A 45,371-nucleotide genomic window follows, 5' to 3' on the forward strand; every position below is an offset into this window, starting at 1 on the left:
TCACCATCGGCCGCGGCAACGACGTGCAGGCCGCCGCGATCCAGGCGCTGTCCCCGCACCTGATCGGCCAGCCCGCGCCGACCAGTGCGGCCGAGCTGGGCGCGCTGTCCCAGCGGCTGATCGGCGACTCGCAGCTGCGCTGGCTGGGCCCGGAGAAGGGCGTGGTGCACATGGCGGTCGGCGCGGTGGTCAACGCCGCCTGGGACCTGGCCGCCCGCGCCGCCGGGCTGCCGCTGTGGCGCTTCCTGGCCGAGCTGACCCCGGAGGAGATCGTCGGCCTGGTCGACTTCCGCTACCTGCGCGACGTGCTCACCCCGCCGCAGGCCCTGCTGATGCTGAAGAAGGCGGAAAAGGGCAAGGCAGAGCGGATCGAGAAGCTGCTGGCCGAGGGCTACCCGGCCTACACCACCTCGCCCGGCTGGCTGGGCTACAGCGACGAGAAGCTGACCAGGCTCACCCGCGAGGCGCTGGCCGACGGCTTCGGGATGATCAAGCTCAAGGTGGGCGGCAACCTCGAGGACGACGTGCGCCGGATGAAGCTGGCGCGCGAGGTGGTCGGGCCGGACTACCCGATCGCGGTGGACGCCAACCAGCGCTGGGACGTGGGTGACGCGGTCACCTGGATGCAGGCCCTGGCCCCCTACCACCCGTACTGGATCGAGGAGCCCACCTCGCCGGACGACGTGCTCGGCCACCAGGCCATCGCGCGCGCGGTCCGCCCGATCAAGGTGGCCACCGGCGAGCACGTGCACAACCGGGTGATGTTCAAGCAGCTGCTGGCCGCGGACGCGATCGACGTGCTCCAGCTGGACGCGGCCAGGGTCGGCGGGGTCAACGAGAACCTGGCCATCCTGCTGCTCGCGGCCAAGTTCGGCGTGCCGGTCTGCCCGCACGCCGGCGGGGTCGGGCTGTGCGAACTGGTGCAACACCTGGCGATGTTCGACTACGTTGCCGTCTCGGGGACGCGGGAGGGGCGGATGATCGAGTGGGTGGACCACCTGCACGAACACTTCGTCGACCCGGCGGTCGTGCGCGACGGCCGCTACCGGACGCCCACCGCGCCCGGGTTCTCCGCGGAGATGAAACCCGCCACACTGCACGGGTTCCGCTACCCGGACGGTCCTGAGTGGACGGAGACGCCCTGATGAGCAGCGAGTTCGACGGACTGGTCGCCGTGGTCACCGGCGGCGCCTCCGGCATCGGCCTGGCCACCGCGCAGGCGCTGTCCGCGCGGGGCGCGAAGGTCGCCTGCCTCGACCTCAACCCCGAGGTCCCCGCGCCGCTGTTCGGCGTGCGCTGCGACGTCGCCGACGATGCCACGGTGGTCGCCGCGATCGACGCGGTGATCGCCGAGTACGGCCGGATCGACGTGCTGGTGAACAACGCCGGGATCGGCGCGCAGGGCGACGTCGGCGCGAACACCGACGAGGAATGGGCCAGGGTGCTGGACATCAACGTGGTCGGCATGGCCAGGGTCAGCCGGGCCGCGCTGCCGCACCTGCGCCGCTCCCCGGCCGCCGCGATCGTGAACACCTGCTCCATCGCCGCCTGGGCCGGGCTGCCCCAGCGGGCGCTGTACTCGGCCAGCAAGGGCGCGGTCTACGGCCTCACCCTGGCCATGGCCGCCGACCACGTGCGCGAGGGCATCCGGGTCAACTGCGTCGCGCCGGGCACCGTGGACACCCCCTGGGTGGGCCGCCTGCTCGACGCCGCGCCGGACCCGGCGGCCGAGCGCGCCGCGCTCCAGGCCCGCCAGCCCACCGGCCGCCTGGTTTCCGCCGACGAGGTGGCCAACGCCATCGCCTACCTCGCCGGACCCGCTTCGGGTGCCACCGTCGGCACCGTGCTCGCCGTGGACGGCGGGATGCACGGACTGCGGCTGCGGCCGCAGCCCAGTTGAGGTAGATCCACACCAGCGAGTCAAGGAGGACCGTGGTGCGTTCCGACGTCCGCAGGGCAGGGGCCGCTGCCGCCGCGCTGGCCATCGTGTTGGCGGGTTGTGGCACCACGAAAGGCCCGGGAGGCCAGCAGGGCGCCAGTGGCCCCGGTCAGGTCGGCGCGACCGTGCCGCTGCTGACCTCACCGTTCTGGCAGGCCTACAACAACTACGTGCCGACGATGGCCACCGAGTCCGGGGTGGCGGCGCTGCCCACGGTCAACGCCAACTCCGACCCGGCCAAGCTGATCACCGACATGACCAACCTGCTCAACCAGGGCGTCAAGGGACTGGTGGTCACCCCGCTGGACTCCGCCGCGGTGGTCGCCGGGCTGGCCCAGGCCGAGCGCAAGGGCGTGCCGGTGGTCGCGGTGGACGTGGCCCCGGAGAGCGGCAAGGTGGCCATGGTGGTGCGCGCGGACAACCGCGCCTACGGCACCAAGGCCTGCGAGCACATCGGCGGCAAGGTCAAGCAGGGCAAGGTCGTGCAGATCCAGGGCGACCTGGCCTCGGTCAACGGCCGGGACCGCTCCGAGGCCTTCCGCGAGTGCATGACCGCCAAGTTCCCCGGCATCCAGATCCTGGACCTGCCGGCGGAGTGGAAGGCGGAGAAGGCATCCTCCGGCCTGGAGTCGCTGCTCACCGCGAACCCGGACGTCAAGGGCGTGTACATGCAGGCGGGCGGCGTGTACCTGGCGCCGACGCTACAGGCGTTGAAGCGCAAGGACCTGCTGCACCCGGTGGGCGACCCCAAGCACGTGGTGGCGGTCAGCAACGACGGCATCCCGCAGGAGTTCGAGGCCATCCGCAAGGGCGAGATCGACGCCACGGTGTCCCAGCCCGCCGACGCCTACGCCAAGTACGGCATGTACTGGATCAAGAAGGCGATGGCGGGGGAGACCTTCAAGGCCGGTCCGACTGACCACGGCAGCACCATCGTCGAGGTCCGGCCCGGCATCCTGGAGGACCAGCTGCCCGCGCCGCTGGTGACCAAGGAGAACGTGGACGACAAGTCGCTGTGGGGCAACCAGCTGTGAGCGCACCCGCCGCGCCGGTGGTCGAAGCGCTGGGCATCACTCGGCGCTTCGGCCCCACCACCGCGCTCCACGATGTCGGGATCACCGTCCGCCCCGGTGAGTCGCACGCCCTGGTGGGGCGCAACGGGGCAGGCAAGTCGACCCTGGTGTCCGTGCTCACCGGACTGTCCAAACCGGACAGTGGCACGGTCGCGTTCAACGGCGAGCCCGCGCCCCCGGTGGCCGACCGGGAAGCCTGGCGGCAGCGGGTGGCCTGCGTGTACCAGCACTCCACCGTCATCCCCGAGCTGACCGTGGCGGAGAACCTGTTCCTCAACCGGCAGCCGGCCAGCCGCGGCGTGATCCGCTGGTCCGCGCTGCGCGCCGGGGCCGCCGAGCTGCTGGCCGCCTGGGGCGTGGACGTCTCGGTGGACGCGCTGGCCGGTGAGCTGGACGTGGAGCAGCGACAGCTGGTGGAGATCGCCCGCGCGCTGTCCTACGGCGCCCGGTTCATCATCCTGGACGAGCCCACCGCGCAGCTGGACAGCCACGCGATCAGCAGGCTGTTCGAGCGCATGCACCAGCTGCAGGCCGCTGGGGTGACCTTCCTGTTCATTTCCCACCACCTGCAAGAGGTGTACGAGGTGTGCCAGGCGGTCACCGTGCTGCGCGACGCCAGGCACATCGTCACCGCCCCGGTCAGCGAGCTCTCCCGCGGCCAGTTGGTGGACGCGATGACCGGCGAGTCCGGCGGGCTCGCGGTGACCGACGCGGCCGACCGGGAAGCCTTGCCGGACAACGCTCCGGTCGCGCTCACCGTGCGGGGGCTCGGCGGTGACGGCTTCGCAGGCGTCTCCTTCGAGCTGCGCCGCGGCGAGGTGCTCGGGCTGGCCGGCAGCAACGCCAGCGGCAAGCACCAGGTCGCGGAAACCGTGTACGGGCTGCGGAAACCGGTCGCCGGCACGGTGCGGGTGGCCGGTGCCCCGCTCAAGCCGGGCGACGTCTCGGCCGCGCTGAACGCCGGGATCGGCTGCGTGCCCAGGTCCAGGCACGACCAGGGCCTGGTGCTGGGCATGTCCATCGGCGACAACGCCACCATGAGCGTGCTGGACCGGCTCGGCGTGGCCGGGCTGGCCGCGCCGAAAACCGTGCGAGCCAAGGGGAACACCGCGATCGCCGAGTACGGCGTGGTGGCCAAGGAGGCCGACCAGCCGGTCAGCGACCTCTCCGGCGGCAACCAGCAGAAGGTCGTGATGGCCCGCGCGCTGGCCAACGACCCGGACGTGCTGATCATGATCAACCCCACCGCCGGGGTCGATGTGAAGTCCAAACAGGCCCTGCTGGCCGTGGTCGACCGGGCCAGGGCCGAGGGCAAGGCGGTGCTGATCGTCAGCGACGAGCTGGACGACCTGCGCCCCTGTGACCGGGTGCTCGTGATGCGCGCCGGAACCCTGGCCGCCGAACACCAGGCAGGCTGGGCCGATGGCCAGCTCGTGGCCTCCATCGAAGGAGTCGAACTCGATGGCGAATGACACCGCCGTGCAGAACAACCCCACGGCCGGCAAGTCCGCGCCGCCACGACGGATCCGGCTGGCCAGGCTGCGTGACCTGGCGCTGCTGCCCGCGCTCGCGGTGGTGGTGCTGATCGGCGGACTGGTCAACGACCGCTTCCTCACCACGGACAACCTGGTCGCGGTGCTCGGCGCCTCGGCCGCGCTGGCCATGGTGGTGCTCGGCGAGACGCTGGTGCTGCTGACCGGCAAGTTCGACCTGTCGCTGGAGTCCACCGTGGGCATCGCGCCCGCGGTCGGCGCGCTGCTGGCCATCCCGGCGGCCAGCGGCATCGGCTGGTTCGACGACCCGCTGCCCGCCTGGCTGGCCATCCTCGCGGTGCTGGTGGTGGGCGCGGTCGTGGGGCTGTTCAACGGTTTCCTGGTGGTCAAGCTCCAGCTCAACGCGTTCATCGTGACCCTGGCGATGCTGATCATCCTGCGCGGCCTGCTGGTCGGCTCCACCGAGGGCAAGACCCTGTTCCAGATGCCGGAGGCCTTCTTCGCGCTGGCCACCAACACCTTCCTCGGCCTGCCCATCTCGGTGTGGCTGGCCGGGATCGCCTACCTGGTGGCCGGGTTCCTGTTGCGCTACCACCGGATCGGCCGCGCGCTCTACGCCATCGGCGGCAACGCCCAGGCCGCCCGCGCCGCCGGTATCCGGGTGGACCGGATCGCCTGGGCGGTGTTCGTGGTGGCCGGGGTGCTGGCCGCGATCGGCGGGCTGATCCAGACCGGTTACGTCGGCGCGCTCAGCGCGGGCCAGGGCGACCGGATGATCTTCACCGTGTTCGCCGCGGCGGTCATCGGCGGCATCTCCCTCGACGGCGGCAAGGGCACCCTGTTCGGCGCGCTCACCGGAGTGCTGCTGCTCGGCGTGGTGGACAACCTGCTCACCGCGGCCCAGGTGCCCTCGTTCTGGATCCAGGCGGTCTACGGCGCGGTCATCCTCGGCGCGCTGATGCTGGCCAGGATCGCCAGCGGGAAGGCGCAGACCTGATGGAGACGGTGCTGCACACCAGGCTCAAGCCGGGCAGGGAAGCCGAGTACGAGCGGGTGCACGCGAGCATCCCGCCGGAGCTGGACCTCGCGCTGCGCGAGGCCGGGGTCCGCTCCTGGCGGATCTGGCGCAGTGGCCGGGACCTGTTCCACCTGGTCGACTGCGACGACTACGAGGCCATGCGGGCGCACCTGCGCGAGCACCCGGCCAACGTGCCCTGGCAGGCCAGGATGGCCGAGCTGCTGGAGGTGCCCGACGACTACTCGGGCGCCGAACCCGAGATCCGACTCGTCTGGGAGCTGCCGTGAGGACCGCGAAACTGGGCCGCACCACGGTGCCGGTGACCGCGCTGGGCTTCGGCGCCGCGCCGATCGGCAACCTCTACCGCCCGGTGCCCGACGCCGACGCGCACGCCGCGGTCCGCGCCGCCTGGGACGCCGGGGTGCGCTACTTCGACACCGCGCCGCACTACGGTCTCGGCCTGTCCGAACGCCGCCTCGGCGCGGTGCTGGCCGAGCACCCCAGGGACGAGTTCGCGGTCTCCACCAAGGTCGGCCGCCTGCTCACCGAGTACGACGGCGGCGGTGACGACCTGGCCGACGGCTTCGACGTGCTGGCCACCCACCGCAGGGTGTGGGACTTCAGCGCCGACGGCGTGCGTCGCTCGCTGGAGTCCTCTTTGGACAGACTGGGCCTTGACCGGGTCGACGTGGTGCTGCTGCACGACCCGGACAACCATTGGGCCGAGGCGGCGGGAAAGGGCTTCCCGGCCCTGGCCGAGCTGCGCGACCAGGGCGTGGTCGGCGCGATCGGCGTCGGCATGAACCAGTGGGAAATGCCCGCCAGGTTCATCAGGGAGACCGACATCGACGTGGTGATGCTGGCCGGTCGCTACACGTTGCTGGAGCAGCCGGCCGCGGCCGAGTTCCTGCCGCTGTGCTTGGAGCGCAACGTCTCCGTGCTGGCCGCGGGCGTGTTCAACTCCGGCCTGCTCTCCCGGCACGAGATCCCGGTGCACGCCAAGTACAACTACGCCGACGCCCCGCCGGAGCTGGTGGACCGGGCCAGGGCGATCGCCGGCGTGTGCGAGCGGCACGGCGTCACGCTGCCGCAGGCCGCCATCCAGTTCGCCTTCGGCCACCCCTCGGTCGCCTCGGTGGTGATCGGCGCGCGCACCGGCGAGCAAATGCGGCAGAACGCCGGCCTGGTCGCCAACCCGGTGCCGCCGGAGCTGTGGGCCGAGCTGCGCGAGCGGAACCTGCTTGCCTCGGACGTGTTCGGGCCGGGCGAACAGGCATGAGGATCGACGCCCACCACCACCTCTGGGACCTGTCGGTGCGCGCCCAGGACTGGCTGGCCGGGCCGGAGATGGCGCCGATCAACCGGAGCTTCATGCTGCCCGACCTGCACCAGGTCACCGCGGCCACCGGCATCGGGGCCACCGTGCTGGTGCAGACCATCACGGTGCCCGAGGAGACCCCGGAGTTCCTGGTCTTCGCCGAGGCGTCGGAGATCGTGGCCGCGGTGGTCGGCTGGACCGACCTGACCGCGCCGGAGGTGGCGGACACCCTGGCCGCGCTGAAGTCCGGCCACGGCGGGCGCTGGCTGCGCGGCATCCGGCACCAGGTGCAGGGCGAGCCGGACCCGCGCTGGCTGTGCCGCCCGGACGTGCGCAGGGGCCTGGCCGCGGTGGCCGAGGCCGGACTGTCCTACGACCTGCTCACCCGGCCGCACCAGCTGCCCGCGGCCATCGAGACGGTCCGGGCGCTGCCGCAGCTGGAGTTCGTGCTCGACCACTGCTCGAAGCCGCCGATCGCCAGCGGCGAGCTGGCGTCGTGGGCCGCTGACCTGCGCACGCTGGCCGCCCTGCCCAACGTCACCTGCAAGCTGTCCGGCCTGGTCACCGAGGCCGACTGGACACAGTGGACGGTCGACCAGCTCCGCCCTTACACCGAGGTGGTGCTGGCGGCCTTTGGCCCCGAACGGGTGATGTTCGGCTCGGACTGGCCGGTCTGCCTGCTCGCCGCGCCCTACGCCACCGTGCTGGAGACAGCCGAGGTACTGACCGATCGGCTCACGCCATCGGAACGGGCCGCCGTGTTCGGCGGCACCGCCCAACGGGTGTACGCGATTGAGCAGTCATCCGAGGTTGCGCAGCCACTGCTCGACACCGGCGACGTGCACGGTTGACCAGGAGCGGGCCAGCTCCGGCTCGTGCGCGGCCAGCGCGTCCACGATCGCCCGGTGCTCGGCCACGGTCCGGTCCACCGCCCCGCCCTGGGCGATGCCGCGCCAGATCCGGGCCCGCACGGTGGGTCCGGCCAGCGTGTCCAGCAGCTGGGCCAGGTAGGCGTTGCCTGCGGACTGGGCGATCCGGCGGTGGAACTCCAGGTCCAGCTCGACCAGGCGCTCCACCGAGTCGGACTTCTCGGTCTCCTCGCACAGCTCGCGCAGCACGGCGATGTCCTTCTCGTCGATGCGCACCGCGGCGATGGCCGCGCAGGCCGGTTCCAGCACCCGGCGGACCTCAAGGACCTCCAGCACGGACTCCTCGCCGCGGTGCAGGTCCAGCACGAAGCTCAGCGCGCCGAGCAGCTCGTCCGCGCGCAGGCTGGAGACGTAGGTGCCGTCGCCCTGCCGCACGTCCAGCACTCTGACCAGCGACAACGCCTTCACCGCCTCGCGCAGCGAGTTCCGGGACAGGCCAAGCCGCTCGGCCAGGTCGGCCTCCCTGGGCAGCCGGTCGCCCGGCTTCAGCTCGCCGGAGACGATCATTTCCTTGACGCGCAAGATGGCGTCGTCGGTAACGGCCACTGCCACCCCCGTTTCGCGAGCCGGTACACACCTCGGATGTTTCGCTCCAGTATGCGCCATGCCGCTCGCTCAGTTGCGCATTGCTCCATCTGGCGTAATCTGAGCCTGCCCGCCTCACCCCGCCCCCTCGGTGAGGCGGGCTCTGCTGTGTAAAGGGTCCCACCGTTCCTTCGGAGCTGGACGAATGCGCACACGTCGGGTTACCGTCATAATGGTCTAAACCATTGGAGGGTCATTGGACGCCATAGTCGCTGCCCCGAAGGCGCTGTTGGGCAATGCCCTCTCCGGTCCGGTGACACTACGCATCCGCGACGGCGAGATCGTCGAGGTCGCGGAGAACCCCGGCTATCGCGGGGAGACCGAGGGCCTGCTCAGCCCCGGCCTGGTGGACGTGCAGATCAACGGCGCGGTCGGGGTGGACTTCGCCGACGTGGACGCCGCCGGGATGGCCACCGTGTCCGCGGCGCTGCCGCGCACCGGCGTGACCCGGTTCCTGCCCACCCTGATCACCGCCCCGCTGCCGGAGATCCTGCGCCAGGCGCACCAGGTCCTGGCCGCCGCGGCCGCCCTGCCGGCCGGTTCGGGGGCCCGTCCGCTTGGCCTGCACTTCGAGGGCCCGTTCCTGTCCCCGCTGCGGCACGGCGTGCACAACCCCGAGGTGATGGAACCGCCCAGCGCGGACCGGATCGAGCGCATCCTGGCCGACCCCGCGGTGCACGCGGCCCTGCGCCTGGTCACCCTGGCCCCGGAGCAGCCGGGCGGCTTCGCGGCCGTCCGCCGCCTCACCGAAGCGGGCGTGCTGGTCGCGGTAGGCCACACCGACGCCACCGGCGAGCAGACCCGCCAGGCCGCGGACCTGGGCGCGCGCATGATCACCCACCTGTTCAACGCCCAGCGCCCCCTCGGCCACCGCGAGCCGGGCGTCCCCGGCATCGGCCTGGTCGACTCCCGCTACACCCTCGGCCTGATCGCCGACCTGGCCCACGTCGACGGCGACATCTGCAAACTGGTCTTCAACGCCGCCCCCGGCCGCGTCGCCCTGGTCACCGACGCGGTGGCCGCCGCGGGCATGCCGCCGGGCCGCTACCAGCTTGGCGGCGAGGACGTCGTGCTCACCGAGGAAGGCGTCCCCCGCTCCCCGGCAGGCACCATCGCCGGCAGCGCCCTGACCCTGGACCGCGCCGTCCGCAACATGGTCGGCCTCGGCATCGACCCAGCCGTCGCCCTGCACGCCGCCACCACCGTCCCCGCCGACGTCCTCGGCGAGCCTGCCCTGGGCCGCATCGCGCCCGGCGCGCGCGCGGACCTGGTGCTGTGGGACGCGGACCTGCACCCGCGCAAGGTGTGGGTCGAGGGCGAACTGGTCTTCGACGCGGAGGAGTCCGCCCGCAGCACGGTCGCCCGCCTGCCCGCGGCAGGCAACTGAATCTTCCACCGCACAGGTGGGGGCGAGAGAGAACACGAGGGCCTCTGCACCGCAACCCGGGCAGGGGCTCTCGCTCATGCCAGCAACCGGGACAACAGGAACGGCTCCGTCCCCGCCAGCCCCACCGAGGCGTACAAAGTGACGTCCTCAGCCGCCCGCCGCCCCACCTGAGTCCCACTCGCGACGGCCCCCAGCGACACCACCTCCCGCCCCGCCAGCAGCGCCGAGGGCCGGTACCCGTCGAGCTGCGCGGGCGAGTCGGTGAACACCGCGTCCGCCCGCTCCACCAGATCCACCCCGAACTCCGCCCGCCCCACCTGCTTCGGCCCCACGGTGGTCACCGCCGTCCCCGCCGAGATCCACCCCGCCTCGATCACCGGTGCCCCGGCCGAGGTCGCCAGCACCACGATGTCCCGCTCCACCACCGCCTCCCGCGCCGAGCACACCGCCTCCGCGGCCACCCCCAGCTCCGCCCTGACCCGCTCCGCGAAGGCCCGCCGCCGCCCCGGATCCCGCGAGAACACCCGCACCCCAGCCAGCTCCCGCACCCCACTGATCGCCCACACCTGCGTCCACGCCTGGGCCCCCGCGCCCACCAGCCCCACGGTCCGCGCCTCCGGCCGCGCCAGCAGGTCCACCGCCAGCCCGCCCAGCGCGCCGGTCCGGTGGTTGCCCAGCTCCTTGCCCACGGCCAGTCCCAGCAGCTCGCCGGAGGGTTCGGCGTGCAGGGCGACGAGCTGGGGGGCGTCGAGATGTGTCGCGTAGGAACGGAATCCGTACCACTGGCCGATGAGCCTGCCCGCGGTGAAGGTCTGCGCGCCGGCGTGCACGCGGGACGGGGCAAGGAGATCGCCGCGTTCGGCGGACAGGACGGCCTCGCGCATGGCGGAGACGGCGAGGGCGGGGGTGAGGCGGGCCAGGATCGCGGCGTCGTCCAGGACGGTGGTCATGGCCGCGATTCTGCAAGCTCCAGCTTCCTGGAGGTCAACGAGAACGCGGCGCACCCCCAGCCGGGGATGCGCCGCGTTCTCGGGTGTTCAGCGAGTCTTCGTGACCTTGTTCAGCCCGCGCGGGTTGTCCGGGTCCCCGCCCCGCGCCAGCGCCAGTCCCAGCGCGAGCCGCTGCACCGGCAGGATCTCCAGCACCGGGGCCAGTTCCTCCGCCGTGGCCGGCACCCCGATCCGGTAAGCCGCCGCGACCACGTCGGCCGCCGAGCCGACCGCGAGGATGTCCGCGCCGCGGCCCTGCACGACCTCCAGCACCTCGCGCATGGCCGCGCCGCCCTGGCCCGCGCTGGTGATGGCCAGCACGGCGGTCTCGCTGTCGACCGCGGCGACCGGGCCGTGCAGCAGGTCGGCGCCGCTGTAGGCCCTGGCGGACAGGTAGCTGGTCTCGGCGAGCTTGAGGGCGGCCTCGGCGGCGGTGGCCGAGGAGTAGCCGCGGCCGGTGGTGACCACGCGGTTGGCGAAGCGGTAGCGCTGGACGGCCTCGGCGACCGCGGGTTCGGCCAGGCTGAGGGCCGAGTCGGCCAGGTCGCCCAGGTTGGCCGCGTGTTCGGCGGTGCCGCCGCGGACGGCGTCGATGAGCAGGTACAGGGCCAGCAGGGTGGCGCTGTAGGTCTTGGTGGCGGCCACCGCGAGCTCCTTGCCCGCGCCGATGTCCACCGACAGCTCGGTGACCTGGTTCAGCGGGGAGTCCGGGGTGTTGGTGACGGCCACGGTGAGCGCGCCCCGCCTGCGCGCGGACTCGGTGGCCTCGACCAGGTCGGGGGAGCCGCCGCTCTGGCTGACCGACACCCACAGCACGTCGGTCAGGTCCGGCTGGGCGCCGTAGAGCGTGGTGGTGGACGGGGACACCAGGCCGGCGGGCAGCTGGAGCAGGACCTCGGTCAGGTACTTGGCGTAGAGCGCGCCGTGGTCGCTGGAACCGCGGGCGGCGAAGAGCACGAACCGCGGGCGGCGCTCGGCGATCTGCGCGGCCACCGCGGCGATCTCCGCCCGCCGGGCCAGCAGGCCGCGGTACACCTCGGGCTGGGCCGCGATCTCGGCGGCCATGTGCGCGCCGGGCACGGTCTCTGTCGACGTCATCGCCTGTCCTCCCTCGCCGTGTTCGCGGCGAGCAGCTCGGCGGCGGCGCGCAGGCACACGTACGCGCTGCCGTGGGTGTCGATACGGGCGACGCTGCCCAGGTCCGGACCAGGCACCCCCGTCTCGACGTGCACTAGGTCTAGACCAATGCTAGCAAGTTCGACGACAAGTCGCCGCACTTCAGCGTGCCGGTGCGCGTCCCTGGTGACAACCACCGCCGGGGAACCGTTCACTGAATCGAGGATTTCGTCCTTGCCATCCGGGCCGGGCCGCAGCACCCGGCTGCCCGGCAGCAGCTCGCTCAGGTGCGGGCCGAGGCCCCAGGGCACCGCGCCGACCGCGATGCTCGGGTCCACCTCCAGGTCCACCACCAGCGGCGGCCCGGCCAGCTTGAGCTCGCCGCGCACCTCGACCGCCCGCCGCGCGGCCCGCAGGCCCAGGTCGCCATCCGGCCCCGGACCGCCGGTGACCGGGCCGCCCAGTGACGCCGCCCGCGCCGCGGCCCCGGCCAGCAGCTCCTCACTCAACCGTCCACTGTGGACAGCAGCGACGATCGCCTCGGCCAGCCGGTCCACCACCTCGGCGTCGGCCAGCTCGCCGCCCACGCACAGCAGGTCCGCGCCGGCCAGCAGCGCCTGCACCGCGCCGTCGCTGATCCCGGCGGTGCCGGAGACCGCGTTCATCTCCAGCGCGTCGGTGACCACCGCGCCGGTGAAGCCCAGCTCGCCGCGCAGCACCTCGGTCACCGCGTGCCGGTTCAGCGTGGCAGGCGACTCGCCCCAGGCCGGGATCACCAGGTGGCCGGTCATCACCGAGCGCACCCCGGCGGCGATCGCGGCCCGGAACGGCACCAGCTCGACCGTGCGCAGCTGCTCCTCCGTGCGCTCCAGCACCGGCAGCTCGCGGTGCGAGTCCGCGGTGGAGGCGCCGTGACCGGGGAAGTGCTTGGCGCAGGCGGCCACCCCGGACTGCTGGATGCCCGCGATGAACGCGGCCACCTGGGCCGCGGCCGCGTGCGGCTCGCTGCCGAAGGCGCGCACGCCGATGATCGGGTCCTCCGCGGCCAGGGTCAGGTCCGCGCAGGGCGCCAGGTCCAGCGTCACCCCGCAGGCGGCCAGCCTGGCCCCGAGCGCCGCGCCGACCTCCCTGGTCAGCTCGAGGTCGCCGATCGCGCCCAGCGCGTGCGGACCCGGCAGCGCGGAGCCGCGCGCGGCGTCCAGCCGGGTCACGTCGCCGCTCTCCTCGTCGATGGCCACCACCAGTTCGGGCCGCTCGGCCCGCAGCTGTGCGGTCAGCGCGGCCACCTGCTCGTCGTCGACCACGTTGCGCCCGAACAGCAGCACGCCGCCGAGGCCGTCAGCGACCCGGCGGCGCACCCAGTCCGGCGCGCTCGTCCCGGCAAAACCCGGCAGCAGCACGGCGTCGGCCAAGCGTCGCAGACCATCCACTGTGGACTATCCCTTCACGGCGCCGGCGGTGTTCCCGGCCACCAGGTTGCGCTGGACGATCAGGAAGTAGATGAGCACGGGCAGCGCGAAGACCACCGAGGCGGCCATGGTGCCGCCCCAGTCGGTGCCGAAGACGGTGCTGAACGTGGACAGCCACACCGGCAGCGTCTGGTTGCTCTGGTCCCGCATCAGCACCAGGGCGAAGAGGAACTCGTTCCAGGCGGTGATGAAGGAGAACACCGAGGTGCTCACCAGCGCCGGCCCCAGCAGCGGCAGGGTGACCCTGCGGAAGGCGCCCCAGCGGGAGCAGCCGTCCACCATGGCCGCCTCCTCCAGGTCCACCGGGATGCCGTTGACGAAGCCGCGCAGCACCCAGATGGTGAACGGCAGCGTGGTGGCCACGTTGACCAGCAGCAGCGCGGGCAGCATGTTGAGCAGGCCGACATCGCGCATCAGCAGGTACATCGGGATCAGCAGCGCCTCCAGCGGCGCCAGCTGCGCGATGAGCACCAGCAGCACAAAACCCTTGCGGCCGCGGAAGCGCAGCCTGCTCAGCGGGATCGCGGCCAGGATGCCCGCGGCCACCGCGCACAGCATGGCCCCCACCGCCACGATCAGGCTGTTGGTCAGGAAGTTGGTGAAGCCGGGCTTGCTGACCGCGGTGACGAAGTTCTCGAAGGTGACCGAGGTCGGGAACAGGTCGTAGTCGGTGGTCAGGTTGGCGTTCGACGGCCGCAGGGATGAGTTGATCATCCAGTAGGTCGGGAAGAAGAACAGCCCGGCCAGCAACAGCGCGACCGCGGTGAGCAGCATCCGCTGCGGACGGCTCTTGGTCCTCACAGCGCACCCTCCTGACGCCGGATGAGCAGCCGCATGTACTGCCCGACCAGCACGGTCAGCACCAGGATCATCAGCACCGCGACCGCGGCGGCCACGCCGAAGTGGCTGCCGGAGATGCCCTTGATGTACTGCAGCACCGGCAGCGTGGTGCTCTCCCCGTCCGGACCGCCCTGGCGGATGGCCCAGACCTGGGTGAACACCTTGAAGTCCCACAGGATCGACTGGAAGGTGGCCAGGCCGACCATCGGCGCCAGCGAGGGCCAGGTGACCGCGCGGAAGCCCTGCCAGCCGGAGGCGCCGTCGATCCCGGCCGCCTCGTACAGGTCGCCGGGGATGGACAGCAGCCCCGCGTACAGGGTGAACGCGATGAACGGCACCCCCTGCCAGATGATCAGCAGCGCGATCACGGTCAGCGTGGAGACCCCGTTGGAGAACCAGGAGAAGCCCTGGAAGGAGTCGAAGCCGATCAGCACCAGGGTCTTGTTCAGGATGCCGAAGTTCTGGTCGAAGATCCACTGGAACACCGTGGTGGCGGCCAGGATGGGCATCGCCCAGGCCAGCACCAGGCTGATCTGCAGCACCAGCCGGGTGCCGCCGCCGACCTGCCGCATCAGCAGCGCGATCAGCAGGCCGAGCGCGACCGTGCCGGCCACGCAGGCCGCGGTGAAGGCCACTGTGCGCAGGGTGATCACCCAGAACTCGGGGTCGCCGAGGATCTCCGCGTAGTTGGCGAAGCCGTGCCAGACCACCTCGCCGCGCACCAGCTCGCCCAGGTCGAGCTTGCGGAAGCTGATCAGGATGACCTGGATCGCCGGCCAGCCCAGCAGGACCAGCAGCGCGATGATCGCGGGCGCGATCAGCAGGTAGGGCAACAGGGTGTCGCCGAGTGAGCGCCGGCGCGCACGCCGACCGGGTCCATGCGCCGACGGTGCCGGCGGGGTCGCCCCCGCCGGCACCGTGGTGTCCACTGTCGCGGTCATCGCGCTACTTGCCCGCGAGCGCCTGCTGGATCGCCGTGTTCGCGTCCGAGGCGGCCTGGTCCAGGCTCTTCGCCCCGGTCAGGTACGCGGTCATCATGGTCTTGACCGGGTTCGCCCCCGCCTCCACCGAACCCCAGTTCGGGCTGGCCGGGACCGCCTTGCCGTTGACCGCGGCCTTGGCCATCGCGGCCGAGACCGGGTCGCTGTTGAGCGCGCTGGTGTCCTTGGTCGAGCCGGGGATCATGCCGGCCTTGACCAGCTGCTGCTGGTACTTCTCCGCGGCGAGCAGCTTCAGGTAGTCCTTGGCCAGGTCGGCGTTCTTGCTGCCGGCCGGGATGGCCAGGTTGGACCCGCCCTGGAACACCGGCGCGGTGCTGCCGGGGGTCTTGCCGGGAATGGGGAACCCGCCGGTCAGCTTGGTCATCTCGGGGTTCTCCTTGGCCGCGGTGGCGACCTCCCACGGCAGGCCGACGATCATGCCGACCTTGCCCTTGCCGTACACGCCGGCCTGCGGGGGCTTCTCCTCGTCGGCGTCCTTGGGCGCCTTGGTGCCGGAGACGTCCACCAGCTTCTTGTAGAACTCCAGCCCGGCCTTGGCCTCGGGGGTGTTCATCGTGGCGGTGAACTTGGTGCCCTCCTGCTTGGCCACGTCACCGCCCTCGCCCCAGATGAAGGACAGCAGGGTGTACCAGTTCTGGCCGGCCAGGTAGAGCGGCTGGAACTCGGGGTCGTCCTTGTGCGCCGCCTTGAGCTTCTCGATCGCGGTCAGCCACTCGGCCTGCGAGGCAGGCGGGGTGATGCCTGCTTTCTCGAACAGGTCCTTGCGGTAGAGCACCAGCCGGTTGGCCGCGTAGAACGGCACCGCGAACTGCTTGCCGTCCCAGGTGCCGGAGGCCTTCAGGCCCTCGCTCCAGTTCGCCCCGCCCATGCCGGCCGCGTCCGCGGTCAGGTCGGTGAGCACCTTCTGCTCGGCGAACTTCGGGGACTGGGTGTTGCCGATCTCAAGCACGTCCGGCGGGTTGGTGCCGGCCAGCGCGGTGTTCAGCTTGTCCTGGATACCAGTCCACTGCTGGATCTCGTACTTGACCTTGACGCCCGGATGGGCCGCCTCGAACTCCTTGTGCATCTCGTCGGTCATCGTGGTCGGCGCGGAGCCGCTCATCAGCCACACGACGAGTTCCTTGCCACTTCCCTGACCCGAGCCTGAGCCCGAGCCCGCACAACCGGAGACCGTCAGTGCTGCTGCCACAGCACTCACGGCTACCTTTGTCCAGCGCTTCACCGTTGCCGCCCTTCTTCAGCCCGGTCAGACCGTGTCACGCTGGCCGGGCGCGCTGAAGTGGTGTAGACCAATGCGCTGAGAGTGGTCCGGACCACATGTCCTGTCAAGACAGTTGCGAAGACGTTGTAAAGACGTTCCGAGGGCTGGGCGGCGCCGTTGTCCGACCTACGGGCATGCTGAACCACTAGAAAGGTATGGGGGCGCCAATGCCGAGGAGGAGGACATGCTGGACGTGACGTCGGCTGAGGCGGGCGTGAACCCGCGCACCCAGCGGGAGCCGAAGTACTGGGGACTGAAGCGACATCTGCTCGATCTGCTGCGCTCGCTCCCGCCGGGCTCACCGATCCCGACGGAGCGCTCGCTGGCCGCGGACTTCGACGTGTCCCGGACCACGGTTCGGCAAGCGCTTGCCGAGCTGACCGTGGAGGGCAGGCTGCTCAGGGTGCAGGGCAAAGGCACCTTCGCGGCCGCGCCGAAGGTGGCTCAGCGGTTGCAGCTGAGCTCCTACACCGAGGACATGCGGGCCCAGGGCCGCCAGCCGGCCTCCAGGCTGCTGGAGGCCAGCGAACAACCGGCCGAGGCGGAGCTGGCCAGGCTGCTCGGGGTCCGGCCGGGCGCCAAGGTGCTCCGGTTGCGGCGGCTCCGGCTGGCCGATGGCGAGCCGATGGCCATCGAGCTGACCCACCTCGCGCTGGGCCGCTTCCGTGGCCTGCGCCGCTACATCGGCGCAGGTGGATCGCTGTACCAGGTGCTGCGCGAGCGCTTCGGTGTGGAGATGGGGCACGCGGACGAGACCATCGAGACCGCGCTGGCCACCCCGGAGGAGGCGGAGCTGCTCGGCGCCGACATCGGCCTGCCGATGCTGCTGCTGTCCCGGCACTCCTTCGACACCGACGGCAAGCCGGTGGAGTGGGTGCGCTCGATCTACCGGGGCGACCGGTACAAGTTCGTCGCCCGTTTGAACCCTCCCGGCTGAGCCGGGCCGGCATTGTGCGTGCCAGGGCCACCACGGGCGCACAATGCCGGGCATGGAGTGGAACAGCGGCCAGGCACGGGCCATCCTGGCCACCACCATCCTCGGTTCGGGGATGGCGATGCTGGACGGCACCATCGTCAACGTGGCCCTGCCCGCGATCGGGCACGAGTTCGGGGCCTCGGTCAGCGGCCTGCAGTGGATCCTGGACGGCTACCTGCTCACGCTGGCCGCGCTGATCCTCATCGCGGGCGCGCTGGGCGACCGCTACGGCCGCCGCCGGGTGTTCCTGATCGGGGTGGTCTGGTTCGGGCTGGCCTCGCTGCTGTGCGGCCTCGCGCCGACCACCGAGCTGTTGGTGCTGGCCAGGGTCTTGCAGGGGGTCGGGGGAGCACTGCTCACCCCCGGTTCGCTGGCGATCTTGCAGGCCAGCTTCCCCCGTGAGCTGCGGGCCCGCGCGATCGGCGCCTGGTCCGGGCTCTCCGGCCTGGCCGCGGTGCTCGGGCCGCTGGTGGGCGGGCTGCTGGTGCAGGCGGGGTCCTGGCGGCTGGCCTTCCTGATCAACCTGCCGCTGGCCGCGGTCTGCGTCTGGCTGGCCCTCAAGCACGTGCCGGAGACCGCCTCCGGCGACCACGAACGAGTGGACTTCCTCGGCTCCGCGGTGGGCGCGCTCGGCCTGGCCGGGCTGACCGCGGCCCTGGTGGAGGGGCCGCCGAGGGGGATCGGCGACCCGCTGGTGCTGGGCTGCCTGGTGCTCGGGGCGGCGGCGATGACCGTCTTCGTGCTGATGCAGGTGCGCGGCAGGCATCCGCTGGTCCCGCCGCAGCTGTTCGCCAACCGGACGTTCGTGCTCTCCAACGGCCTGACCTTCCTGGTCTACGCGGCCCTGGGCGGGGTGATGATGCTGCTGGTCCTCCAGCTCCAGGTCTCCCTGCACTACTCGCCGACCGCGGCCGGACTGGCCGGGTTGCCCATCTCGCTGATCATGCTGGTGTTCTCCGCCCGCTCCGGCCGCCTGGCCCAGCGCCTGGGGCCCCGGCTCCAGCTGGTGCTCGGCCCGCTGCTGATCGCGGCGGGCATCCTGCTGCTCAACCTGGTGGTGCCCGGCGCGAGCTACCTGTCCGGCGTGTTGCCTGGGGTGCTGGTCTTCGGCGCCGGGCTGGCGCTGGCGGTGGCCCCGGTGACCGCGACCGTGCTGGCCGCCGCGCCGGAGAAGCACGCGGGCGCGGCCTCCGGGGTGAACAACGCGGTGGCCCGCACCGGCGGCCTGCTCGCGGTCGCGGTGCTGCCCGCGCTGGCCGGTCTGCACGGCGCCGAGTACGCGAACCCGGAGGCGCTGACCGCGGGCTGGCACATCGCGCTGACCGTCTGCGCGGCGCTGTGCGCGGCAGGTGGCTTGTTCGCCTTCGGCGTGGACAACCGGGTGCTGGCGCAGGAAAAACCGGCGGACTGCCTCAGTTGCGGGGTGGACGCTCCGCCAACACATGCCAACACCGCGTCACAAAACGCGTGAGTCTACTGTGCACTGTCCATTGAGGACACTGTGTCAGTGCTCACTCCTGGCCAACCAATGGAGTGTCCGCGCCGTCGTCATCGTTGTAAGGGAGTAACCGGGAAGAGCTATTCGCAAGGGAAAGATGAGCGGCGAGGACAAGCGGAACCGTCCGGATGTCAGTTTCACCCAGGTGATCGCAGGCGCGCTGGCGGCGGTGACCGCGGCGGCGCTGGGCGCGCAGCTGGGGGTGGCCGGCACGATCATCGGGGCCGCGGTGGCCAGTGTGGTGGGCACCGTGGGCACCGCGCTCTACCAGCACTCGCTGGAACGCAGCCGGGCCGCGGCCAAGGCCCTGCGCATCGCGACCGCACCCACCGCGCTGGCCGCCGCCGCGCTGGCGGCACGGGCCGCGGAGAAGGCGGACCGGGAGGGGCGGACCGAGGAGCACGCGGCCGCGGCTGAGCCGGCCGAGACCACGGAGTCCAAGGCCCAGCAGCCTGAGGCCGAGCAGTCCGGGACCCCACAGCCGGAGACCGAGCGGGAGGCCGCGCCGGAGTCCGGGCGGCGGCCCTGGTACCGCCGCTGGCAGCTGGTCGCGGCGGTGACCGCGCTGGTCTTCGCCATCGGCATGGGTGGCGTGCTGCTGATCGAGCTGGCCACCGGAGCGCCGCTGTCCGGCAAGGCGGGCGGCGGGCGGACCACGGTCGGCGAGCTGTTCGGGCCGGGTGACCGGAAACCGACCACCAAGCCGGGCAACCCAACGCCGTCCAGCTCCGTCTCCACTACGGAGAGCACGACGCCGGAAGCCCCGACCAGCACCAGCCAGGTCCCGCCGACCAGCACGTCCAGCCAGCCACCGGGCACCACGTCCAGCTCTCCGCCCACCACCACGACCTCGAACCAGCCGAGCAGCGCGGCCCGTCCGCCGAGCAGCACGCCGCCGCCCACGGGCACGCCCGCGGAGCGGAACTCGCCTACCAGCCCTTGATCACATTGGGCGGAACGGCCTAGCGGCGTTAGTGCAAGCTGCCCACGACCGAGGTCGCGATGTGACACGACACGCCCACGGATGGCCCACTGCTGACACGTGTTCCTCCTTTCGGCGGATGCCCGGGGTAGGTCTGTGTCTTTAACGTCCCCCAAAAGTGATGAAGCGATGACGCAGCGTCACTGACGGTCACTGGCGGAGAGGACGGGCTGATGGACCTCTCGTTTCCGGTCACGCAACCGATGGCGTCTCGCCGGTGGCCTCCACTTCGTTGAGCCAAACCCCGAAAAGGGCCGTCGACCCCTGCATTCCCCCTGCCATCGACGGCCCGGTGTCTCACCAACACGAGAGGGCTACGGATGAAGATCGCAGTCGCAGCACGCGCCGCAGGCGTCGCGCTGCTGGCCACCGGTGCGGTTGTCGCGGGCGGCCTGCCCGCCGCGGCGGACAGCTTCGCTTCCCCAGAAATGCTGCAGGCCATGCAGCGCGACCTCGGGCTGACCGCTGAGCAGGCGGCCGACCGGGTGGCCAGTGAGCTCAAGGCCACCGAGGTCGAGAAGTCCGTGCGGGACGCGCTCGGCGCCGCCTTCGCCGGCGCGCACTTCGACGAGGGCAGCGCCAAGCTCGTGGTCAGCGTGACCGACGCGGCCAAGGCCGCCGCGGTCGAGGCCGCGGGCGCCACCGCCAAGGTCGTGGCGCGCACCGAGGCCGCCCTCGACGGCGTGAAGGGCGCGCTGGACGCGGCCGAGTCGAGCCTGCCCAAGGGCGTGACCGGCTGGTACGTCGACGTCAAGAGCAACAACGTGGTGGTCAACGTGCAGCCGGGCGCGGCGAACGAGGCCCGCGCGCAGCTGGCCGCGCTGCCGGAGGCCGCCGCGATCAAGGTCGTGGAGACCGACGAGGCGCCGACCCCGCTCTACGACGTGCGTGGTGGCGACGCCTACTACATGGGCGGCGGCCGCTGCTCGATCGGCTTCTCGGTGCAGGGCGGCTTCGTCACCGCCGGGCACTGCGGCCGGACCGGCACCGCGACCCAGGGCTTCAACCGGGTCGCCCAGGGCACCTTCCGCGGCTCGACCTTCCCCGGCAACGGCGACTTCGGCTGGGTCGCGACCAGCTCGAACTGGACCCCTCGGGGCGTGGTGAACCGCTACAGCGGCTCCACCACCGTCCGGGTGGCCGGTTCCAGTGAGTCCGCGGTCGGCGCGTCCATCTGCCGCTCCGGCTCCACCACCGGCTGGCGCTGCGGCACCGTCCAGGCCAAGAACCAGACGGTGCGCTACCCGCAGGGCGCGGTGACCGGCATGACCCGCACCAACGCCTGCGCCGAGCCCGGTGACTCCGGTGGCTCGTGGCTGTCGGGCACCCAGGCCCAGGGTGTCACCTCCGGTGGCTCCGGCAACTGCTCCTCCGGCGGCACCACGTACTTCCAGCCGGTGAACGAGATCCTCAGCGCGTACGGGCTCCGGCTCGTCACAAGCTGACCGTAAGGGTGCGGCGGGCCGGCGCCCTGCAAGCCGGTCCGCCAGCACCCGCCGAAAGGCGTCCGCGGGATCCCTGCCCCGCGGGCGCCTTTCACTTTGAATTCTTCGAATCCACGTCGTTTGACCCCTTGGCAAAGTCACAAACCGTCGCTAGCTTTCCCCCGTCTGGTCTAACAAGGTGGCCCGATAGAGGGAAGGCGCTCGGATGAAGCGACGTTCGGTCACTGGCCTGCTGGCGGTGACGGTGCTGGCCGGTTCGGCGGTCGGCGCGCCCGCCGCGGCGGCCAGCGCTGGACTGACCGCGATCCCGGCCCGCGATTCCAGCGTCGTCGCGGCGCTGACCCGCGATCTTGGCCTCAGCGTGGCGCAGGCGGCGACCAGGCTGAGCCAGGAACGCCGTGCCGAGCGCATCGCCGGTGATCTCCGCGGCCGCCTGACCAGCTTCGCCGGCTCCTGGTTCGACCCGGCCACCGGCACGGCCGTGGTCGGCGTGACCGAACCCGCCGAGACCGAGACCGTCCGAGCCACCGGTGCCACCCCGCGCCTGCTGCGCCACTCCCGGTCGGCCCTGACCGCGACCAAGGCCGAACTGGACGCCCGGCAGGCCCCGCCCGAGGTCACCAGCTTCCACGTGGACGAGCCGGGCAACCGGGTCGTGGTCACCGTCCTCCCCGGCGGCCGGGCCGCCGCCGAGCGGTTCGCCGCGGGCACCCAGGCCGTGCAGGTCGTGGAGAGCGCGGCCGCGCCCGCGACCACCGGTGACCTGGCCGGTGGCGGCGCGATCTACCTGAGCGGCGCGGCCGGTGGCCGCTGCTCGGCCGGGTTCACCGCGCGCACCGCGGACGGTCAGCCCCGGCTGCTCACCGCCGGGCACTGCGCGGACGGCGGCAACCTGGTCAACGGCCCGGGCGACGTCAAGATCGGCGAGTTCTCCCGGGTCAACTGGAAGGACCAGAACGACTTCGCCGAGGTGACCGTGGACCCGGCGGCCTGGACGCTGCTGCCCCAGGTCAGCACGCACAACGGCGGCGCGGTGACGATCAAGGGCGCGGAGCGGGCCTCGGTCGGGGCCAGCCTGTGCAAGTCCGGCTCCACCAGCAAGTGGACCTGCGGCGTGGTCACCGCCCGCGACGTCACGGTCAAGTACGGCCAGATCGACGGCTCCACCATCACCGTGCGCGGCCTGGTGCAGCACAACGCCTGCGTGGAGCCCGGCGACTCCGGCGGCTCGAACGTCTCCGGCGACCAGGCCCAGGGCATCACCAGCGGCGCCAAGCTCTACGACGCCAACGGCGACGGCCGCAACGACAGCTGCCTGGCCAAGCGCGGCGAGGAGTCGGTGTCCTGGTACCAGCCGGTGGACGAGGCACTTGCGACCTATCGGCTGACCCTGGCCACCGGCTGAGGCTGCCCTGCGTGCGGCGTGTTGTCGGCCCCCCGACCGCGCCGCACCCGGGTTGGTAGGCGACCGTGGCGTTCCCGCACTCTCTCGCGGGAACGCCACGGCCGCCTCAGTTGAGCCGTTCCCTCAGCCGCGCCGCGGCCGCCTTCGGGTCCGCCGCCTCGGTGATCACCCGGACCACCACGATCCGGTCCGCCCCGGCGTCAAGCACCTCGGGCAGCCGCTGCTCGTCGATGCCGCCGATGGCGAACCACGGCCGCTGGTGCCCGGCCGCCGCGGTGTGCCGCACCAGGTCGAGACCGGGCGCGGGGCGGCCGGGTTTGGTCGGGGTCGGCCAGCACGGGCCGGTGCAGAAGTAGTCCACGCCCGGCTCGGCCGCCGCGGCGTCGGACTGCTCGTGGTCATGGGTGGACCGGCCGATCACCACGTCCTCGCCCACGATCCGCCGGGCCATCGGCACCGGCAGGTCGTCCTGGCCGAGGTGCAGCACATCAGCCCCGGCGGCCAGCGCGATGTCCGCCCGGTCGTTCACCGCCAGCAGCACGTCGTGCCGCGCGCAGGCCTCGGCGAAGACCGCCAGCAGCCGCAGCTCCTCGGCCGCCTCCAGGCCCTTCTCCCGCAGCTGCACGATGTCCACGCCGCCGGAGAGGGCGGCGTCGAGGAACTCCGGCAGGTCACCGCGATCCCGGCGGCCGTCGGTGCACAGGTACAGCCGCGCCGCACGCAGCCGCTGGCGAATCTGCTCTCCGTCAAGTCCAGGCACGACACCGGAGCCTATGCGCTCCCAGTTCTGCCTGCTACGGTGGAATTCGGTCCGCACGGGAGCCCGGTAGCACTGGGCTGAGAGGGAGCCTGCTGGCTCCGACCGTCGAACCTGATCCGGGTCATGCCGGCGCAGGGAGCGTGAGATTCGTGTCGAAGGCAGTCGTCGTCGTGGGTGGCGGCGTGATCGGTCTGTCCATCGCCTGGCAGCTGGCCACGGCGGGGTTCGCCGTCCGGGTGGTCGATCCGGCGCCGGGCACCGGCTCGTCCTGGGTGGCAGGCGGCATGCTCGCGCCGGTCACCGAGGCCTGGCCGGGGGAGGAGGACCTGCTCGCGCTGGGCGCGGCCTCGCTGCGGCGCTGGCCGGAGTTCGCCGCGCGGCTGCACACCGCGGCTGGCCGGGATCCCGGGCTGCACACCGCGGGCACGCTGGCGGTCGGGGTGGACGCGGCCGACCGGGACGAGCTGGTCAGGCTGGCCGAGTTCCTGACCTCGCTGGGCCGGGAGGTGCGTCAGCTCACCGCGCGTGAGGTGCGGCGGCTGGAGCCCTCGCTCGGGCCGTCGGTCCGCAGTGGACTGGACGTGCCGGACGACCTGTCCGTGGACAACCGGCTGCTGCTGGCCGCGCTGCGCGCCGCGTGCACCGCCACCGGGGTGGAGTTCATCGCGGTCGAGGTCGCGGAAACCTTGCCCGGCAAGGTGCTGCTGGTCAACGGGTCCACAGTGGACAGTGATGTCACGGTGCTCGCGGCTGGAGCGTGGAGCGCCCGGCTGTGCCCCCGGCTGGACGGCCTGATCCGGCCGGTGAAGGGCGAGATCCTGCGGCTGCGGCACCGGCACGGCGCGCTGCGGCCGCCCGCGCGCACCATCCGCGGCCTGGTCCGCGGCAAACCGGTCTACCTGGTGCCCCGGCCGGACAACGGACTGGTGCTGGGCGCCACCCAGTACGAGGCCGGGTTCGACACCGAGGTGGTCACCGGGGGCGTGCGCGACCTGCTGCGCGATGCCGAGGAGCTGGTGCCGGCCATCGCCGAGTACGCGCTCATCGAGTGCGCCGCCGGGCTGCGGCCCGGCAGCGTGGACAACCTGCCCCTGCTCGGCTGGCTGGAACCCGGCCTGCTGGTGGCCACCGGGCACCACCGCAACGGCATCCTGCTCGCCCCGGTCACCGCCGAGGTGGTGCTGGACCTGGTGGCGGGCAAGGAGATCACCCCCGAAGCACAGGCAGCCGACCCCGGGAGGAGCAGATGAAGGTACGGGTCAACGGCACGGACCGCCAGCTCGGCGAGCAGGCCACCGTGGCCGAGGTGCTGACCCTGCTGGACGCGCCCAGCACGGGCATCGCGGTCGCCCTCGACGGCGCGGTGGTGCCGAGGGCGAGCTGGGCGGAGACCGAGCTGCGCGAGGGCTCGGTGGTGGAAGTGCTCACTGCGGTTCAGGGAGGTTGAGTGGACGACCATCTGGTGATCGCCGAACAGGAGTTCGGCTCACGGCTGGTGATGGGCACCGGCGGCGCGCACAACCTGTCCATCCTGGAACAGGCGCTGGTGGCCTCCGGCACGGAGCTGACCACGGTGGCCATGCGCAGGCTGGACGGCGAGGGCGGCACCGGCGTGCTGGAGTTGTTGCGGCGCCTGGGCATCCAGCCGCTGCCGAACACCGCGGGCTGCAAGAGCGCGGCCGAGGCGGTGCTCACCGCGCGGCTGGCCAGGGAGGCACTGGAGACCCGCTGGGTGAAGGTGGAAGTGGTGGCGGACGACCAGACCCTGCTGCCGGACCCGATCGAGCTGCTGGACGCCTGCGAGCAGCTGGTGGCCGACGGCTTCATCGTGCTGCCCTACACCAACGACGACCCGGTGCTGGCCAGGAAGCTGGAGGACATCGGCTGCGCGGCCGTGATGCCGCTGGGCTCCCCGATCGGCACCGGCCTCGGCATCCGCAACCCGCACAACATCGAGCTGATCGTCTCCAGGGCGAGTGTGCCGGTGATCCTGGACGCCGGGATCGGCACCGCCTCCGACGCGGCACTGGCCATGGAGCTGGGCTGCGCCGCGGTCCTGCTGGCCACCGCGGTCAACCGAGCCACCCACCCCGAGATGATGGCCGCCGGCATGCGCGCCGCGGTCGAAGGCGGCCGCCTGGCCAGGCTGGCCGGTCGCATCCCACAGCGCTTCTGGGCACACGCATCGAGCCCACAGCGCGAGTCCTGAACAGCGCACTGACGGGGAAGACGGCGGTCGTCGTCTCCCCCGTCGCAGTGGCTACACCTCGTCGATGTCCCTGACCCGCCACAGGCCGGAGACCGGGCCGACGCCGCCACCCAGTGGGTAGGACTGCCGGACCGCTTCCCGCACATAGCGTTTGCCGAACTGGACGGCCTCCACCATGGTCGAACCCTTGGCCAGGGCCGAGGTGATGGCCGAGGCCAGGGTGTCGCCGCCGCCGTGGGTGTGCACGGTGTCGTAGCGCGGGCCGGGCAGCTCCAGGAAGGTCCTGCCGTCGTAGAGCAGGTCCACGCACTGCGGATCGCTGTTCAGGTGGCCGCTCTTGATGAGTGTCCACTGTGGACCGAAGGCGTGCATGGCCACCGCGGCGTCACGCAACTCGGTGCGGTGCTTGACATCCAGCCCGGTGAGCAGCCGCACCTCGTCCAGGTTCGGCGTGACCAGGGTCGCCCTCGGGAACAGCTCCCGCTTGAACGCCTCCAGCGCGTTGTCCCGCAGCAGCGGGTCGCCGTGCATGGACGCGGCCACCGGGTCGACCACGAACGGCGTGCGCCCGTCCCGGCCGATGCCGACCTGGTCACAGGCCTTGCCGATGGCGGTGATGATCTCCGCGTTGGCCAGCATGCCGGTCTTGGCCGCCTGCACGCCGATGTCGGTGGCCACCGCCTCGATCTGGGCGGCCACCACCTCCGGCGCGATCTCCACGATGCCGGTCACGCCGAGCGAGTTCTGCACGGTGATCGCGGTGATCGCGGTCATGCCGTGCACTCCGCACCCGAGGAAGGTGCGGAGGTCGGCCTGGAGCCCGGCCCCGCCACCGGAGTCCGAACCGGCGATGGTCAGCGTCCGGGGCGGGGTCGGCGCTCCTGCGTGGTGCTGGGTCAACGGTCCACCACTGGCAGGTAGACCTTGTTGCCCTGTTCGGAAAACTCGCTCGACTTCTCCTGCATACCCGCCTCGATCGCCTCCACTGAGGACAGTCCGTGCTCCTCAGCGTACTTGCGCACGTCCTGCGTGATCTTCATCGAGCAGAACTTCGGCCCGCACATCGAGCAGAAGTGCGCGGTCTTGGCGGGTTCGGCGGGCAGTGTCTCGTCGTGGTAGGCCCGCGCGGTGTCCGGGTCCAGCGACAGGTTGAACTGGTCCACCCAGCGGAACTCGAAGCGCGCCTGGGACAGCGCGTCATCGCGTTCCTGCGCCCTCGGATGGCCCTTGGCCAGGTCCGCGGAGTGGGCGGCGATCTTGTAGGTGATCACGCCGACCTTCACGTCGTCCCGGTTGGGCAGGCCGAGGTGCTCCTTGGGCGTGACGTAGCAGAGCATCGCGGTGCCGTGCCAGGCGATCTGCGCCGCGCCGATGGCCGAGGTGATGTGGTCGTAGGCGGGCGCGATGTCGGTGGCCAGCGGGCCGAGGGTGTAGAACGGCGCCTCACCGCACAGCTCCTCCTCCAGCCGCACGTTCTCCTTGATCTTGTGCATCGGCACGTGACCGGGGCCCTCGATCATCACCTGCACGTCGTGCGCCCGCGCGATGTGGGTCAGCTCGCCGAGGGTCTTCAGCTCGGCGAACTGGGCCTCGTCGTTGGCGTCGGCGATCGAGCCGGGCCGCAGGCCGTCACCGAGGGAGAAGGTGACGTCGTAGGCCCGCAGGATCTCGCACAGTTCCTCGAAGTGCGTGTAGAGGAAGCTCTCCTTGTGGTGCGCCAGGCACCAGGCGGCCATGATCGAACCGCCGCGGGAGACGATGCCGGTGACCCGCTTGGCGGTCAGCGGCACGTATCGCAGCAGCACGCCGGCGTGCACGGTCATGTAGTCCACGCCCTGCTCGCACTGCTCGATCACGGTGTCCCGGTAGACCTCCCAGGACAGCTGGGCCGGATCGCCGTTGACCTTCTCCAGGGCCTGGTAGATCGGCACCGTGCCGATCGGCACCGGCGAGTTGCGCATGATCCACTCACGGGTCTCGTGGATCCGCTTGCCGGTGGAGAGGTCCATCACGGTGTCGGCGCCCCAGCGGGTGGCCCACACCATCTTCTCGACCTCGTCCTCGATGGAGGAGGACACGGCCGAGTTGCCGATGTTCGCGTTCACCTTCACCAGGAACTTCTTCCCGATGATCATCGGCTCCGCCTCGGGGTGGCACCGGTTGAGCGGGATGACCGCCCGCCCGATGGCGACCTCGCTGCGCACCAGTTCCACATCGACGCCCTCGCGCACGGCGATGTACTGCATCTCCGGGGTGATGATGCCCGCCTTGGCGTAGGCGAGCTGGGTCACCGCGCCGTTGACCGGCTCGCGCGCGGCGACCCAGTCAGCGCGCAGCCTCGGCAGTCCACTGTGGACATCAATGGTGGCCTCGGTGTCGGTGTACGGCCCTGAGGTGTCGTACACGTCGAGGTGTTCGCCGTTGGTCAGCCCCACGCGCCGGAACGGCACCTGGACTCCACCTGGCCCCTCGACGTACACCTTGGCCGAACCCTGGATCGGGCCGGTGGTGACGGTCGGACGGATGTTCCGATCGGCAAGTGCCGTCATGGCAAAGCTCCCTACGCCGGCATTACCCGGTCAGGTTCAGGCGGTCGACAGCCCCAGGGTCGAAAAGCCGACACCTAGCTGCCCTCTCAGCCCGTTTCGGTACGAGCTCCCGCGTGTTGTGTTGTGGTGGTGGGCCGCACGGGCCCTCTAGGCACCATAGTGAGCGATCGGCGTGCTGACCACACCGCTCGCCGGGTGAAATGTGCGCAGTACTCCGTCTGCCAGCTCGGCGAACCCGCCGGTCGCCGGGTTGTGCGCGGTGGGCTGGATGCCCTCCACCAGCCCGATCCGTTCGCCAGTGCCCGGATCCCAGGTCTCCAGCCCCGCCGCCGCGCTGACGTGCAGCTTGCCCTGGTGCGCCCACATCGGCCCGTCCAGACCGGTCAGGCTGCCGACCAGCTCGCGGCTGGGCGCGTCGTAGAGGTGGGTGACCACCACCCGGTCCGCCTCGTGGTGGATCCGTTGCAGCGCCACCGTGTTGTCGTCGAGCCAGGCCACCGGGATGTCCCAGGCGTAGTCGTCGGTGTCCAGGTAGGGCATCCGCTCGGGCACGTGGGTGTCCCCGCCCAGCCAGGCCGTCACGTCGATGAGCGAGGGGGCTGGGGCCGGGTGCCAGAACCAGCCGTCGGCGAGTAGCCAGCGCCCGGACGGGCTGGCGTGCAGGGCGCCGTGGAAGTAGCTGAGGCCGTTCTCCGGTTCCGGTTCGCCGACCGGCCAGTTCGAGCGCACCTCGCGCTCGGTCAGCAGCTCACCGCCGGGCAGCGCGAAGGCGTCCACCCGGTTCCAGTCGGTCTGCGCGACCAGCACGTCTCCCGGCAGGAAGGCCACCCCGAACGGCACGGTGTACACGTCCCAGCCCTCGTCGCGGCGCAACGCGAACACCTCGTGCCCCGCCGCCAAGTCGACCAGCGACCCGTGCCAGCCGTAGTCGTCGGTCACCGCCGCGTACCGGCCGTCCGCCGAGGTGTGCAATCCGAAGCCCCGCGTCCGGCCCCGGAAGTCGTCGGGCTCCGTCGCGTACTCCCAGGACACGAAGTCGGCGACCACCTCCGCCTCGCCGGACTCGCTCAGCCGGATGAGGTGGTCGTTGGCGTCGTTGATGGTCAGCCAGCCGTCCGGCAGTGGCGCCAGTCGCCGGTGGGTGTGCCGGATCGCGTACTTCACCAGGTCATGGTCTCGCGGGGGTCGACTGAATATTCGCCAGTGTGCGCAGCACCCCGTCGGTGAGCTCGGCGAACGCGCCGGTCACCGGGTTGTGCGCGTGCGGCCGGAACCCCTCGACCAGCCCGATCCGCGCGCCCCGCGCCGGAGCCGAAGCCCCACATCGGACCGCCCGGACCGGCGAACATCCCGGCGCGTGCGGCGGTCCTGGCGTCGTACAGCTCGACCCCGTCGATCATCATCCAGTCACCCTGGCCGATCCGCTGGACCGCGACGGTGTCCTCGTCCACCCAGGCCACCGGCTGGTCCCAGGCTTCATCCCGGAACGAGAGCCGCTGGTCGGGCTCCTCGCCGCGCAGCCAGACCGGGACGTCGAGCACCCTCGGCGAGCCCACCGGTCCCCACACCCAGCCGTCGTCGGCCACCCGGGTGCCCTCGGGGCTGGTGTGCAGGCCCGGCCCCCTGACCCGGCCGCGCTCGGCCGGGTACGCGACGTGGCCGCAGAGTAAGGAGTCCACCTCAGTGGCCGAAGGGGTCCTCGACCTCGCCCGGCATCCAGCTCAGCCCGTCCACGCCCCAGCCGTTGGCCTTGAGCATCTTCTTCGCGGCGCGCTTGTGCCTGCCGGTCAGCCGGTCCAGGTACAGGTAGCCGTCCAGGTGGTCGGTCTCGTGCTGGAGGCAGCGGGCGAAGAAGCCCTTGCCCTCGATCTCGACCGGGTTGCCGTGGCCGTCGAAGCCGGTGACCTTGGCCCAGTCGGCGCGGCCGGTGGGGTAGGCCTCGCCGGGGGCGGAGAGGCAGCCCTCGATGTCGTCCTCTTCGTGGGGCATGCCCTCGGGGATCTCGGTGGTGGCCAGGACCGGGTTGACCACCTCGCCCTTGAACCAGTTGCCCTCGTCGTCGTGGCAGTTGTAGACGAACAGGCGCAGGTCCACCCCGATCTGGTTGGCCGCGAGGCCCACACCGTTGGCCGCGGCCATGGTGTCGTACATGTCGGCGATCAGGGTGCGCAGCTCCTCGTCGAAGTTCTCCACGGGGCGCGTCGGGTTGTGCAGCACGGGGTTACCGGCGATGACGATGGGGTGCACGGCCATGCCCAGAAGCCTATCGGCGTGTCGGGTGGACGCGCCGGGCTGTGCCCCAGCCTGTGTCAGGGTTACGTGGTGTAATGGGTGAACCGGAAAATGACAGCCGTGGGATTCGCCGATCGGTGAGTGCGAGGAGCCGGATGGACGCCGCAGAGGTCAGGGCGAGGTCCTGTGACCAGGACACAGGCCCGGCGGCGCTCAGCGAGCGGGAACTCGAGGTGCTCGCCTTCGAGCGCCAGTGGTGGAAGTACGCAGGTGCCAAGGAACAGGCCATCCGCGAGATCTTCGACATGTCCGCGACCCGCTACTACCAGGTGCTCAACGCGCTGATCGACAAGCAGGAGGCCCTCGCGGCCGACCCGATGCTCATCAAGCGCCTGCGCCGGTTGCGCGCCAGTCGCCAGCGCACCAGGGCCGCCCGGCGACTGGGCATCGAGCCGATCTGATACTTCTTTCCGCCACTGCTGACATCAGCGTTCTCGGAGGCAATGCATGAGCTCGGTGGAGCCGTCCAGCGCATCCCGCCCACTGCGGGTCGCGGGGCTGGCGGCCCTAGGCGTCGCGGGAGTGGCACTAGTGCTGGGCGTCGTGACCCTGTTCGCCAACAACGGCACCGAGGATCCGCAGAACGGCGCCCAACCAGGGCCGACCACCAGCACCTCGGCCGACCCCGGTCAGCCGACCACCAGCAGCGGTGACCCGGCCCCGACCAGCACCACCTCCGCGGAGCCGTCGCCGAGCACCTCGTCCTCGACCAGCCAGCAGCCGACGCCGACCACCAGCGCCGGGCCGCCGCCGGGGACCAGCAACCAGCCGCCGCCGAACCCGCCGAAGGCGCCGGTGCGGGTGTACAACAACTCCAACGTGAAGAACCTGGCCGACCACGCCGCCGAGGACCTGCGCAACGCCGGTTACCCGATAGACGAGGTCGGCAACTACTCCTCGGGGATCATCCCGACCACCACGGTCTACTACCGGCCGGGCACCGACGAGGAAGCCGCGGCGAAGTCCCTCGCCAGGGCCTTCGGCATCCGCGCCGAGCCGCGCTTCGACGGTCTCAAGGACGCCAAGCCGGGCCTGATCATGATCGTGACCAGGGAGTACAAGCCCGGCAGCGGCGGCGGCAAGGACGGCGGCAACATCAAGTAGCCGCCGCCCCGCCTCGGTGGCTCAGTCGCCCTGGCGGTGCCGGTCGGCGTAGGCGGCCAGGCTGGCCAGCTGCGCCGGGTCCAGCGACGGGCGGACCGCCTTGCGCGCGGTGTCCAGGTGCGCCGGGGTGACCTCGGCGGCCTCCAGCGACTCGCGCATCGCGGTCAGCGCGGCCTCCCTGATGAGTGCGGCGCAGTCGGCCGCGGAGTAGCCGTCCAGCTCGATGGCCAGCGCGGGCAGGTCCACCTCCGCGGTCAGCGGGGTGTGCCGGGCCGCCGACTTGAGGATCTCCGCGCGCGCCTCGGCGTCCGGTGGTGGCACGTAGACCAGGCGCTCCAGCCGTCCCGGCCGCAGCAGCGCCGGATCGATCAGCTCGGGCCGGTTGGTGGCGCCGATGATCACCACGTCGTTCAGCGGCTCCACCCCGTCCAGCTCGGTGAGCAGGGCGGCCACCACCCGGTCGCCGACGCCGGAGTCCGAGGACTGGCCGCGGCGCGGCGCGAGCGCGTCCACCTCGTCCAGGAACAGCAGGGTGGGCGCGGCGTCGGCGGCGCGGCGGAACAGCTCGCGCACCGCCCGCTCGGACTCGCCGACCCACTTGTCCATCAGCTCGGCGCCCTTGACCGACATCACGTTCACCCGCCCTGACCCGGCCAGCGCGCGTACCAGGAAGGTCTTGCCGCAGCCGGGCGGCCCGTACAGCAGCACGCCGCGCGGGGGCTGCACGCCGAGGCGGGCGAAGGAGTCCGGGTACTGCAACGGCCACAGCACCGACTCGGTGAGGGCCTGCTTGACCTCGGTCATGTCGCCGACGTCGTCCAGGGTCAGCCCGCCGGTGGCCAGCGCGTCCGAGGATGACATGGAGATCGGCCGCACGGTCTGCGCAGCGCCGAGCAGGTCCTCCTGGCCGATCCGCGGTTCGGCCGCCTCCCGCTGGCGCAGCGCGGCCCGCACCGCGGCGTCCCTGCGCAGCGCGACCAGGTCGGCGACCACGAAGCCAGGGGTGCGCTCGGCGACCACGGACAGGTCCACCCCGTCCTCCAGCGGCGCCTCGCGCAGCAGCACCCGCAACAGCTCGGTGCGGGTGCGGGCATCCGGCGGCGGCACGGTCAGCTCGCGGTCCACCAGGTCGGGATCGCGCAGCTTCGGGTGGGTGCCCTCGGGCGAGGCCGTGGTGGCCACGATGGCCAGGCCGGTGGTGTCCACCGCGGCGCGCAGCGCGTCCAGCACCACGGTGGCCAGCGGCGGCGGGTCGTTGGCCGGCAACAGTGCCTCGATGTCGGCGATGAGCAGCACGCACGGGGTGTTGCGCCGGGCCTTGGCCACCGCGGCGTTGATCGCGTCGTGCGCGCGCTGACTGGCCGCGGCCGGTTCGAGCGCGGCGGCGCTGGGCGCGACCAGCTCGATCACCTCGGCATCCACCGCGGCGGCCACCGAGCGCACCAAGGTCGACTTGCCGACACCCTCGGGCCCGCTGACCAGCACGCCGAGCCGGGCCGACGCGCCGAGCCTGGCCAGCAGCTCGGGGCGGCGGAAGGACAGTTCCAGCCATTCGGTCAGCCGCCGGGCCGCGTCCTGCGCGCCCACCAGGTCGGCCACCGGCAGCGGTGGCGCGGCGGGCGCGGGCGGCGCGATGGCCGCCGGGGCCGGGATCGCGGGCCTGGCGGCAGGCGGGGGCTCGCCGGTGCGCGCGCCGTCCCGCCAGCTGACCACGGTGGAGGGCTGCACCGCGACCACGCCCGCCGGCTCGGTGGCGGTGATGGTGAGCAGCTCGTTGGTCCAGGTCAGCCCGATCGCGCGGGACAGCTTCTGACGCGCCGCGCTGACGTCGGAGCCGGGTGGCGGGGCCAGGTCCTGGGGCAGCAGGGACACCGCGTCGCCGGTGGTGATGACCTTGCCGATCAGCGCCAGCCGCACGGTCTCCGGCGACACCCCGGTGCTGGCCAGCCGCGATCCGGACACGGTGACCGCGCGGGCGGCGGCCACCGACACCGGCGCGACCACCACCTCCGAGCCCTCGGTCAGGCCCAGGTTGGACATGGTGATGTCGTCGGTGAGCACCACCCCGGTCGGCACGTTCCCGTCGGCGGCCGCGGCCAGCGCCGCGGTCACCCTGGTGCCGGTCAGCCGGACCGCGTCCCAGGCCCGCAGGCCCAGTGCGTCCAGCACCTCGGGGTGCAGCCGCACCACACCGCGGCGGGTGTCCAGTGCGGAAGGGGAGTGCCGGACCGTCAGCGTGATCACGCTGACGAGCCTAGTCGGGCCTGGAGTCCCGCCGCCGCCGTTCGTTGCGACGCAGGCCCAGCTGCCGCCAGTGGCCGCGCTGGCCGTCCGGCCGGTCCGGGGTCACCAGCAGGTCGCCGTCCGCGCCCCGCCGTCCACGCCGGACCGCCTTGACCGCGGCCCCGGCCACCCGGCGGCGCAGCGGCGGCCGCAGGCCCAGCCGACGGGTGCTGCGCCGGATCGCCCGCCGCTCCTTGGCCGGCACGTCCCAGGCCTCGGGGTGCTTGGCCAGCCAGCGGTAGCGGTAGATCGCGTAGGGCACGTGCGCCAGGTAGACCACCGCGGCCACGGCGAGCAGCAGGAACGGGTAGTTGATCACGATCGCGGCGGCGATGCAGACCAGCGCCAGCAGCGGCGCGATGGCCTTCGGCGAGACCTTGACCGTCTTCAGCGACAGCGTGGGCACCCGGCTGATCAGCAGGCCCGCGATGAACACCATCCAGACGTAGAGCGTCACCGGGTGGGTCCACCAGCCCCGGTGCGTCTCCAGGGTCACCACCAGTGGCAGCAGCGCCACCAGCGCGCCTGCCGGGGCGGGCACGCCGACGAAGAACTCCTTGGTGAACGGCGGCTGCTCGGTGTCGTCCAGCAGCGTGTTGAACCTGGCCAGCCGCAACACCATGCACACCACGTAGACCAGGGCCGCGGTCCAGCCGGTCGGGTTGCCGTCGAAGCCCCAGACGAAGAGCACCAGCGCGGGCGCGACGCCGAAGGAGATCGCGTCGGCCAGCGAGTCCAGCTCGGCGCCCATCTTGGAGGTGGCGTCCAGCATCCGGGCCAGGCGACCGTCCAGGCTGTCCAGGATCGCGGCCGCGCCGATGGCGATCACCGCGAACGGGAACTGCTTCTGCAGGGCGAACTGCACCGCGGACAGCCCGGCGCACAGCGCCAGCACGGTGATCGCGTTGGGCAGCAGCCGCACCCCGGGTGCGGTCCGCGCGGGCACCTCAGGCCCCAGCGGGAAGCTCGGCCAGCACCGTCTCCCCGCCGATGGTGCGCTGCCCCTGCTGGACCAGCACCTTGCTGCCCTTGGGCAGGTAGATGTCCACCCGGGAGCCGAACCGGATCAGGCCGTAGGTCTGGCCGACCTCGATCCGCTGGCCCGCGGTGACCTGGCACAGGATCCGGCGGGCCACCAGCCCGGCGATCTGTACCACCACGACCTCGGCCCCGGTGTCGGTGCGGATCAGCAGCGAGTTGCGCTCGTTGTCCTCGCTGGCCTTGTCCAGGTCGGCGGAGAGGAACTTGCCCGGCCGGTAGGCCACCTGCGTGATCTCGCCGGAGACCGGCGCGCGCTGCACGTGCACGTCGAAGATGGACAGGAACACGCTGACCCGCTGCACCGGCTCGCTGCCCCACTCCAGCTCGGCCGGGGGCACCGCGGTGTCGACCAGGTACACGGTGCCGTCCGCGGCCGCGGTGACCACGTCGGTCCTGGCCGGCGCGACCCGCTTGGGCTCGCGGAAGAACCAGGCCACCCAGGCCGTGACGATCATGCCGAGCACCCCGGCCTTGCGCGAGAACCGGCGCAGGACCAGCGAGGCGAGGAACGCGCCGGCCACGAACGGACGGCCGCCTGGGTGCATCGGCGGGACCGTGCTCTTGGCCAGATCAAGGAAGTGGGCGATCGTGCCGGAGCGGGGTCGCGAATCGTCAGTCATGGGGTCGGCTCGTCCTGGTGTCGGGTGGGCAGAGACGCCAAACGGTAGCCGAACGGGACACCGGAGTTACCCGGCGGTTGCCTCCGCCGCCTGTGCCCGGTGCGCCAGCAGCGCGCCAATGCCCTCGTAGGGCTCACCGTGGTCCGTGGTCTCCGTGGTGCTGCGCACACTCAGCTCGCCACTGGTCAGCCGCAGGTCCGCCGTCCAGCCCCACGGCCGTGGCCCGAGCTTGCCGCTGACCACGTCGTCGATGCCGATCCACCGGCTGTCCGGCCGGTCCCGCAGCGCGCCGAAGCCCTGTTCCAGCAGCGCCTCGACCCGATCCGCCTCGCGCTTGGCGGTGCGGCCCAGCGCGTTGGACACGCCCCGGTTCAGCGCCTTCGCCCGCTGCACGGGCACCAGCAGCAGGCCGTTGTCGCAGACGAACAGGTCGTAGCGGCCCTCGCCGGACTTGACCGAGGTGAAGATGCCGAGCACCTCGGTGCTGGGCGCGAACTCGACCTGCTCGACCGCCTCGGCCAGCGGCACGCCGAGGCCGGTCAGCCAGTCGCGCAGGCCGTCGTGGTCGTTCTCGGCCAGCGCGGTGGCGATCCGCTGGTGCACCTCAAGCTCGTCGCCGTCGCCGTCGCGGACCACCCACGGGCCGCTCCAGTTCAGCTCGAAGCTGGCCTTGCCGTGCCGGACCAGCAGCGCGAGCACGGTGTCGCCGAGCAGCTGGACCAGCGCCTGCCGGGCCGCCTCGGCGCGCTGGCCGGGCGGGGTGGCCTGGTTGACCAGCGGGGCGACCAGCTGCGCGCCCTGCCCTCGGCGCACCACGCCCAGCAGCTCGGTCAGCGCGCCGGTGGTGGCGAAGCCGCCGTCCACCGCGGTCTTGGCCAGCACGCCCGCGTTGCCGGTGACGTGCGCGGCCCCGGCCAGCTCGACGATCTCCGGCCAGCTCGCCCTCGGCCCGAGGTCGTCGGCCAGCAGCTCCTGTTCCAGCCTCGGCACCGCGGCGGCCTCGCCGAGCAGCGCCCAGGCCGGGCGGGTGTCGGTCATCGGCGGCACGTCCGGCAGCTGGGCCAGCGCGGCCACCCTGACCCGGACCGGCGGATGGCTGTCGAAGACCGAGCTGGGCTCGGCGTCGAAGAACTCCTCCTCCAGCTCGGCCAGCCGCGCCTGGTTGTTCTCCTCGGCCAGGAAGGCGCGGAACCCGGCGAGCAGCTCGGGCGTGCGGCCGGCCTCCGGCGCCAGGCCCACGAACTCCTCGCTGTACTTGTGCCAGGCCGCCTCCAGCGCCGAGCTCTTGCGCAGCGCGCTCGCGGTGGCCGCCTTGCCGGCCGCGGTCACCGAGGCCGCGTCCGCCTGGAGCTCCTGCGCCCGGTTGGAGGCCCTGGCCACCAGCGTGTACAGCTGCGCGTAGCGGGCCAGCAGCCAGCCCACCAGGCTGCCACGCAGCTCCTCCAGGGTCTTCTCCAGCGCCGCGGTGGCCCGGTAGGTCAGCGCGGACAACCGGGTGTGCCCGTGGCTGTAGTGGCCCAGCTCGTGCGCGAGCACCGCGCGCAGCTCGGCCACGGTGAGGCCGGCCAGCAGCGGCAGGCCGATCATCAGATAGCGCTTGCCTGAGCGCAGTCCGAGCAGGCTGGTGTCCTCCCAGACCGCGGCGTTGACCTCGGGCACCAGCCGGATGTCGTCCGGGCCCTGGGTGTCCGCGGCCACCGCCAGCTCGTCCACGGTGCGCCACAGCTCCGGGTACTCCGCGCGGAGCAGCTGCGCGCCGTAGGGCTCGTCGCGCACCTTGAGCACCTTGCGCAGCGCCGCGCCGACCGCGACGGCCACGCCGATGGCGGCCAGGCCGACCTGGACGCTCGCCGGGCCGTGGCTTTCGGTGAACAGCCAGACCGCGAACAGTGCCAGCCCGGCGGTCAGCGCGAGGACGAGCACGAAGAAGCCGAGCAGCACCACAAGTGCCGCGACGGCGCGCAGCGGAGCACGCACCAGAGACCTCCGGGAGCGGGCAGAGTCGACAGGGAGTTCGCCAGCCCCCGACGTACTGGCTGGCGGCAGTGTGCCGCCCCGTCCCCGCACCGGGCAAGTCCCGTCAGACGGCAGCCTTGGCCTGGAAGAACGCGCGCAGGCCCGCGTGCGCGTCGCCGTAGTCCTCGGTGAAGTTGGTGATCGCGAACTTCAGCGGGGCGCCCTCGGCGAACTCGATGGTGAGGTAGCCGACCGTGCGCTTGCGGCTGAACGAGCCGCCGGAGACCTCGGCCAGCGGGATCCAGTCCGCGCCCTTGACCTCGCGCAGGGCCGGGTAGCCGCGTTCGGTGAGCAGCGCGATCCGCTTGCGCTCCATGCGTTCCGAGCCGCCGATCAGCCCGCCGAACCCGCGTTTGAACCACACCCAGCGGGACAGCGGCAGCACCAGCAGCCCGCTGCCGTAGACCAGCAGGTCCTTGGGCGCGCGGCCCAGCTGCAGCGAGCTGAACACGCCGACCAGCGGCGGCTCGGTGTCCTCGACCTCTTCCTCCGGGTCGAGGTGGCAGACGAACCGCGGCGGCACACCCAGGGCTTGCAGGTTGCGGCCCAGCGCGTCCACCAGGTTCCGGTCGGCTACCGCGGGTCCGGTCAGCCGGGTCGCGTCGAACAGCCGCCCGTCGGACAGGCGCACCTGCCACGGCCCGCCCCAGTCGAGCTGGTGGTAGGCCCGCCCGGACTCCAGCAGCGCGGTGACCACGGTGTCCGCGAGCAGCTCGGCGACCACCTCCTCGTCGGTCGCGCCCGGCCAGCGCACCGGCTCGGCCAGCTCGGCCACCTGGCCACGGCGCAGCGCCTGCACCACCTCGCCGATCGCGCCGGTGCGGCCAAGTCCGCTCTCCAGCACGGCCTTGGCCAGCAGCCCGGCCCCGTGCCGGGCCTCGGCCGCCGCGGCCAGCCGCACGATGTCCGCCCAGCTGGCCCTCGGGCCCAGCTCGCGGGCGATCAGCGCGGACTCCAGCGCGGGCACCGTGGTCCTCGGGTCGGTCAGCAGCGCCCAGGCCGGGCGGGCGTCGGCGTCGAAGGCCTGCTCCTCGACCTCGGCGATCGCGGCCAGCCTGCGCCGCATCGACGGGTGGCTGTCGAAGGCCGACTCCGGCTGGGTGTCCAGCACCTGCTCGACCAGATCGGCCAGCCAGTCCCGCTGGGCGGGGTGCACCAGGAAGGAGTGGAAGCCCAGCAGCAGGTCCGGAGTGCGGTCGGCCTGGATGGCCAGCCGCGCGTACCTGCGGTTGAACGCCTCCCAGGCCGGGCCCAGCGTGCTGATCGCGCGCAGCGCGTTCGCCGCCGCGTCCCGGCCCGCGGTGGCCACCATCACCCGGTCCGCCTGCAGCTCCTGCGCGCGGGTCGCGGCCTTGGCCACCAGCGCGTACAGGTGGGCGTAGCGGTCGAGCACCCAGCGCACCGGGCCGCGGTCCAGCCGGTCGACCGTGCGCTCCAGCGCCTCCGCGCCCCGGTAGGTGACCGCGGCCAGCCTGGTGTGCCCCCTGCCGTAGTGGCCCAGCTCGTGCGCGAGCACCGCGCGCAGCTCGGCCACGGTGAGCCCGGCCAGCAGCGGCAGGCCGATCATCAGATAGCGCTTGCCCGAGCGCAGGCCGAGCAGCTTGGTGTCCTCCCGCACGGCCGCGTTGACCTCGCCGATCAGCGTGATCTCATCCGGCGGCCTGGTCCCGGCCAGCTCGGCCAGCTCCTCCACCGCGTGCCACAGCTCGGGCTGGTCCCGCCGGGTGAGCTTCGGCCCGCTCGGCGCGGCCAGTCGCGTGTTCAGTGCGCTGACCAGCGCGAACCCCAGGGCGATCAGCACGCCGAGGCCGAGCAGCGCGATCTGCGCGCCCGGCCGCCCGCCCAGCGCGACGCCCGCCGCCACCCCGCCCGCGCCCACGCCCACGACGACGAACGGGAACGCCAGCAGCAGCGTCACCGACAGTCCGGCTCGAAAAGCAGCATGCACCCGGCGGAGTCTGGCCCTCACCTTTTCGGGGGACAACCCCGCTGTTAGCAGTCCTTTATCTGGTGAGCATCACGGTCACCGGGTCGCCCGCGGCCAGCTCGGTGACCTCCGTCGGCACGTCGATCAGGCAGTTGGCCTGCGCCATCGCGGAGAGCAGGTGCGAGCCGGGACCACCGGCCACGGCCACCGTCCCGGTGACCGGGTCGAAGCGGCCCCTGCGGAACTGGCGGCGTCCGGCAGGCGCCTTCAGGCCCTCGGTGAGCACGGCGGTCAGCCGCGGCCGCTCGGTGTCCACCGCGCCGCGCGCGGCCAGCAGCGCGGGCCGCAGGAAGACCTCGAAGGAGACCAACGCGCTCACCGGGTTGCCCGGCAGCGAGACCACCGGCACGCCCCGGTACCAGCCGGCGCCCTGCGGCATGCCGGGCTGCATGGCCACCTTGGTGAACTCCACCCCGTGCCCGGCCAGCGCGTCCTTGACCACCTCGTAGGCGCCCGCGCTGACCCCGCCGGAGGTCAGCACCAGGTCCACCGTGGACAGGTGCGGGGCCAGCGCGGCGTGGAAGGCGTCCACGTCGTCGGGCACGAACCGCAGCAGCTCCGGCACCCCACCGGCCTGCCGCACCGCGGTGGCCAGCATGATCCCGTTGGACTCGTAGATCTCCCCGTGCCGCAGCGCCCGGCCCGGTTCCACCAGCTCGGAGCCGGTGGACAGGACCAGCACCCTGGGCGGCCGGAACACCGGCAGCGCGGAGACCCCGACCGCGGCGGCCAGGCCCAGCTCACTCGCGCCCAGCAGCGTCCCCGCGGCCAGCACCCTGGTCCCGGCCAGCACGTCCTCCCCGCCGCGGCGGATGTTCGCGCCCGCCTTGACCTCGCGGTACACCCGGACCCTCGGCATGCCGCCGTCGGTCCACTCGACCTGCACCACCGCGTCCGCGCCGTGCGGCACCGGGGCGCCGGTCATGATCCGGTGCGCGGTGCCGCCGAGCAGGGACAGCTGATCGGTGCGCCCGGCCGGGATGTCCTCGGCGACCAGCAGCTCCACCGGATCGTCCTGGCTGGCCCCGGCCAGCTCGCCGGAGTGCACCGCGTAGCCGTCCATCGCCGAGTTGTCGAAGGGCGGCAGCGCCACCGGGGACAGCAGTTCCTCGGCCAGCACCAGGTCGAGGCAGTCGGCCAGCGGACGGCGCTCCACCGGGGTGGTGCCCAGCAGGGAGCAGACCCTGGCCTTGTGCGCCTCGACCTCGACCAGGGCTGCGGATGACGTGCTCACGTGCTCATCCTTACCCTCCGGATCTTCATCCGGCGAGCCGCAACCGGACCATTCATGCCAGACTCGGGAATCGTGCAGGTCCGTACTCGTCACACCCCGTACTTCGGCGTCGCCCGGTTGTTGCTGGCTCCCGGCGAGGTCGTGCTGGCCGAACCGGGCCGGCTGGTGGCGACCAGCTACGGCATGGCGATCGACTCCCGCGCCCATGGCGGTTTCCTGAAGTCGCTGACCAGGGCCGCGCTCGGCAGCGAAGGCCCGGCGGTGGCGCTCTACACCGCACCCGCCCAGGGCGGCTGGGTCGACCTGGCGCCGAGCCTGCCCGGCGACCTGCACGTGGTGGAGCTGGACGGCGCGGCGGGCTGGTGCCTGAGCCGCACCTGCTGGCTGGCCGCCCCGGCCACGGTGCAGTTCGACCCGGAGTTCTCCGGCCTGCAAGCCCTCTTCGGCGGCGACGGCGGCTTCCTCACCCACGTGGTCGGCCAGGGCCCGCTGGTGCTGGCCGCCTGCGGCGCGCTGGAGGTGGTCACGCTCAAGGCCGGTGAGCTGATCACCATGGACCCGGGGCACGTGCTGGCCTACGCCGACACCGTGCAGGTCCGGCTACGCGCGGCCACCCACAACGGCAGCCAGTCCATCCGCACCGGCGAGGGCCTGGTGTTCGACTTCGCCGGGCCGGGCGAGGTGCTCGCGCAGAGCCGCGACCCGCGCGGCATGGCGAGCTGGTTGCGTGGTGCCGCAACGGTTTCCCGGGGTTGAGCCGGGTTTTCTGCCGCTGACTTTTGCCGGTCCGCTCCGGTAGCGTTGACCGGGTTCAGCGTGTGGCCGGGAGGATCTCGTGGCATTGGGCACGGTCAAGTGGTTCAACGCGGAGAAGGGCTACGGCTTCATCGCCACCGACGGCGGGGCCGACGTCTTCGTGCACTACTCAGCCATTCAGATGGAGGGCTACCGGTCCCTGAACGAGGGTGACCGGGTCGAGTTCGAGGTCAAGGCCGGACGCGACGGCAGGCAGCAGGCCGAAGAGGTACGCAAGGCCACGTAGCTCACCCGCAACGGCTAGGCTGCGTCCCGTGTCGGAAGACCTCACCGGACGCCGTCTCGGCCATTACCGCATCGACGGCGTCATCGGCCGCGGTGGCATGAGCACGATGTACCGGGCCACGGATGTGCGGCTCGGGCGCAAGGTCGCGCTGAAGGTGATCGCCGACCACCTCACCGTGGACGCGGAGTTCCGCGAGCGGTTCGTGGATGAGGCGCGCAACACCTCGGCCATCGACCACTCGCACGTGGTGCCGCTGTACGACTTCGGCGAGACCGACGGCTTCCTCTACATCGCCATGCGGTTCGTCGACGGCGCCGACCTGGCCAGCCTGATCAAGGACGGCCCGATCGCGCCCGCCCGCGCGCTGACGCTGTTGCAGCAGGTGGCCGAGGCGCTGGACAACCTGCACGGCAAGGGCCTGGTCCACCTGGACATCAAGCCGGCCAACGTGCTGGTCACCACGCGCGAGTCCTCCGGCGAGCACGTCTACCTGGCCGACTTCGGCCTGACCAGGCGCGGCGCCACCGGCCACCGCACCAGGGGCGGGGACTTCCTCGGCTCGCCGACCTACGCCGCGCCCGAGCACCTGCGCGGCGAGCCGGTCGACCCGCGCACCGACGCCTACTCGCTGGCCTGCGTGCTCTTCGCCTGCCTCACCGGCAGGCCGCCGTACCAGGGCAAGGTGCCCGAGGTGATCCAGGGCCACCTGGCCACCGAGCCGCCCGCGGTCACCTCGCTGGTGGTGCTGCCGCCCGCGATCGACGCGGTGGTCCGGCGCGGCATGTCCAAGGACCCGGCCAAGCGGTTCGCCAACTGCCGTGAGCTGATCTCCGCCGCCCGCTCCGCGCTCGCCGCGGTCGCCCAGCAGGGCACGCCGCCGCAGGTCAGGGCACCGGGCAGCGTGCAGCCGACGCCCACGCCGACCGGCGCGCACCAGACGCACCGCCCGCCGACCGGGCCGGTCCCGGTGGCCCAGCCCGCCGCCGTGCCGCACCCGCCGACCGGGCCCAACCCGGTGCAGCCGCCCCCGTCCTACGCCACCCCGCAGCCGGGCTACCGGCCGCAGGTCCAGCCCGCCGAGCCGGTGCGGCTGCGGCCGCCGATGGCGGTGGCGCCGACCGCTTTCGGCAACAGCAGCTCGCGGGAGGTCGGCGGCCGCTGGCTGATCCCGGTGCTGGCCGTGGTCGCGCTGATCGTGGTGGTCATGGTGATCGTGCTCGCAGTGGCCTGAGCTGGGCTAAGGGCTTAGCGGCTTGCACTCGCCCCCGTCGAGTGCTAAACACGAACCTGGCACTCGCCGACAGTGAGTGCCAGGTCGGGACGGTGAGGCCGTCGGCATCCCCACCACTGGGGCGCTGCTGTCCGGTCGTCCGTCGCGGGCACCGAGCCTGGCCGTGCACCCGTGTCATCCACTTACCGGAGGACCACACCGCAATGGCCAAGATGATCGCGTTCGACGAGGACGCCCGCCGAGGACTCGAGCGCGGCATGAACACCCTCGCCGACGCCGTCAAGGTGACCCTCGGCCCCAAGGGCCGCAACGTCGTGCTCGAGAAGAAGTGGGGCGCGCCGACGATCACCAACGACGGTGTCTCCATCGCGAAGGAAATCGAGCTTGAGGACCCGTGGGAGAAGATCGGGGCCGAGCTCGTCAAGGAAGTAGCTAAGAAGACCGACGACGTCGCGGGTGACGGCACCACCACCGCCACCGTGCTCGCCCAGGCCCTGGTTCGCGAGGGTCTGCGCAACGTGGCCGCCGGCGCCAACCCGATGTCGCTCAAGCGCGGCATCGAGAAGGCCGTCGAGGCTGTCGCCGAGGCGCTGCTGAAGACCGCCAAGGAGGTGGAGACGAAGGAGCAGATCGCGGCCACCGCCTCCATTTCCGCCGCTGACTCCACCATCGGCGAGCTGATCGCCGAGGCGATGGACAAGGTCGGCAAGGAAGGCGTCATCACCGTCGAGGAGAGCAACACCCTCGGGCTCGAGCTGGAGCTCACCGAGGGCATGCGCTTCGACAAGGGCTACACCTCCGGCTACTTCGTCACCGACACCGAGCGTCAGGAAGCGGTCCTGGAGGACCCCTACATCCTGCTCTACGGCTCGAAGATCGCCTCGGTGAAGGACCTGCTCCCGCTGCTGGAGAAGGTCATGCAGACCGGCAAGCCGCTGGTCATCATCTCCGAGGACGTCGAGGGCGAGGCGCTGGCCACCCTGGTCGTCAACAAGATCCGCGGCACCTTCAAGTCCGTTGCCGTCAAGGCGCCGGGCTTCGGCGACCGCCGCAAGGCGATGCTGCAGGACATGGCCACCCTGACCGGCGGCCAGGTCATCAGCGAGGACGTCGGCCTCAAGCTCGACAACGCCGACATCTCGCTGCTGGGCAAGGCCCGCAAGGTGGTCGTCACCCGTGACGAGACCACCATCGTCGAGGGCGGCGGCGACGCCGACGCGATCCAGGGCCGGGTCAACCAGATCCGCGCCGAGATCGAGAAGAGCGACTCCGACTACGACCGCGAGAAGCTGCAGGAGCGCCTGGCCAAGCTGGCCGGCGGTGTCGCGGTGATCAAGGCGGGCGCGGCCACCGAGGTCGAGCTCAAGGAGCGCAAGCACCGCATCGAGGACGCCGTCCGCAACGCCAAGGCTGCCGTCGAGGAGGGCATCGTCGCCGGTGGCGGCGTCGCGCTGCTCCAGGCCGCCGAGACCGCCTTCGCCGGCCTCGGCCTTGAGGGCGACGAGGCGACCGGCGCGAACATCGTGAAGGTCGCCGTCGAGGCGCCGCTGAAGCAGATCGCGATCAACGCCGGCCTTGAGGGCGGCGTCGTGGTGGAGAAGGTCAAGAACCTCAAGCCTGGCGAGGGTCTGGACGCCGCCACGGGCGAGTACAAGGACCTGATCAAGGCCGGCATCATCGACCCGGCCAAGGTCACCCGCTCCGCGCTGCAGAACGCCGCGTCCATCGCCGGTCTCTTCCTGACCACCGAGGCCGTCGTCGCCGAGAAGCCGGAGAAGAACCCCGCCGCGCCCGCCGCTCCCGGCGGCGGCGAGATGGACTTCTGATCCAGCTTCGCTGAGCGGTACCAGCTAGACAACTGAACACAAAGCAAGCCCCGGTCCACCTGCACTGTGACCGGGGCTTGCTTCATGCCAAGGAAAGGGCAAAGCCCTTGCCTTGGCTTTTGCTTGTGGCTCTTCGCTTTTGCTCGCAACGGAGCGGCCGGTCTGGGTGGTTCTGCTTCGACGGCCTGGAAAAAACACACCAGCCCTGTCAAGCGCCCCACCCGCGCCGCCCACCGCCACCAACGGCTGGCACCGGGGCGCTTGACAGGGCTGGTTTGGTTTTGGAAGGCCGTCGAAGCAGAACCACCCAGACCCCGCGGAACCACCCACGCTGCATCCGGCGCGCCAACACAAACTGGCACTGGTCTGCAACTCATCTCGCCGCCTTTGATCCTCCCCCCTGCTTTGATGGTCTGCCCGTCCGGCGAGGACATTCTTTTCGCTTTTAAAAAA

General features: G+C 71.9%; 43 protein-coding genes and 2 riboswitches (1 of these 45 only partly in view). Of the genes, 23 read left to right on the forward strand and 20 right to left on the reverse strand.

Annotated features, from left to right (window positions below):
- The 8 genes in view from ACWDY5_RS12150 to ACWDY5_RS12185 are tightly spaced (at most 35 nt apart) and all read left to right on the forward strand, a layout consistent with a single transcriptional unit that may run on beyond the window.
- Positions 1–1,145, forward strand: partial view of an enolase C-terminal domain-like protein gene (locus ACWDY5_RS12150; protein ID WP_449722254.1) — the 3' portion only. 154 nt of this gene lie to the left of the window's left edge; the window shows 1,145 of its 1,299 coding nt (coding positions 155–1,299); its start codon lies beyond the left edge, outside the window; its stop codon occupies positions 1,143–1,145.
- Complete coding sequence (locus tag ACWDY5_RS12155; protein ID WP_449722255.1) at positions 1,145–1,900, forward strand: SDR family NAD(P)-dependent oxidoreductase; 756 nt, start codon at positions 1,145–1,147, stop codon at positions 1,898–1,900. The genes ACWDY5_RS12150 and ACWDY5_RS12155 overlap by 1 nt, the downstream gene beginning before the upstream one ends.
- A 35-nt stretch (positions 1,901–1,935) precedes the next feature.
- Positions 1,936–2,973 (forward strand): sugar ABC transporter substrate-binding protein, encoded by a 1,038-nt coding sequence (locus ACWDY5_RS12160; RefSeq protein WP_449722256.1) that lies wholly within the window; start codon positions 1,936–1,938, stop codon positions 2,971–2,973.
- On the forward strand, positions 2,970–4,484 hold the full coding sequence (locus ACWDY5_RS12165) for a sugar ABC transporter ATP-binding protein (RefSeq protein ID WP_449722257.1): 1,515 nt from the start codon (positions 2,970–2,972) through the stop codon (positions 4,482–4,484). The genes ACWDY5_RS12160 and ACWDY5_RS12165 overlap by 4 nt, the downstream gene beginning before the upstream one ends.
- Positions 4,474–5,502: an ABC transporter permease gene (locus ACWDY5_RS12170; protein ID WP_449722258.1), complete on the forward strand. Its 1,029-nt coding sequence runs from the start codon at positions 4,474–4,476 to the stop codon at positions 5,500–5,502. Before ACWDY5_RS12165 ends, ACWDY5_RS12170 begins: the two co-directional genes overlap by 11 nt.
- Positions 5,502–5,810, forward strand: a complete 309-nt coding sequence (locus ACWDY5_RS12175; protein WP_283662703.1) for an L-rhamnose mutarotase — start codon at positions 5,502–5,504, stop codon at positions 5,808–5,810. Before ACWDY5_RS12170 ends, ACWDY5_RS12175 begins: the two co-directional genes overlap by 1 nt.
- The gene (locus tag ACWDY5_RS12180; RefSeq protein ID WP_449722259.1) at positions 5,807–6,802 is read left to right on the forward strand and encodes an aldo/keto reductase; all 996 of its coding nucleotides are present in this window, start codon (positions 5,807–5,809) and stop codon (positions 6,800–6,802) included. Before ACWDY5_RS12175 ends, ACWDY5_RS12180 begins: the two co-directional genes overlap by 4 nt.
- A complete protein-coding gene (locus ACWDY5_RS12185; protein ID WP_449722260.1) occupies positions 6,799–7,692 on the forward strand; it encodes an amidohydrolase family protein in 894 nt (297 codons plus the stop codon). Before ACWDY5_RS12180 ends, ACWDY5_RS12185 begins: the two co-directional genes overlap by 4 nt.
- Here ACWDY5_RS12185 and ACWDY5_RS12190 read toward each other — a convergent pair.
- Entirely contained in the window at positions 7,642–8,316 is a 675-nt protein-coding gene (locus ACWDY5_RS12190) for a FadR/GntR family transcriptional regulator (protein ID WP_449722261.1), read from the reverse strand. The genes ACWDY5_RS12185 and ACWDY5_RS12190 overlap by 51 nt on opposite strands.
- Before the next feature lie 292 nt (positions 8,317–8,608).
- Here ACWDY5_RS12190 and nagA point away from each other — a divergent pair, with 292 nt between their 5' ends.
- Positions 8,609–9,742, forward strand: coding sequence for an N-acetylglucosamine-6-phosphate deacetylase (gene nagA / locus ACWDY5_RS12195; RefSeq protein WP_449722262.1), 1,134 nt, complete (start codon positions 8,609–8,611; stop codon positions 9,740–9,742).
- A 74-nt stretch (positions 9,743–9,816) separates the two neighbouring features.
- Here the strand turns inward: nagA and ACWDY5_RS12200 are convergent, their stop codons facing one another.
- The 6 genes from ACWDY5_RS12200 to ACWDY5_RS12225 all read right to left on the reverse strand — a co-directional run bounded on the left by ACWDY5_RS12200 (position 9,817) and on the right by ACWDY5_RS12225 (position 16,379).
- The gene (locus ACWDY5_RS12200; protein WP_449722263.1) at positions 9,817–10,692 is read right to left on the reverse strand and encodes an ornithine cyclodeaminase family protein; all 876 of its coding nucleotides are present in this window, start codon (positions 10,690–10,692) and stop codon (positions 9,817–9,819) included.
- A gap of 87 nt (positions 10,693–10,779) precedes the next feature.
- The gene (locus ACWDY5_RS12205; protein WP_283662711.1) at positions 10,780–11,829 is read right to left on the reverse strand and encodes an SIS domain-containing protein; all 1,050 of its coding nucleotides are present in this window, start codon (positions 11,827–11,829) and stop codon (positions 10,780–10,782) included.
- Positions 11,826–13,277 (reverse strand): glycoside hydrolase family 3 N-terminal domain-containing protein, encoded by a 1,452-nt coding sequence (locus tag ACWDY5_RS12210; RefSeq protein WP_449722264.1) that lies wholly within the window; start codon positions 13,275–13,277, stop codon positions 11,826–11,828. The genes ACWDY5_RS12205 and ACWDY5_RS12210 overlap by 4 nt, the downstream gene beginning before the upstream one ends.
- Before the next feature lie 6 nt (positions 13,278–13,283).
- Positions 13,284–14,090 carry a carbohydrate ABC transporter permease gene (locus ACWDY5_RS12215; protein ID WP_449722305.1) on the reverse strand — a complete coding sequence of 269 codons (807 nt, stop codon included), beginning with the start codon at positions 14,088–14,090 and terminating at the stop codon, positions 13,284–13,286.
- 23 nt (positions 14,091–14,113) lie between these two features.
- The gene (locus ACWDY5_RS12220; RefSeq protein WP_449722265.1) at positions 14,114–15,097 is read right to left on the reverse strand and encodes a carbohydrate ABC transporter permease; all 984 of its coding nucleotides are present in this window, start codon (positions 15,095–15,097) and stop codon (positions 14,114–14,116) included.
- 4 nt (positions 15,098–15,101) lie between these two features.
- The gene (locus tag ACWDY5_RS12225) at positions 15,102–16,379 is read right to left on the reverse strand and encodes an extracellular solute-binding protein (protein WP_449722266.1); all 1,278 of its coding nucleotides are present in this window, start codon (positions 16,377–16,379) and stop codon (positions 15,102–15,104) included.
- A gap of 223 nt (positions 16,380–16,602) precedes the next feature.
- Between ACWDY5_RS12225 and ACWDY5_RS12230 the strand changes: the two genes are divergently transcribed.
- The 5 genes from ACWDY5_RS12230 to ACWDY5_RS12250 all read left to right on the forward strand — a co-directional run bounded on the left by ACWDY5_RS12230 (position 16,603) and on the right by ACWDY5_RS12250 (position 22,724).
- Complete coding sequence (locus tag ACWDY5_RS12230; RefSeq protein WP_252483183.1) at positions 16,603–17,355, forward strand: GntR family transcriptional regulator; 753 nt, start codon at positions 16,603–16,605, stop codon at positions 17,353–17,355.
- 43 nt (positions 17,356–17,398) lie between these two features.
- Positions 17,399–18,865, forward strand: a complete 1,467-nt coding sequence (locus tag ACWDY5_RS12235; protein WP_449722267.1) for an MFS transporter — start codon at positions 17,399–17,401, stop codon at positions 18,863–18,865.
- Between the two features lie 124 nt (positions 18,866–18,989).
- On the forward strand, positions 18,990–19,835 hold the full coding sequence (locus ACWDY5_RS12240) for a hypothetical protein (protein ID WP_449722268.1): 846 nt from the start codon (positions 18,990–18,992) through the stop codon (positions 19,833–19,835).
- Positions 19,836–20,194: 359 nt separating this feature from the next.
- A complete protein-coding gene (locus tag ACWDY5_RS12245) occupies positions 20,195–21,319 on the forward strand; it encodes a S1 family peptidase (protein WP_449722269.1) in 1,125 nt (374 codons plus the stop codon).
- 205 nt (positions 21,320–21,524) lie between these two features.
- Entirely contained in the window at positions 21,525–22,724 is a 1,200-nt protein-coding gene (locus ACWDY5_RS12250) for a S1 family peptidase (protein WP_449722270.1), read from the forward strand.
- 106 nt (positions 22,725–22,830) lie between these two features.
- On the opposite strand, the gene thiE is transcribed toward ACWDY5_RS12250, so the two are convergent.
- The gene (gene thiE, locus ACWDY5_RS12255) at positions 22,831–23,484 is read right to left on the reverse strand and encodes a thiamine phosphate synthase (protein WP_449722271.1); all 654 of its coding nucleotides are present in this window, start codon (positions 23,482–23,484) and stop codon (positions 22,831–22,833) included.
- Positions 23,485–23,529: 45 nt separating this feature from the next.
- A riboswitch (TPP riboswitch) is annotated at positions 23,530–23,639 on the forward strand.
- On the opposite strand from thiE, the gene thiO reads away from it, so the two are divergent.
- The 3 genes from thiO to thiG all read left to right on the forward strand — a co-directional run bounded on the left by thiO (position 23,634) and on the right by thiG (position 25,693).
- Complete coding sequence (gene thiO / locus ACWDY5_RS12260) at positions 23,634–24,734, forward strand: glycine oxidase ThiO (protein WP_449722272.1); 1,101 nt, start codon at positions 23,634–23,636, stop codon at positions 24,732–24,734. It overlaps the preceding riboswitch by 6 nt.
- Positions 24,731–24,931 (forward strand): sulfur carrier protein ThiS, encoded by a 201-nt coding sequence (gene thiS, locus ACWDY5_RS12265; RefSeq protein ID WP_449722273.1) that lies wholly within the window; start codon positions 24,731–24,733, stop codon positions 24,929–24,931. Before thiO ends, thiS begins: the two co-directional genes overlap by 4 nt.
- On the forward strand, positions 24,932–25,693 hold the full coding sequence (gene thiG, locus ACWDY5_RS12270) for a thiazole synthase (RefSeq protein ID WP_449722274.1): 762 nt from the start codon (positions 24,932–24,934) through the stop codon (positions 25,691–25,693).
- Positions 25,694–25,744: 51 nt separating this feature from the next.
- Here thiG and thiD read toward each other — a convergent pair whose 3' ends face one another.
- The 5 genes from thiD to ACWDY5_RS12295 all read right to left on the reverse strand — a co-directional run bounded on the left by thiD (position 25,745) and on the right by ACWDY5_RS12295 (position 30,495).
- Complete coding sequence (thiD, locus tag ACWDY5_RS12275; protein WP_449722275.1) at positions 25,745–26,593, reverse strand: bifunctional hydroxymethylpyrimidine kinase/phosphomethylpyrimidine kinase; 849 nt, start codon at positions 26,591–26,593, stop codon at positions 25,745–25,747.
- On the reverse strand, positions 26,590–28,242 hold the full coding sequence (gene thiC / locus ACWDY5_RS12280) for a phosphomethylpyrimidine synthase ThiC (protein WP_449722276.1): 1,653 nt from the start codon (positions 28,240–28,242) through the stop codon (positions 26,590–26,592). Before thiC ends, thiD begins: the two co-directional genes overlap by 4 nt.
- Positions 28,234–28,365: riboswitch (TPP riboswitch) on the reverse strand. It overlaps the preceding gene by 9 nt.
- A gap of 24 nt (positions 28,366–28,389) precedes the next feature.
- The gene (locus ACWDY5_RS12285) at positions 28,390–29,406 is read right to left on the reverse strand and encodes a hypothetical protein (protein WP_449722277.1); all 1,017 of its coding nucleotides are present in this window, start codon (positions 29,404–29,406) and stop codon (positions 28,390–28,392) included.
- Positions 29,403–29,921 (reverse strand): hypothetical protein, encoded by a 519-nt coding sequence (locus ACWDY5_RS12290; RefSeq protein ID WP_449722278.1) that lies wholly within the window; start codon positions 29,919–29,921, stop codon positions 29,403–29,405. The genes ACWDY5_RS12285 and ACWDY5_RS12290 overlap by 4 nt, the downstream gene beginning before the upstream one ends.
- A gap of 1 nt (position 29,922) precedes the next feature.
- Entirely contained in the window at positions 29,923–30,495 is a 573-nt protein-coding gene (locus ACWDY5_RS12295) for a peptide deformylase (protein WP_449722279.1), read from the reverse strand.
- 134 nt (positions 30,496–30,629) lie between these two features.
- On the opposite strand from ACWDY5_RS12295, the gene ACWDY5_RS12300 reads away from it, so the two are divergent.
- Positions 30,630–30,935, forward strand: a complete 306-nt coding sequence (locus ACWDY5_RS12300) for a DUF3263 domain-containing protein (RefSeq protein ID WP_252483197.1) — start codon at positions 30,630–30,632, stop codon at positions 30,933–30,935.
- A 228-nt stretch (positions 30,936–31,163) separates the two neighbouring features.
- Here ACWDY5_RS12300 and ACWDY5_RS12305 read toward each other — a convergent pair whose 3' ends face one another.
- Positions 31,164–31,352: a hypothetical protein gene (locus tag ACWDY5_RS12305; RefSeq protein ID WP_449722280.1), complete on the reverse strand. Its 189-nt coding sequence runs from the start codon at positions 31,350–31,352 to the stop codon at positions 31,164–31,166.
- 1 nt (position 31,353) lies between these two features.
- On the opposite strand from ACWDY5_RS12305, the gene ACWDY5_RS12310 reads away from it, so the two are divergent.
- A complete protein-coding gene (locus ACWDY5_RS12310) occupies positions 31,354–31,638 on the forward strand; it encodes a LytR C-terminal domain-containing protein (RefSeq protein ID WP_449722281.1) in 285 nt (94 codons plus the stop codon).
- Between the two features lie 21 nt (positions 31,639–31,659).
- Here the strand turns inward: ACWDY5_RS12310 and ACWDY5_RS12315 are convergent, their stop codons facing one another.
- From ACWDY5_RS12315 to moeA, 6 genes are all read right to left on the reverse strand, one after another.
- A complete protein-coding gene (locus ACWDY5_RS12315; protein WP_449722282.1) occupies positions 31,660–33,882 on the reverse strand; it encodes an AAA family ATPase in 2,223 nt (740 codons plus the stop codon).
- Between the two features lie 10 nt (positions 33,883–33,892).
- Entirely contained in the window at positions 33,893–34,867 is a 975-nt protein-coding gene (gene pssA / locus ACWDY5_RS12320) for a CDP-diacylglycerol--serine O-phosphatidyltransferase (RefSeq protein WP_449722283.1), read from the reverse strand.
- A gap of 1 nt (position 34,868) precedes the next feature.
- The gene (locus ACWDY5_RS12325; RefSeq protein WP_449722284.1) at positions 34,869–35,582 is read right to left on the reverse strand and encodes a phosphatidylserine decarboxylase; all 714 of its coding nucleotides are present in this window, start codon (positions 35,580–35,582) and stop codon (positions 34,869–34,871) included.
- 66 nt (positions 35,583–35,648) lie between these two features.
- On the reverse strand, positions 35,649–37,559 hold the full coding sequence (locus ACWDY5_RS12330; protein WP_449722285.1) for a M48 family metallopeptidase: 1,911 nt from the start codon (positions 37,557–37,559) through the stop codon (positions 35,649–35,651).
- A 103-nt stretch (positions 37,560–37,662) separates the two neighbouring features.
- Positions 37,663–39,546 (reverse strand): M48 family metallopeptidase, encoded by a 1,884-nt coding sequence (locus ACWDY5_RS12335; RefSeq protein WP_449722286.1) that lies wholly within the window; start codon positions 39,544–39,546, stop codon positions 37,663–37,665.
- A gap of 55 nt (positions 39,547–39,601) precedes the next feature.
- Positions 39,602–40,819 (reverse strand): molybdopterin molybdotransferase MoeA, encoded by a 1,218-nt coding sequence (gene moeA / locus ACWDY5_RS12340; RefSeq protein ID WP_449722287.1) that lies wholly within the window; start codon positions 40,817–40,819, stop codon positions 39,602–39,604.
- Between the two features lie 72 nt (positions 40,820–40,891).
- Between moeA and ACWDY5_RS12345 the strand changes: the two genes are divergently transcribed.
- The 4 genes from ACWDY5_RS12345 (at position 40,892) to groL (ending at position 44,918) form a co-directional block, all read left to right on the forward strand.
- On the forward strand, positions 40,892–41,575 hold the full coding sequence (locus ACWDY5_RS12345) for a TIGR00266 family protein (RefSeq protein WP_449722306.1): 684 nt from the start codon (positions 40,892–40,894) through the stop codon (positions 41,573–41,575).
- Positions 41,576–41,654: 79 nt separating this feature from the next.
- A complete protein-coding gene (locus ACWDY5_RS12350) occupies positions 41,655–41,861 on the forward strand; it encodes a cold-shock protein (protein WP_252482310.1) in 207 nt (68 codons plus the stop codon).
- Between the two features lie 28 nt (positions 41,862–41,889).
- Positions 41,890–43,092, forward strand: coding sequence for a protein kinase domain-containing protein (locus tag ACWDY5_RS12355; RefSeq protein ID WP_449722288.1), 1,203 nt, complete (start codon positions 41,890–41,892; stop codon positions 43,090–43,092).
- A gap of 203 nt (positions 43,093–43,295) precedes the next feature.
- Positions 43,296–44,918 (forward strand): chaperonin GroEL, encoded by a 1,623-nt coding sequence (groL, locus tag ACWDY5_RS12360; RefSeq protein WP_449722289.1) that lies wholly within the window; start codon positions 43,296–43,298, stop codon positions 44,916–44,918.
- Positions 44,919–45,371: the final 453 nt, after the last annotated feature.

The organism is Crossiella sp. NPDC003009, from assembly GCF_053591555.1.

Bases quoted from the DNA above. Each gene is read 5' to 3' on its own strand.
- ACWDY5_RS12155 (WP_449722255.1), top strand. From the start codon at position 1,145: ATGAGCAGCGAGTTCGACGGACTGGTCGCCGTGGTCACCGGCGGCGCC.
- ACWDY5_RS12170 (WP_449722258.1), top strand. From the start codon at position 4,474: ATGGCGAATGACACCGCCGTGCAGAACAACCCCACGGCCGGCAAGTCC.
- ACWDY5_RS12175 (WP_283662703.1), top strand. From the start codon at position 5,502: ATGGAGACGGTGCTGCACACCAGGCTCAAGCCGGGCAGGGAAGCCGAG.
- ACWDY5_RS12185 (WP_449722260.1), top strand. From the start codon at position 6,799: ATGAGGATCGACGCCCACCACCACCTCTGGGACCTGTCGGTGCGCGCC.
- ACWDY5_RS12200 (WP_449722263.1), bottom strand. From the start codon at position 10,692: ATGACCACCGTCCTGGACGACGCCGCGATCCTGGCCCGCCTCACCCCC.
- ACWDY5_RS12205 (WP_283662711.1), bottom strand. From the start codon at position 11,829: ATGACGTCGACAGAGACCGTGCCCGGCGCGCACATGGCCGCCGAGATC.
- ACWDY5_RS12215 (WP_449722305.1), bottom strand. From the start codon at position 14,090: ATGCTGCTCACCGCGGTCGCGCTGTTGCTGGCCGGGCTGTTCTTCTTC.
- ACWDY5_RS12220 (WP_449722265.1), bottom strand. From the start codon at position 15,097: ATGACCGCGACAGTGGACACCACGGTGCCGGCGGGGGCGACCCCGCCG.
- ACWDY5_RS12230 (WP_252483183.1), top strand. From the start codon at position 16,603: ATGCTGGACGTGACGTCGGCTGAGGCGGGCGTGAACCCGCGCACCCAG.
- ACWDY5_RS12235 (WP_449722267.1), top strand. From the start codon at position 17,399: ATGCCGGGCATGGAGTGGAACAGCGGCCAGGCACGGGCCATCCTGGCC.
- ACWDY5_RS12240 (WP_449722268.1), top strand. From the start codon at position 18,990: ATGAGCGGCGAGGACAAGCGGAACCGTCCGGATGTCAGTTTCACCCAG.
- ACWDY5_RS12245 (WP_449722269.1), top strand. From the start codon at position 20,195: ATGAAGATCGCAGTCGCAGCACGCGCCGCAGGCGTCGCGCTGCTGGCC.
- ACWDY5_RS12250 (WP_449722270.1), top strand. From the start codon at position 21,525: ATGAAGCGACGTTCGGTCACTGGCCTGCTGGCGGTGACGGTGCTGGCC.
- thiS (WP_449722273.1), top strand. From the start codon at position 24,731: ATGAAGGTACGGGTCAACGGCACGGACCGCCAGCTCGGCGAGCAGGCC.
- thiC (WP_449722276.1), bottom strand. From the start codon at position 28,242: ATGACGGCACTTGCCGATCGGAACATCCGTCCGACCGTCACCACCGGC.
- ACWDY5_RS12295 (WP_449722279.1), bottom strand. From the start codon at position 30,495: ATGGCCGTGCACCCCATCGTCATCGCCGGTAACCCCGTGCTGCACAAC.
- ACWDY5_RS12300 (WP_252483197.1), top strand. From the start codon at position 30,630: ATGGACGCCGCAGAGGTCAGGGCGAGGTCCTGTGACCAGGACACAGGC.
- ACWDY5_RS12325 (WP_449722284.1), bottom strand. From the start codon at position 35,582: ATGACTGACGATTCGCGACCCCGCTCCGGCACGATCGCCCACTTCCTT.
- groL (WP_449722289.1), top strand. From the start codon at position 43,296: ATGGCCAAGATGATCGCGTTCGACGAGGACGCCCGCCGAGGACTCGAG.